The sequence below is a fragment of the Nitrosomonas sp. Is79A3 genome (assembly GCF_000219585.1).
GTDB lineage: Bacteria > Pseudomonadota > Gammaproteobacteria > Burkholderiales > Nitrosomonadaceae > Nitrosomonas.
This window is the reverse complement of the sequence record NC_015731.1, coordinates 2,587,666-2,645,336: the sequence shown is the minus strand read 5'-3', so window position 1 is coordinate 2,645,336 and position 57,671 is coordinate 2,587,666. Positions and strand designations below refer to the sequence as shown.

45 protein-coding genes (2 of these 45 only partly in view) are annotated in these 57,671 nt (G+C 44.2%); 26 read left to right on the top strand and 19 right to left on the bottom strand.

All coding sequences use genetic code 11. The features are described 5' to 3' along the window. The 3 genes in view from NIT79A3_RS12270 to NIT79A3_RS12260 are tightly spaced (at most 57 nt apart) and all read right to left on the bottom strand, a layout consistent with a single transcriptional unit that may run on beyond the window. Window positions 1-66, bottom strand: the beginning of a protein-coding gene (locus tag NIT79A3_RS12270) for a hypothetical protein (RefSeq protein WP_013966510.1). It extends 135 nt beyond the left edge of the window; the window shows 66 of its 201 coding nt (coding positions 1-66); its start codon is at window positions 64-66; its stop codon lies off the left edge, out of view. Window positions 67-123: 57 nt separating this feature from the next. Continuing rightward, window positions 124-504: a type II toxin-antitoxin system VapC family toxin gene (locus tag NIT79A3_RS12265; protein WP_013966509.1), complete on the bottom strand. Its 381-nt coding sequence runs from the start codon at window positions 502-504 to the stop codon at window positions 124-126. After that, on the bottom strand, window positions 501-755 hold the full coding sequence (locus NIT79A3_RS12260) for an AbrB/MazE/SpoVT family DNA-binding domain-containing protein (protein ID WP_013966508.1): 255 nt from the start codon (window positions 753-755) through the stop codon (window positions 501-503). Before NIT79A3_RS12260 ends, NIT79A3_RS12265 begins: the two co-directional genes overlap by 4 nt. A 394-nt stretch (window positions 756-1,149) precedes the next feature. Here NIT79A3_RS12260 and NIT79A3_RS12255 point away from each other — a divergent pair, with 394 nt between their 5' ends. Further along, window positions 1,150-10,788: a neuraminidase-like domain-containing protein gene (locus tag NIT79A3_RS12255; RefSeq protein WP_013966507.1), complete on the top strand. Its 9,639-nt coding sequence runs from the start codon at window positions 1,150-1,152 to the stop codon at window positions 10,786-10,788. A 95-nt stretch (window positions 10,789-10,883) separates the two neighbouring features. Here the strand turns inward: NIT79A3_RS12255 and NIT79A3_RS12250 are convergent, their stop codons facing one another. The 3 genes from NIT79A3_RS12250 to NIT79A3_RS12240 form a co-directional block, all read right to left on the bottom strand. After that, window positions 10,884-11,393, bottom strand: coding sequence for a CNP1-like family protein (locus NIT79A3_RS12250; RefSeq protein ID WP_013966506.1), 510 nt, complete (start codon window positions 11,391-11,393; stop codon window positions 10,884-10,886). Continuing rightward, the gene (locus NIT79A3_RS12245) at window positions 11,390-13,378 is read right to left on the bottom strand and encodes a DUF3501 family protein (RefSeq protein WP_013966505.1); all 1,989 of its coding nucleotides are present in this window, start codon (window positions 13,376-13,378) and stop codon (window positions 11,390-11,392) included. The genes NIT79A3_RS12250 and NIT79A3_RS12245 overlap by 4 nt, the downstream gene beginning before the upstream one ends. Before the next feature lie 114 nt (window positions 13,379-13,492). Further along, window positions 13,493-13,912, bottom strand: a complete 420-nt coding sequence (locus tag NIT79A3_RS12240; protein ID WP_013966504.1) for a rubrerythrin family protein — start codon at window positions 13,910-13,912, stop codon at window positions 13,493-13,495. 494 nt (window positions 13,913-14,406) lie between these two features. On the opposite strand from NIT79A3_RS12240, the gene NIT79A3_RS12235 reads away from it, so the two are divergent. From NIT79A3_RS12235 to NIT79A3_RS12160, 16 genes are all read left to right on the top strand, one after another. Then, window positions 14,407-15,555, top strand: coding sequence for an MFS transporter (locus tag NIT79A3_RS12235; RefSeq protein WP_013966503.1), 1,149 nt, complete (start codon window positions 14,407-14,409; stop codon window positions 15,553-15,555). A gap of 79 nt (window positions 15,556-15,634) precedes the next feature. Further along, window positions 15,635-17,044, top strand: coding sequence for a 3-isopropylmalate dehydratase large subunit (leuC, locus tag NIT79A3_RS12230; RefSeq protein ID WP_013966502.1), 1,410 nt, complete (start codon window positions 15,635-15,637; stop codon window positions 17,042-17,044). Between the two features lie 16 nt (window positions 17,045-17,060). After that, window positions 17,061-17,699 (top strand): 3-isopropylmalate dehydratase small subunit, encoded by a 639-nt coding sequence (gene leuD, locus NIT79A3_RS12225; RefSeq protein ID WP_013966501.1) that lies wholly within the window; start codon window positions 17,061-17,063, stop codon window positions 17,697-17,699. 26 nt (window positions 17,700-17,725) lie between these two features. Continuing rightward, window positions 17,726-18,787 (top strand): 3-isopropylmalate dehydrogenase, encoded by a 1,062-nt coding sequence (gene leuB, locus NIT79A3_RS12220; protein ID WP_013966500.1) that lies wholly within the window; start codon window positions 17,726-17,728, stop codon window positions 18,785-18,787. 158 nt (window positions 18,788-18,945) lie between these two features. Then, window positions 18,946-20,058 (top strand): aspartate-semialdehyde dehydrogenase, encoded by a 1,113-nt coding sequence (asd, locus tag NIT79A3_RS12215; RefSeq protein ID WP_013966499.1) that lies wholly within the window; start codon window positions 18,946-18,948, stop codon window positions 20,056-20,058. 301 nt (window positions 20,059-20,359) lie between these two features. Next, window positions 20,360-22,870, top strand: a complete 2,511-nt coding sequence (locus tag NIT79A3_RS12210) for a FimV/HubP family polar landmark protein (protein ID WP_013966498.1) — start codon at window positions 20,360-20,362, stop codon at window positions 22,868-22,870. Window positions 22,871-22,934: 64 nt separating this feature from the next. Next, the gene (truA, locus tag NIT79A3_RS12205) at window positions 22,935-23,732 is read left to right on the top strand and encodes a tRNA pseudouridine(38-40) synthase TruA (protein ID WP_013966497.1); all 798 of its coding nucleotides are present in this window, start codon (window positions 22,935-22,937) and stop codon (window positions 23,730-23,732) included. A 25-nt stretch (window positions 23,733-23,757) separates the two neighbouring features. After that, window positions 23,758-24,375, top strand: coding sequence for a phosphoribosylanthranilate isomerase (locus NIT79A3_RS12200; protein ID WP_013966496.1), 618 nt, complete (start codon window positions 23,758-23,760; stop codon window positions 24,373-24,375). Further along, on the top strand, window positions 24,372-25,571 hold the full coding sequence (trpB, locus tag NIT79A3_RS12195; protein WP_013966495.1) for a tryptophan synthase subunit beta: 1,200 nt from the start codon (window positions 24,372-24,374) through the stop codon (window positions 25,569-25,571). Before NIT79A3_RS12200 ends, trpB begins: the two co-directional genes overlap by 4 nt. A gap of 128 nt (window positions 25,572-25,699) precedes the next feature. Beyond that, window positions 25,700-26,500: a tryptophan synthase subunit alpha gene (gene trpA, locus NIT79A3_RS12190; RefSeq protein WP_041360973.1), complete on the top strand. Its 801-nt coding sequence runs from the start codon at window positions 25,700-25,702 to the stop codon at window positions 26,498-26,500. A 36-nt stretch (window positions 26,501-26,536) separates the two neighbouring features. After that, window positions 26,537-27,406: an acetyl-CoA carboxylase, carboxyltransferase subunit beta gene (gene accD, locus NIT79A3_RS12185; RefSeq protein WP_013966493.1), complete on the top strand. Its 870-nt coding sequence runs from the start codon at window positions 26,537-26,539 to the stop codon at window positions 27,404-27,406. A gap of 58 nt (window positions 27,407-27,464) precedes the next feature. After that, entirely contained in the window at window positions 27,465-28,769 is a 1,305-nt protein-coding gene (gene folC / locus NIT79A3_RS12180; protein WP_013966492.1) for a bifunctional tetrahydrofolate synthase/dihydrofolate synthase, read from the top strand. A 16-nt stretch (window positions 28,770-28,785) separates the two neighbouring features. Beyond that, on the top strand, window positions 28,786-29,475 hold the full coding sequence (locus NIT79A3_RS12175; protein WP_013966491.1) for an SPOR domain-containing protein: 690 nt from the start codon (window positions 28,786-28,788) through the stop codon (window positions 29,473-29,475). A gap of 101 nt (window positions 29,476-29,576) precedes the next feature. Continuing rightward, entirely contained in the window at window positions 29,577-30,083 is a 507-nt protein-coding gene (locus NIT79A3_RS12170) for a CvpA family protein (RefSeq protein WP_013966490.1), read from the top strand. A gap of 119 nt (window positions 30,084-30,202) precedes the next feature. Next, window positions 30,203-31,723, top strand: a complete 1,521-nt coding sequence (purF, locus tag NIT79A3_RS12165; protein ID WP_013966489.1) for an amidophosphoribosyltransferase — start codon at window positions 30,203-30,205, stop codon at window positions 31,721-31,723. Between the two features lie 113 nt (window positions 31,724-31,836). Further along, window positions 31,837-33,012: an O-succinylhomoserine sulfhydrylase gene (locus tag NIT79A3_RS12160; RefSeq protein WP_013966488.1), complete on the top strand. Its 1,176-nt coding sequence runs from the start codon at window positions 31,837-31,839 to the stop codon at window positions 33,010-33,012. A 64-nt stretch (window positions 33,013-33,076) separates the two neighbouring features. Here NIT79A3_RS12160 and NIT79A3_RS12155 read toward each other — a convergent pair whose 3' ends face one another. Beyond that, window positions 33,077-33,568: a peptidylprolyl isomerase gene (locus NIT79A3_RS12155; protein WP_013966487.1), complete on the bottom strand. Its 492-nt coding sequence runs from the start codon at window positions 33,566-33,568 to the stop codon at window positions 33,077-33,079. Between the two features lie 29 nt (window positions 33,569-33,597). Next, the gene (locus NIT79A3_RS12150) at window positions 33,598-34,110 is read right to left on the bottom strand and encodes a peptidylprolyl isomerase (RefSeq protein ID WP_348225617.1); all 513 of its coding nucleotides are present in this window, start codon (window positions 34,108-34,110) and stop codon (window positions 33,598-33,600) included. 229 nt (window positions 34,111-34,339) lie between these two features. Here NIT79A3_RS12150 and cysS point away from each other — a divergent pair, with 229 nt between their 5' ends. Further along, a complete protein-coding gene (cysS, locus tag NIT79A3_RS12145) occupies window positions 34,340-35,722 on the top strand; it encodes a cysteine--tRNA ligase (protein ID WP_013966485.1) in 1,383 nt (460 codons plus the stop codon). 20 nt (window positions 35,723-35,742) lie between these two features. On the opposite strand, the gene NIT79A3_RS12140 is transcribed toward cysS, so the two are convergent. The 5 genes from NIT79A3_RS12140 to NIT79A3_RS12120 form a co-directional block, all read right to left on the bottom strand. Further along, window positions 35,743-36,495 (bottom strand): hypothetical protein, encoded by a 753-nt coding sequence (locus NIT79A3_RS12140; RefSeq protein WP_013966484.1) that lies wholly within the window; start codon window positions 36,493-36,495, stop codon window positions 35,743-35,745. Between the two features lie 16 nt (window positions 36,496-36,511). Beyond that, on the bottom strand, window positions 36,512-37,438 hold the full coding sequence (gene motB / locus NIT79A3_RS12135; protein ID WP_013966483.1) for a flagellar motor protein MotB: 927 nt from the start codon (window positions 37,436-37,438) through the stop codon (window positions 36,512-36,514). Between the two features lie 41 nt (window positions 37,439-37,479). Beyond that, window positions 37,480-38,340, bottom strand: coding sequence for a flagellar motor stator protein MotA (motA, locus tag NIT79A3_RS12130; protein ID WP_013966482.1), 861 nt, complete (start codon window positions 38,338-38,340; stop codon window positions 37,480-37,482). Window positions 38,341-38,651: 311 nt separating this feature from the next. After that, the gene (locus tag NIT79A3_RS12125) at window positions 38,652-40,442 is read right to left on the bottom strand and encodes an ABC transporter ATP-binding protein/permease (protein ID WP_013966481.1); all 1,791 of its coding nucleotides are present in this window, start codon (window positions 40,440-40,442) and stop codon (window positions 38,652-38,654) included. Between the two features lie 23 nt (window positions 40,443-40,465). Further along, on the bottom strand, window positions 40,466-41,743 hold the full coding sequence (locus tag NIT79A3_RS12120) for a divalent metal cation transporter (RefSeq protein ID WP_013966480.1): 1,278 nt from the start codon (window positions 41,741-41,743) through the stop codon (window positions 40,466-40,468). A gap of 204 nt (window positions 41,744-41,947) precedes the next feature. Here NIT79A3_RS12120 and NIT79A3_RS12115 point away from each other — a divergent pair, with 204 nt between their 5' ends. Continuing rightward, window positions 41,948-42,352 (top strand): hypothetical protein, encoded by a 405-nt coding sequence (locus NIT79A3_RS12115; protein WP_013966479.1) that lies wholly within the window; start codon window positions 41,948-41,950, stop codon window positions 42,350-42,352. On the opposite strand, the gene NIT79A3_RS12110 is transcribed toward NIT79A3_RS12115, so the two are convergent. From NIT79A3_RS12110 to NIT79A3_RS12100, 3 genes are all read right to left on the bottom strand, one after another. Beyond that, window positions 42,349-42,651 (bottom strand): hypothetical protein, encoded by a 303-nt coding sequence (locus NIT79A3_RS12110; protein ID WP_013966478.1) that lies wholly within the window; start codon window positions 42,649-42,651, stop codon window positions 42,349-42,351. The genes NIT79A3_RS12115 and NIT79A3_RS12110 overlap by 4 nt on opposite strands. A gap of 65 nt (window positions 42,652-42,716) precedes the next feature. Further along, complete coding sequence (gene ybaL, locus NIT79A3_RS12105) at window positions 42,717-44,435, bottom strand: YbaL family putative K(+) efflux transporter (protein ID WP_013966477.1); 1,719 nt, start codon at window positions 44,433-44,435, stop codon at window positions 42,717-42,719. Window positions 44,436-44,490: 55 nt separating this feature from the next. Beyond that, the gene (locus NIT79A3_RS12100; protein WP_013966476.1) at window positions 44,491-46,410 is read right to left on the bottom strand and encodes a hypothetical protein; all 1,920 of its coding nucleotides are present in this window, start codon (window positions 46,408-46,410) and stop codon (window positions 44,491-44,493) included. 345 nt (window positions 46,411-46,755) lie between these two features. Here NIT79A3_RS12100 and NIT79A3_RS12095 point away from each other — a divergent pair, with 345 nt between their 5' ends. The 4 genes from NIT79A3_RS12095 (at window position 46,756) to NIT79A3_RS12080 (ending at window position 49,246) form a co-directional block, all read left to right on the top strand. Continuing rightward, entirely contained in the window at window positions 46,756-47,340 is a 585-nt protein-coding gene (locus NIT79A3_RS12095) for a nucleoside deaminase (protein WP_013966475.1), read from the top strand. 84 nt (window positions 47,341-47,424) lie between these two features. Beyond that, window positions 47,425-47,646: a DUF2798 domain-containing protein gene (locus NIT79A3_RS12090; RefSeq protein WP_013966474.1), complete on the top strand. Its 222-nt coding sequence runs from the start codon at window positions 47,425-47,427 to the stop codon at window positions 47,644-47,646. A gap of 161 nt (window positions 47,647-47,807) precedes the next feature. Beyond that, on the top strand, window positions 47,808-48,290 hold the full coding sequence (locus tag NIT79A3_RS12085) for a hypothetical protein (RefSeq protein WP_013966473.1): 483 nt from the start codon (window positions 47,808-47,810) through the stop codon (window positions 48,288-48,290). 482 nt (window positions 48,291-48,772) lie between these two features. Continuing rightward, window positions 48,773-49,246, top strand: coding sequence for a PEP-CTERM sorting domain-containing protein (locus NIT79A3_RS12080; protein WP_013966472.1), 474 nt, complete (start codon window positions 48,773-48,775; stop codon window positions 49,244-49,246). Between the two features lie 118 nt (window positions 49,247-49,364). Here NIT79A3_RS12080 and NIT79A3_RS12075 read toward each other — a convergent pair whose 3' ends face one another. Then, window positions 49,365-50,576: an AAA family ATPase gene (locus NIT79A3_RS12075; RefSeq protein ID WP_013966471.1), complete on the bottom strand. Its 1,212-nt coding sequence runs from the start codon at window positions 50,574-50,576 to the stop codon at window positions 49,365-49,367. Next, the gene (locus NIT79A3_RS12070; protein WP_013966470.1) at window positions 50,576-51,277 is read right to left on the bottom strand and encodes an OmpA family protein; all 702 of its coding nucleotides are present in this window, start codon (window positions 51,275-51,277) and stop codon (window positions 50,576-50,578) included. The genes NIT79A3_RS12075 and NIT79A3_RS12070 overlap by 1 nt, the downstream gene beginning before the upstream one ends. Before the next feature lie 586 nt (window positions 51,278-51,863). On the opposite strand from NIT79A3_RS12070, the gene NIT79A3_RS12065 reads away from it, so the two are divergent. The 3 genes from NIT79A3_RS12065 to NIT79A3_RS12055 all read left to right on the top strand — a co-directional run bounded on the left by NIT79A3_RS12065 (window position 51,864) and on the right by NIT79A3_RS12055 (window position 56,687). Then, window positions 51,864-54,098 (top strand): hypothetical protein, encoded by a 2,235-nt coding sequence (locus NIT79A3_RS12065; RefSeq protein ID WP_013966469.1) that lies wholly within the window; start codon window positions 51,864-51,866, stop codon window positions 54,096-54,098. Window positions 54,099-54,323: 225 nt separating this feature from the next. After that, window positions 54,324-55,604: a hypothetical protein gene (locus NIT79A3_RS12060; protein ID WP_013966468.1), complete on the top strand. Its 1,281-nt coding sequence runs from the start codon at window positions 54,324-54,326 to the stop codon at window positions 55,602-55,604. 222 nt (window positions 55,605-55,826) lie between these two features. After that, a complete protein-coding gene (locus NIT79A3_RS12055; RefSeq protein WP_198009359.1) occupies window positions 55,827-56,687 on the top strand; it encodes an SPFH domain-containing protein in 861 nt (286 codons plus the stop codon). Between the two features lie 56 nt (window positions 56,688-56,743). On the opposite strand, the gene NIT79A3_RS12050 is transcribed toward NIT79A3_RS12055, so the two are convergent. Next, window positions 56,744-57,671 carry the 3' portion of a tyrosine-type recombinase/integrase gene (locus NIT79A3_RS12050; protein ID WP_198009358.1) on the bottom strand. It continues 38 nt past the right edge of the window, so the window shows 928 of its 966 coding nt (coding positions 39-966); its start codon lies beyond the right edge, outside the window; the stop codon is at window positions 56,744-56,746.

The following is a 57,671-nucleotide window of genomic DNA, read 5'->3' as shown; positions in this document are numbered from 1 at the left end:
TTCTTCATGCACAACTTTCCTGATTAAGGCTTGCAATTCATCAACTGTGAGATCGGCTATTTTCATAGGATTACCTTATTCAATCATCAGATTAATGGAAAAGAATAGCGTTAATTATATAGGCTAGCGAATACTATGCACAGCAATCGGCAAACTCAGCGTGGTCCAGATCTGATCGGCGGTCAGCACCACCGTATTCAACCGGATACCCACACTCAGGCAGGCCCGGTCTCCCAGCGACAAGCCAACCTGACGGGTTTGTTGCCAGAGTTGTGCGGCAACTTCAGCTTCCTCGGCGGTAAACGGCACAATCCTCAAACCCAGGGCTTCAAGATCTTCGCGCAATCCATCAACATTAACACCCGCCGCAATCGATTTTTGCACGACCTCCGCCCAATTGACGCTGGAAATGACCGCTTCCGGCAAAGCTGCTTCGACCTGATCGCTCCCCGGCTCGTTCTGCAGAAAAGCCAGCAAAGCGGAGGCATCCAGAATCGCTGTCATTCACTGGTTTCCCGTTTCGCCTCTTCCCGCCGCTCTGCAATCAATTCCTCAGCCAGGCTGGTGGTTGAGGGTAAGCGGGCAAAGCGGTTTTTAAGCCTTTGTTTGATCGTTTCAGCTTTTTCCAGAATCAAGCGGCCATCTTCCATGCGGGCAATCAAGCTGTCTCCGGATTCAAATCCAAGCGAACGCCTGAGTTGCGCGGGGATCACTAATCGCCCTTGGGGATCAAGTTGTACTTCGGTTTGTGTCATTAATTTTGGCATAGTGTTAAATATTATGGCACAACTATCGGAGGCGTGCCATTTTATTGTTTGTAACCGATACGGAGAAAAAATCTGTGATCAAGCAACTGATGAAGATTTGATTAATCTGCGTAGGGCGGAGGCTGGCAAGCGTTCGGCCGGATGAAAGTGATTGGAGTGGATTATGTGCACTCCAATGGAAAATGGATTGGTTTCATTCCAGTTCCCACCGCTACGTTCGTCTGGGCTTACTGCCGGATAACTGGGCGGGTGATAGGAAGCTCCAGGAAATGTCTCTGGATTGAAAATGATTTTATATTGAGTTAGATGATGCGAATTTTGTTTTCATTAAGTCAATACGTTATTAGCGAATTAAACCTTTATCAAAATTCAGGAGGATACGATGTCAGCCTTTAATGAAACCCAGAAATTCGCCCAAAAGGTAAATTTTTTCAAATTCGATTTGAAAGCTGACGAACATCAACAAGCTTTTGAAGAAATCTTCAATAAGAACAAGGGGGATTGGACTGCCACTAAGTCCGAGCTGACGGGCAAAGAAGGTTTTACCGATAAGGTGCTTAGCAAGTTGGAGTTCACTCACCACCTTGCCGAGTGGAGTAGTGATAACGCGCAGGTGATATCGGTTTTTCAGCAAGACGACAATATCAACTCCATGCGGGATATTGCGTTAAATTTAAGTAAAACAAAATTCATTGAAAAAGTGAAAGCTACTGAGGCAGTAGAGTCAGCGGACGATAAAGAAGCTTTTGCCCACAACCTGCATCGAAAACTTTTTCACATGGAACCAACAGCGATGTTAGTCAACATGGTAAAAGACCCGCAAGTGCCTATTTTGAATGACTCCATTGGTGCCAATGTTGCAGCCATTTTGGGAAAGAGACTTGATTTCAATATTAAGACCACTTCTATTTATGAGATTCTCAAAAATGAAGAGGTTCTGAAAAATATTCCTGCCAAATCCCAGGAAGCGGTAAAAACGCAACTTAAAACCTTGCAGCGCATTGTGGCTGTAAGCCCGGTCTCTGATGCAGTTCCTGTTCTTTACAATGCCAAATTCCATACGGCTTTACAAATTTCCGACATGCCTCCAAAGCAATTTATGGCAATGATGAGCAGTAAGGGCCTGGACGATAACACGATTGCGCAGATTCATGATAATGCTCAACAGACACGTGTGCGCAATGAACAAATGCTAATGGCTGTTCGAGAAGGTAGCCAACCGACAGGCGTTGCTTTGATTGATAAAAGTTTGAGTGTGCCTGACAGTTCGAATGCAAAAATGATGCGCGCGGACTTCACTCCTGCGACGAGTGTGATGGAGATGGCACAAGAAGCACTTATAAAACATAATCTTTCCTGGGATTTGCTGTTTGGTGATGCTGATTTTTGCGAATGTGGAGAATGCAACTCAGTCTATAGCGCGGCGGCATATTTTGTGGAATTGCTGAACTATTTACGCAACAACAACCTCGATCCAGATGCTACCGGAGAGGTGGAAGTTAAAACCGATCCGAAAGACATCTCCGGCACACCCCTTGAAAAGCTCTTTGACCGGCGCCCTGATTTGGGGTGTTTGGAACTTACCTGCCAAAACACGAGTACCGTTCTACCCTACATAGATCTTGTTAATGAGGTCATGGAAAGCTATGTAGCTTTTACACACACCAAACCTTTCAATGTAGAAGATGAGACTAGCGCTGAACTGTTAGCTGAGCCGCAGCACACTGAGTATCAAGCGTATGACATTCTGCAAAGTGCAGTTTATCCATTTAACTTACCCTATCATCAACCGGTTGATGCAGCAAGAATTTATCTAAAACAATTAAATACTAGTCGCCATGAACTGTTTGAAACCTTCAAGAAAAATAAAACAGGATTGGATGCAGAACATACTCGCTTAGTTAAGGAAGCCCTGGATAGAGGTGTTGATGCTGAATTTTTAGAGTTAACTAGAGAAGAATATGTGATTCTGACCAAGGAGGATTTCTCAAGCAAGGCATTGAAGGAAAAAGAAGGTGGATCATTAACCGATGCGCAATATCAAGAATTGATTGGATTACAACCGGTTTGTAAATACTTTGGTTTTGACGATGATGTCACCATGCGTAGCGATAATGGACTCAGGCTCATTAAACAAGAGTTTATTAGACGTACCGGGATAGATTATTTTGAGTTGGTTGATCTGATGAAGACAGAGACAATCAATCCTTGTATGCCAAGAGGAAAATCAAAATTTATCATGGAAAGCTTGCAATTTAGCTATCGGTTTTTGCAACTTTTTGTCCAAGCAGTCGGCATAGATAAAATGGCGGAATATTTGGCAAGTTTAGTAGACAAGGAGGAGAGCGCTGATGTGCTGATGTTGCTTAAAGAACAAATTGAACTGTTAACCGATAAAGAAGCGTTGAGTTGTCCTAAACCCAACCAAGATCGTTTGGAAATTACTAAAAAAGACATCATTTGCTGGGTTAAGTACCATTTTGAGAATTTAGGCAAGATGATCGTGATTGAAAATGGAAAAGGGTGTGTTAATGGGTATATTAGAAATGACGGAATAATTATAGGAAGGATCGACGATTGTAAAATTCTGATCCTATCATCAAAAGAGAAGTCCGAAGGGACTATTGATAAAGAAACTGGGAAAATAACGTTTAAAGATACTTCGTCGCCAATAACGTTTGCTGATTTCATTGGAGATAAAGGTGAGGCAGGTAGGTTTGCTTACATTGGAGACGAATTATATCTGATCATGTTTACTCAAACAGACAGTTGTGATCTTGATACCGCACTATTGCAACATTTGGATGGCACGCCTCTGACCGTTGAGGAGTATGATCGGATTCATCGCTTTATTCGTTTATGGCGCAAGTTGGGTTGGACGATTAATGAAACGGATAAAGCGATTATTGGTCTCACCACCCCAGAGAATCTGGGGAACGAAAATATAAACCCTTCAAACAGAATCTTCGCCACAGCTGATCGCGATGATTCCTTGGTGAATCTTTTATTGCGTAAGTTAGGTTGGGAGAGTAATGAGGCTGGCGATAGCGATGATTGTGTTGGCTGGGTCCAAGATACCTGTACCCATGTCTTCGACATTGATCCTCATCTAATTCATCAGCTAGTAGCGGTAAAAAAACTACTGGATAAAACAGGGCTTGAACTCATCAAGCTGGTCTGTTTCTGGACGACTATCAGTACTACCGGGGAGAAATCGCTTTATCAACGCCTGTTTCTCACCCATAACATTTTGGGGATTGATAAAGTATTTAAGGCTGATAGTAGCGGGAATTATTTATCTGGCAATGCTAAATTGAGCGATCATTTCCCGGCTGTGATGGCGGCGCTCAACCTTTCTGCCGATGATATTGAAGCCATCATAAAGGATGCTCATTTGCAAGACGAGTTAACTCTGGCTAATTTGTCTACGCTTTATCGTTACCGTTTATTATCCAAAGTACTCGGCTTAAGAATTCCTGCCTTCATCAGTATCTTGCCATTGTTCAACAATATTCTTCAGGATCTGCCTTCAGCTCTCGCGAGCAGTAGCATGCCCTCCGATAATATTTTTCAAAATCCCCACGCAACTCTCAAGTTCATTGAATACTGGGAGAAAATGGACGATGCTGGCTTTACTTATCAGCAACTGAATTACATTATAAGAAATATAGATGACGAGAAAAAACCTTTTGCTCTTACACAAAATAAGATTTTGCAACTCAGCAAAACCTTATATGATGGCTTAAACGCCATCGACGAAGCGCATAAAGATTTACAAGCCGACGCGTCTATTAAAGATTTACAAGCCAATGCAGCTATTCCTGAGGGTGAATTAGAAAAAATAAATATTCAGGAACAAGCAACCAGTGCTTTCATACAAACAAAAGCCAGCTTGCTTTTTGAAGTCGGCTCGGTTGAGAAAATTATTGGCTTGTTGGAGGGTACAAATGTATTTTCGACCAATGCACCTGAGAATCTGGACATCACTTTATCGGACGAGAAAACTCTAAAAAAGAAACTCAAGTATGATAAAAACGGAACTGTCCAGATTACAGGTATTTTAACTGCAGTTGAGGTTAGCGACTATAAAGCCCTCAATAATGATCCCAGTAAAAAAACCGCATGGGATGCCGCACTCAAACGAATTCAAAATCAGCAAACTAAATTATTTAAAGAGCTCCTATCGGGTGTATTTGACAACGAAAAAGAAAAATCAACCGCCGAAAAAAAACGGCTAGAAGAGATTATCACCGTGGGCGATGTACTGATTCCGTTAGATAAAATTCCTGTTGGGGGTACAGACACCAATACTGCTCCGCAAAAGAAAGTAGCCTTTCTGGAGATCTTTTTGCCCTATTTGCGCTGCCAATTAATCCATCGTTTCATAATAAATACGCTCTCCAGTTTAATTGATCTTGATAACAAAATTACCGATGTTTTGGTGTCGGAGATACTGAAACTCGGAGCACCTGTAACACCAATTTACGATATTTTTGAAAAAATCAAGAACAGTGAGAACAACTGGAATGGGAAGCTAACACCTGATGTCAATGCTAGTTATACATTTATTGTTAAAAACAGCAACACCCATCCTTTTGTTAGCATTGATGGGAGTATTTTGGATTTTACGAATCCGACAACTGCTGCCGATGAATGGCGGAGTTCATCAGCTGTAGCTTTACAAGCTGGGAACTCATATAAGCTGGTTCTTAGAAGATTAGTGCCAAAAAATATTCTCTGGGAAACACTTGCTTCTGGCGTTACTGAAATCCCATTCTCGATGTTAGTACGTGATTGGAGTGGCTATTTAATTCCTTCTGCCGATATCGACTATACGTTTATTGTTAAAAAAAGTGATGCCAAACCTATTCTCAGCATCGATGGAGACTTTTTGGATTTTACGCAACAGGATGAACCTCCCAATGAATGGTGGAGTACGTCCTTAGCTTTACAGAATGGGAAATTATATAAACTGGCGGCAGAGGGCGTGGAGCTTGAAAATATTTTCTGGAAAACGCCCGTTTCCAGCGTTACTACAATTCCAACTTCGGCGTTGATACCCGACTTTGCTTCCGATCAATGTGAGCCAGCCTTAACTGTTTTGAAAAAAGCGGCTATGTTGGTCTCAACTTTCGATTTAAGTACAGATGAGATAAGGTTTCTAGATCAAAACAATACAAACTTTGATGAGTTGAATTTCAATAAACCTACTCTTTTACATTGGTTGCGATTGGAAGCGTATACGCGGCTGCGCAATTCATTACCACAAACCAAACTGAACTTACTCGGATTTTGGAGCTGGGTATATGACAGCATATCGGATGTGGCACAACTTAGCCAAAAAATAGCTGAACTGACCACCTGGAAGAAAGAAAACATCGATAAATTGATTGTTAGTAAACCTTTCGATAATTTCAGTATTGATAAGTTAGAGGATTATCTCAATGAAAAGAATCTGCTGAAGCTACAAAAAGCATTTACGGTAGCCGGAAAAATGGGCATCGACATCGATTCGCTTTTCGAATGGGCTTTTCCTTTTAGCGGTGGTCGAGAAATAGCCGATGGCATCAAAAATGCTGTTCGGGCTAAATATGACCCAACTGATTGGGAGCAAGTTGTTAAGCCGCTCAATGACCAGCTTAGGAACAATCAGAAGGAAGCATTGATCGCCTATTTGCTGCAACAAAAAGAGTTGATTGCCTGGAATGTCACCGATGCGGATGGGTTATTTGAATATTTTCTGATTGATGTGCAAATGGAAGCCTGTATGGAAACCTCACGCATCAAGCAGGCAATATCATCAGTGCAATTATTCATACAGCGCTGTTTTCTTGGACTAGAAAAAGAACATAATCAAATAGGTCCTGATATTTTAGATAGGGGACGTTGGGAATGGATGCAACGCTATAGAATCTGGGAAGCTAATCGTAAGGTATTCCTTTATCCTGAAAATTGGATTGAGAGCAATCTGCGGGATGATAAAAGTCCTTTCTTTAAAGAACTTGAAAGTGAATTGTTACAAAAAGACATCAATAAACAAAATGTAATCGACGCACTGAAATCTTACCTCTATAAATTGGACGAAGTAGCCAATATGGAAGTAGTAGGTTTCTATATTGATGGGACAAGAAATTCGACAACACAATCTTGGAATAAAAATTCAAAACTTCATGTATTTTCCCGCACCCGAAGTGCTCCCTATTTCTTTTATTACCGCTATCTGGCATTAGACGAAATGAACTGGTATCCCTGGGAGAAAATGCAGGTGGATATACCCTGTTATGATGTTGAAGACCCAATTACCCATCAAGTTATTAAGAATGGCTGCTACTTAACGCCAGTAGTTTGGAATGGGCGTTTATTGGTTTTCTTTCCGCAATTTATGAAGAAAACAAGACCCAATGCAATTGCTTCCAATAAATCGATTAAGGATCTTGCAAATGGCACTCCTAACGATTCAAGGCCAACAGAATACTGGGAAATAAAAATGGCCTGGAGCGAATACAGGAATGGTAAGTGGACGCAGAAGCAAGTGAGCATGGATGCGATATATCATCTCGACACTGAAGTTGTACCACCACCACCACCACCACCTCCTCCTCCTCCAACAGCTGTTGCACCCCCACCCCCACCCCCACCCCCACCCCCACCCCCAGGTGGTTCTACTGTTGTAATTTCTAGGTATATTTTTACTCCTATTTGGGCTGAAGATGAGACTTATTTAGCAATTATGGTTGAATATTTTCATGGTTCTTTCTTCATATTAAAAAAAGGAGTATTTGAATTTAATGGGAATAATTTGCAAACTCATCCTTCTAAAATTTATCAACATCTAGCCCTCCCTCCTGGTAGGCTACCTAATAACTTCCATTATGTTAACAATATAATCCATTCTCTTCAAAATAGCCGCATCGCCTTCAATTATAATTATGCTTTCGAACGCACTACTTACAATATGATTTTCGATAGCTATCCGATTCAGACCAACTTTTATCATCCCTATAGTTCCGAGTTAATTAACAAAATAAACACTCAAAGTTTGGAAGAGTTTTTTAAATTCAATCGCAGCATAAACTCAGAAGATTACGGGGAGTTTGATCAAGACCAAATACCGTTTACACCTGTGATCTATCACGAGCTTAAGCGTCCTTACGCGCTTTACAACTGGGAGTTGTTTTTTCACACCGCGATGCTTTTAGGGGATGCGCACTGCAAAGCCCAACAATTTGAGGAAGCTATGAGGTTGTTTCACTTTGTGTTCAACCCGATTGCAGAAGGTGATGAAGATAACCGTTTTTGGCAATTTAAGCCCTTTAGAGAAATCAATAGTCAGCAGATTCTAAATAGCATCTTGAATAATCTTAAACCCAATAGGGTAAACAGTGACATCAACGAATGGCGAAGTAAGCCATTTATGCCTCATGTCGTAGCCCGCAGCCGGCCCGTTGCTTATATGAAGTGGGTGGTGATGAAATATATCGATAACCTGGTTGCCTGGGGAGATTATTTATTCCGTCAGGATACAATTGAGAGCATCAATCAGGCAACTCAACTTTATGTATTAGCAGGCCATATACTGGGTCCACGGCCAATGATGATACCCAAGCGGGGTAAAATTAAACCGCAGACTTACCTGGGTTTGTTGGATAAATGGGATGCCTTCGGCAATGCGATGGTTGAGTTGGAGTTGGCTGCACCTTTCAGTAATCAAACAAATTTACCTTATGGCCAGGTGAATGGTGAATATGTTTTTGCCAATATTTTTGGTCTCGCCTCGTCTTTATATTTCTGTATCCCTAGCAACCCTAAACTTCTGGGTTATTGGGATACGATCGCTGATAGATTATATAAGATACGGCACTGTGAAAATATCGAAGGTATCTTCCGAAAACTTCCTTTATTCGAACCACCCATTGATCCGGCATTATTAGTGAAAGCGGCTGCTCAAGGACTGAGCATCGCGTCGGTATTGAATGATCTTAATACCCCAATGCCTAATTACCGTTTCTATTACTTGCTCCAAAAAGCGCTGGAGCTATGTAATGAGCTTAAATCCTTAGGCGGAGCTATGCTATCTGCTATCGAGAAAAAAGATAATGAAACGATAGCCCTTATTCGCGCAAAACATGAGGGCGTGATGCAGAATCTGGTGATGGAAATCAAGAAAAAACAATGGGAAGAAGCGCAAAAGAATAATGAAAGCCTGCAACAGAACCGTAAGGGTCCGGAAGCCAGGATGAAGTATTACTTGCAATTGATTGGAGAAGATACTGGTAAAGTTCCAGGGCTTGATAGTGATTTTTCTGAATTAGCGAATAGTATAGAGGCTCCTGTTGATGAGAGTGGATTGAAATTGATTTCTTATGAAAAAGAGGATATGGATAAGGCAAGCGAGGCACAGGACTGGAATAGAGGCATCGGCATCGTTGAAACTACAGCCAGCATTATGCACCTGATCCCTGATTTATTCGGTGATGTCAAGCCAATTGGTATAGGAGCAGGCGTAAAGTGGGGAGGAATCAACCTTGGAAATGCCGCCCAAGCGGTTGCAAGAGGACTGCAGGTACATGCTAGTGATCTTTCTTTTGCAAGTTCCAGCGCAGGAAAAAAAGGCAGCTTTACCCGCGCCATACAAGATCGTATTTTTCAAGCCAACGCTGCCGGTTATGAGCTAAAACAGATCGACAAGCAAATTACCACTCAGCAAATACGTATTGATATTGCCAATCAGGAAATAACTAACCAACAGAAGGCAATAGACAACTCCATTGAGATGGAAGAATTTTTAAAGAATAAATATTCCAATGGAGAGCTATATACTTGGATGCGGGGCAGTTTAAAAACTTTATATCATCAAGTTTATAATCTCGCTTATGACCTTGCGAAAAAAGCCGAGAAAACCTATTGCTTTGAACGAGGCGTCAGCAGTGCCAATTTCATTCAAGCAGGTTATTTTGATGCTGGACGGGATGGTTTGCTGGCGGGTGAGCAGCTCTATGTCGGACTAAAACAGCTTGAAGCCGCGTATCAAAATGAACGTGGCTATGATTACGAGATCACTAAGCATTTTTCTCTCAAGCAACTTGATCCCTTGGCATTGATAAAACTTAGAGAAACCGGGAAGTGTGAGTTTGTTATACCGGAAGTATTGTTTGACTTGGATTATCCGGGTCATTACAAACGTCGCATCAAATCGGTATCACTTTCAATTCCTTGTATTGCTGGTCCCTACACGGGCGTCAATGCTACCCTCAGGCTTATGGAAAATAAATTCCGGAATACGGCAATCAGCGGCAAAGCATATCTAGAAGATACTGAGGAGACGGATGCACGCTTTAGCACTTATATTATTCCGATCGATGCAGTTGCGGTCAGTTCTGCGCAGAATGATAGCGGTGTGTTTGAGCTTAACTTCAAGGATGAACGCTATTTACCATTTGAAGGTGCCGGTGCTATTAGTAAATGGCGTTTGGAATTGCCGACAATCAGGCAATATGACTATCGCACTATTTCAGATGCAATTATCCATCTCAAATATACCGCCAGCGAAGGCGGTGAGCGCCTAAAATTAGCGGCAGCGAAATCACTATCAGACCAGCTTGCAAATATTGAACAGGCATTGAATGAAACAGGCTTGCATATAGCCTTGAGTCTGAAGCACGATTTACCTAGTGAGTGGAATTTATTTAAGAAAAATAACTCTCTCAAGTTGAAAATTGACAAAACCAGATTGCCCTATTTGGCTCAGATTCTTGAAACAACGCCAACAATTGAGGACGTTATAATCATTGCTCAGGTTGATGGATATCCTAATTCTTATTCAATAAAAATTAAAAAAATTAATGGTGATGAGACTATTACTTTAGAAAAAAAAGATGAATGGAAACTGTGTCGTGGCAATACTACCGCTATTCAACTTGGTGAGGAATTTGAATTGTCAGTGGTAGGAAGTTTAAAAGATCTTGAAGAATTAATGCTGATAGTTAAGTACAAGTTTGTGAAACTGATTCAATCTATTTGAACTAGTCAAGTCATATCTAATCCGGCAGTTTCAGAGACCCCATGATACCTGCCAGGTTAGATTGTGAAAGCGAAACGAGCCAGAATCAGAATCCCCTAACGGAAAATGCTTCGATGCATCCCTGCTTTTAAAGCCTGGATGGCTTCTTCAGCGGTGTTTACAATTTGCTGGTGGGGACAAAAGATATTTTTGGAGAGTTCTCGTTGTGCATAAAATTGCCGGACAAAGTCGAGTTTTTGCCATTCCGATACGCGAGGTTGTGTCCAGGTTTTATCATTCCGGCCCAATGCATATACTTTTCTTTCTCTAGTGGCGCAGCGGATACCTTCATAACTGACATTCAAGGCGCCTGCAGAGGATTTGATAACCAAGCTAAAGCGAATGACACCATCTTCACCTATTTTGATGGAGGTTGTGTCAACGAAATATTTGTTACCGCTGACAGCACCTGCATCGAATGCCATCAAATTTTTGTCATCCGGGTAAGCGGGGAGTTGTGTCAGTTGTTCAATCCAGGGTTTGTCGCTTTCAAATTCGTCTTTGAATGCTGGCTTAGCGCAAGCAAACAAAAACAAAACACAGATCAGCGCAAGTGCTCTTTTCATGCAACGGATAAATCATTGAGTAGCGATGCGCGAATGCTGGGATCAACTGCATCTATTGTTGCCTGATAGGCTGGATGATCAACGCCCATGCTTAATGGCGCGCCTTGCTGGAGCGATTGGATCATTTCAGGGGTAAGTTCAAAACGCAGAAAATGAACCGATGAGGTTTTTTCGCTGGTTTCGCGTTCCAGATCTTCATCGGCAATCGCGTACACGGGCGTAAGCCCGGCAATTTTGACCCACACTTTATCCTCAATGCCTACCATGGCAGCCAATTTGGCTGCACGCACCGTTGGGTCAGGGTATTCAATCATCATGGTGGCTTTCCAGTTATGTCCATCCGGAATCAATGGCGTATAAGTTTCAAGCTCATGCACGATCTCTTCTTCCTGAAAAATACGTTCTACGTGCAACATTTCCTGAATTTGATAACGAACGGTCAATTCATCTTCAAAAATCAGCGTAATATTTTCTCCCAGGGCGATTTTTCGTGTTTTCTTATGTGCCATTACTTGCGTCCGGAAATCTTTACGTATTTTGGCGTAAGCTTCCAATGTCAGCAGGTTGTCACGGGTTATTGGCGTCATGTGTTTTTCACCGGGTTGAATGGAATGGGTGACTGGTGCCTTGGATTCGGCCGTCGGCTGAAGACCGGTATCAATGCCATAAGCCATATGCAATAAAGTGAGCGGGTGTAATTTTTGCGCTTTGCTTTCGCCTATGCCTTGTTCGATATGCCGTGCGGCGATGGCGCAATCTGAACTGATGTAATCCGGATCTGATGCAGCCATTTGTTTAAAAACCGGCCGGCCAATTTTCATCGAGTCGGCAAAGTGTTCGCTTTTTACACCCCAAGTGCCATCATGGCCTGAGCAGCGTTCTACGACGTTGATTGTTGTATCGGGTATCAGTTGCAGAATATCGCGAGTCTTTTTGCCAATGTTTTGCACGCGTTGATGGCAAGGGATATGGTAAGCCACATTTCCCAGCGGTTTCTTGAAATCTGTTTTGAGTAAATTGTCTTGGTTTCTTAATGCCAAATATTCAAACGGATCAAACATGGCGGCGGCAACTGCCTGAACGGCTTCATCATGCGGAAACATCAGTGGCAATTCCTGTTTGTACATCAATGTACAGGAGGGCACGGCGGAGAGAATGGCATAGCCCGCTTGGGCCAGTTTCAGTAAGTGGGGAATATTTTCATTTTTGAGCTTTTCCACTGCTTCCAGATCACCCAGTTCCAGTTTCGGCATGCCGCAACAGGCTTCTTTTTCCACCAGACAGGCTGGGATTTCATTATGTTCCAGTATTCTCAGTAAATCGTGGCCGATGCCCGGTTCATTATAATTGATATAACAGGTGGCATAAATGGCGACCTTGCCGGGCGTGCGTGCGCCATCTTTTACCGGGAAAGTATCGTTGGGTGTGGCGTTCTCGCGAAATTTTTTGGCCGTGTATTCAGGCAGTTTTCTATCGGCATGAATTCCCAGCATGCTGTCCATTAACTTGCGGGTAACCGGAGTTTTGTTAATGGTATTTACGGTTTGAACTACCACGGGAATAGTGGCAAGCTTACCCATCAAATCAGTGCTGGAGAGCAATTTGTCACGAAAACCGGCGCCCTGACTTTTATATTTGGCTGCTTTGGCGCGTAACATCAGATGTGGAAAATCAATATTCCACTCATGCGGCGGCACATAAGGACATTTGGTCATGAAACACATATCGCAAAGATAGCAGCGATCGACCACTTCCCAGAACTGGTTTTTGTTGACGCTATCCAGCTCGCCGGTGGCACTTGCATCAATCAAATCAAACAAGCGTGGAAAAGCGGTGCAAAGATTGACGCAGCGGCGGCATCCCTGGCAAATATCGAAAACGCGCTCCATCTCCTGATTCAGACTGACTTCGTTATAAAAATCAGGATTTTTCCAGTCAATGGGATGACGTTTCGGTGCTTCGAGACTGCCTTCACGAGTAGACATAAACGGGTTTCAGCGAGTAGAAAATTTATTCGATTAAAAGATGGGGTTTAACCAACGAATAGTTAGATAAACCCCAGTGACTCGATGCCATAAGCGATCGTATCGTGTAACGAATTAATCGGCTAAGCTATCGAGTGCGCGTTGAAAGCGATTGGCATGAGAGCGTTCAGCTTTGGCCAGCGTTTCAAACCAGTCAGCGATTTCGTCAAACCCTTCATCGCGCGCTGTTTTTGCCATGCCTGGATACATGTCGGTGTATTCATGCGTTTCACCTGCAATGGCTGTTTTCAGATTGTCGCGGGAAGCACCGAAAGGCATGCCGGTAGCCGGGTCGCCACAGTTTTCCAGATATTCCAGATGGCCATGCGCGTGACCGGTTTCACCTTCAGCGGTAGACCGGAATACAGCAGCGACATCATTTTGTCCTTCTACGTCGGCCTTAGCTGCAAAATATAAATAGCGACGGTTAGCTTGAGATTCGCCGGCAAAAGCGGCTTTCAGGTTTCCTTCTGTTTTAGATCCTTTCAGTCCCATTATTTTCTCCTTTTTAGATTAACGAATTATTGTAGTTGATAAAGATGAAAAAAATGTATTTACGTATCGCACAAAACTTAGAGTAACTGAGAAACGCGGGCGTGAGGTGATGATTCTGCATCTTGCCAAAGTTTTCTTCAGTTTAATCAGAGCATGGCGAGTGCGTGAAAATACAAAATCCAATCCGTGCAAGGAGACTATCGAAGGGCTTGTGGATTGTCAACTGTCTGGGTGTAGAACAAGTAAACTTTCGGGTTAGTAGCGAAAGGTTTTCGATGTTCTATTAAGGTATCTGAAGAAGGCGTATCAAGTTGATTGCCGTTTGCTTCTCTTTGGCTGCATGGAAGGGGGAAATTCTAGTAAAATTGATCTTTCTAGGCAGTTGTCCTCAGTACACCCAGTGAGTATTCGGTATTCAATTTGTAATTTCACCTAACAAACAATATTTAATCAACAATTTTTCAGTTTAATCACTGCGTCAATTAGCTCACTTTATGCGATCACTTCCTTATTGGCGCCTTTCCGGTTTTTATTTCTTTTACTTTGCGGTGATTGGCGCATTTGCACCGTATTGGAGCTTGTATTTACAATCCCTTGGATTTAGTGCGTTGCAAATCGGTGTATTAATGTCATTGCTATTATTTACCCGGATTTTCTCGCCTGCCGCCTGGGGCTGGTTGGCCGATCATATGGGGAAGCGCGTTCGGGTTGTGCAAATTGCTGCTGCCAGTGGATTATTAAGTTTCTGCGGTTTTTTCCTGGGCGAATCGTTTGCCTGGGTATTTTTTGTTATGTTGTCAATGAGTTTCTTCTGGAGCGCCTCGTTGCCGCTTATGGAGGCGATTACCTTGTCGCATCTGGGCGAGCGCACCGATAAATACGGGCGTATTCGTTCCTGGGGCTCCGTCGGGTTTGTTTTGGCAGTAGTTGGTATCGGTTATTTCTTGCAAAGCGTAGAAATTATCTGGTTACTTTGGATTATTCTGGGATTAAAGTTTGGTATTTTGATTTTTTCTTATCAAATTCCTGAGAAGGAAATCATCAACTATACCGCGGGACTGCATACGGTACGGCAAATCTGCCTGCGCCCGGAAGTCATGGCTTTTTTGATCGCCAGTTTATTGATGTTGTTTGCGCATGGGGCTTACTATACATTTTTCTCGATCTATCTGGTTGAGCATGGCTATGACAAAGGGTTTGTCGGGTGGTTATGGGCTACCGGTGTGATCTGTGAAATCGGTATTTTTTTTATTATGCCTTGGCTGATGCGGCATTTTAGTTTAAAGCACATATTAATTTTTAGCTTTGCCTGCGCTATTCTGCGTTTTCTGCTGATAGGGCAGGGCGTCGAGTGGCCGTTAAATATCGTTTTTGCACAAGTTTTACATGCCGCAACTTATGGCGCGCATCATATTGCGGCCATGATGGTGATCCATCAATTCTTTCATGGCCGTCATCAAGCGAAAGGTCAAGCGATTTATACCAGCATTGCTTATGGACTGGGTGGCGCCTTGGGAGCAATCTCTAGCGGTTATACCTGGGATTGGCTGGGAGCGGAGACCACTTTCTTTATCAGTGCTGCCGCGGCGTTAACAGGCATGATATTAATCGCATGGAAAATGAAACCATTCAGTCATCAATAGATTGTGCTGCGTATAGTTTGTTGAATCAGTAAACTTTATGGGATAATTGCAGGCTAATTAAAAATTTTAAATTTGTATGATGCAAACGTTATACGACAAGCTGTGGAATCAACATGTGGTTCATACTGAATCGTCCGAGCCGGACAGTATGGCATTGATCTATATTGACCGCCATTTAGTGCATGAAGTGACCAGTCCGCAAGCATTCGAAAGCTTAAAGCTGGCTGGACGGAAGCCGTGGCGACTTGATTCTATCCTGGCCGTTGCGGATCATAATGTTCCAACGACCGATCGCAGTCATGGCATACATGACCCCATTTCTCGTTTGCAAGTCGATACATTGGATCAGAATTGCGATGAACTGGGGATTACTGAATTCAAAATGCAGGATTTGCGCCAAGGTATTGTGCATGTCATTGGCCCTGAACAAGGCGCCACATTGCCCGGTATGACGGTTGTTTGTGGCGATTCACATACCAGTACGCACGGTGCTTTTGGTTGCTTAGCATTTGGTATTGGCACTTCAGAGGTTGAACATGTATTAGCAACACAGTGCCTATTGATGAAAAAAGCCAAAGCCATGCGTATTTCCGTTGAAGGCAAATTGAGTTTGGGAGTTACCGCTAAAGATATCGCTTTGGCAGTCATTGGCGAAATCGGTACTGCTGGCGGCACGGGTTATGCGATCGAATTTACTGGCAGCGCTATCCGGACGCTATCTATGGAAGGGCGTATGACGCTGTGTAATATGGCGATTGAAGCCGGTGCGCGCGCTGGTATGGTGGCTGTTGATGATACAACGATTAATTACATTCAAGGACGGCCTTTCGCACCCAAAGGTGAGTTGTGGGATAGGGCAGTTGCTTATTGGCGCACACTGCAAAGCGATGCCGATGCGGTTTTCGACCGGACAGTTGCCTTAGATGCTGCACAAATCAAACCCCAGGTTACTTGGGGGACTTCTCCCGAAATGGTGACCACGATTGATGGCACGGTGCCGGATCCTTCTCTCGTTACCGATGAAGTGAAGCGCCATGATCTGCAACAAGCGTTAAATTATATGGGGTTAGTTGCTAATACACCGATTCGGCAGATTACCCTCGATAAAATATTTATTGGTTCTTGCACCAATTCACGCATTGAAGATTTGCGGGCAGCCGCGCAAATCGTTAAAGGAAAACGCATTGCAGCAAACATCAAGCTGGCGCTGGTTGTGCCTGGCTCAGGTTTGGTCAAGAAACAAGCCGAACAAGAAGGGCTGGACCGGATTTTTCTCGCAGCCGGGTTTGAATGGCGTGAACCCGGTTGTTCCATGTGTCTGGCAATGAATGATGACCGGCTGACTGCCGGTGAACGCTGCGCTTCCACATCAAATCGAAATTTTGAGGGCAGGCAAGGACCCGGTGGCCGAACACATTTGGTTAGCCCGGCAATGGCTGCAGCGGCTGCAATTGCCGGTCATTTTGTCGATGTGCGTGAAATAGAATAGGCGAGTAACCTAATCAATGGAAAAATTTCATACTTTTACTGGTTTGGTGGCACCGCTGGATCGTGCTAATGTCGATACCGATGCGATCATTCCAAAACAATTTCTTAAATCGATCAAACGCTCGGGCTTTGGTCAAAACCTGTTTGATGAATGGCGCTATCTGGATCATGGAGAGCCCGGAATGGATCCGGTGCAGCGTCAACCGAATCCGGAATTCGTGTTGAATCAACCGCGTTATATAGGTGCGCAGATATTATTGGCGCGTGCAAATTTTGGTTGCGGATCGAGCCGCGAGCATGCGCCGTGGGCACTTCAGGATTATGGTTTTCGTGTCATCATCGCCCCCAGTTTTGCGGATATATTTTTTAACAATTGTTTCAAGATTGGTTTATTACCGATCATTCTTGACGCGGCAGTACTGGACCGTTTGTTTGAAGCAGTCAAATCAACTGAAGGATACAAATTTACGGTAGATTTACAGAAACAAACAGTGACTACGCCAAACAATGAGGAATTTAGCTTTGACATCGATACTTTTCGCAAACACTGTCTATTGAATGGCTTGGATGAAATTGGATTGACGTTGCAACGGGCAGAAAAAATTAAACAATTTGAACAGAAGCGGCGCAACGAGCAGCCTTGGCTGTTTATGTGAATGACATTGCTGAAAGTTAGGATATGATGAAAATTGCTGTTTTAGCGGGCGACGGTATCGGACCGGAAATCGTAGCGCAAGCCGTGCGTGTATTGGATGCTTTAAAATCCGACGGTTTGGCGATTGAATTGGAATATGGATTGATCGGCGGTTGTGCTGTTGACGCGACCGGAGAACCATATCCTGAAGCAACGCATCGTTTGGCCAGCCAAGCGGATGCGGTTCTGCTCGGCGCTGTGGGTGGCCCTCAATATGACTTATTACCGCGCCCCCAGCGGCCCGAACGCGGCTTGCTTGCTATTCGTAAGGAGCTGAACTTATTTGCCAATTTGCGGCCAGCGATACTTTACCCGGAACTGGCCAATGCTTCCAGCTTGAAATATGACGTGGTTGCCGGACTCGATATTATGATCGTGCGTGAACTTACCGGAGATATTTACTTTGGTGAACCGCGCGGTATTGAGATGCGTGACGGGCAACGTGTCGGCTTTAACACGATGATATACAGCGAAACAGAAATCCGGCGTATTGCGCATGTGGCTTTTCGGGCATCCAGTAAACGGCAGGGCAAGTTATGCTCCGTCGATAAAATGAATGTGCTGGAATGTACGCAATTATGGCGCGATGTTGTTATTGAAGTATCCAAGGAATACCCGCAAGTGACGCTTTCACATATGCTGGTCGATAATGCCGCCATGCAATTGGTCCGTAATCCGAAACAGTTTGATGTGATTGTGACCGGGAACATGTTTGGCGATATATTGTCTGACGAAGCCTCAATGTTAACCGGATCGATTGGAATGCTGCCTTCTGCTTCCCTGGATGAAAATAATAAAGGTTTGTACGAACCGATTCATGGCTCAGCACCCGATATTGCCGGGAAGGATCTGGCTAATCCGCTTGCTACCATACTTTCAGTTGCCATGATGCTGCGCTATACGTTTAATCAGGAGGAAGCTGCGCTTCGAATCGAGAATGCGATTAAGAAAGTTTTGGCGCAGGGCTTCAGAACAAAAGATATTGATGAACCGGGTATGAGATCTGTCGGTACGCAAGCAATGGGTGATGCCGTATTGTCATTGCTGTGAAAGGGTTCTAAATCGCGAATTTAATTTAGGGATAGATTGAATTAAGGTGGAATTAGCGCATTAAATCATTTGTTATAGCTTTATAAAGTAAGCTAATATTTAAGCAGGTGTTTTTTATATAGTTAACCGATTGTCAATTTTAGGATAAGAGATAAGCAATGAAACAAGTTGGTTTTGTTGGCTGGCGAGGAATGGTCGGCTCCGTATTAATGCAGAGAATGCGAGAAGAAGAAGATTTTTCGCTGATAGATCCTGTTTTTTTTACAACATCACAAAAAGGTGGTGCGGGTCCTGAAATTGGCAAGGAAATTCCATCCTTAAAAGATGCCTTTGATATCAAACAGCTCAGTGCCATGGATATCATTATTTCCTGTCAGGGTGGCGATTATACCAACCAAGTTGTCAAACAATTGCGTGAATCCGGATGGCAAGGCTATTGGATAGATGCCGCGTCTACGTTACGCATGGAAGATGATGCGGTTATTATACTGGATCCGGTCAATATGCCAGTGATCAAACAGGCGCTGCACGATGGAGTCAAGAATTATATTGGCGGTAATTGCACGGTAAGTCTGATGTTAATGGCGGTCGGAGGTCTCTTTGAAAAAGGTATGGTGGAATGGATGAGCGCCATGACTTACCAGGCGGCATCGGGGGCGGGAGCCAAAAACATGCGGGAATTACTCCAACAAATGGGTGAAGCGCATAGGGTGGCAAAAGATTTACTGGATGATCCTGCTTCAAATATTCTCGATATAGATCGGGAAGTTGCAGGTACCTTGCGCAATAATAAATTCCCAACAGAAAATTTCGGTGTGCCATTGGCAGGCAGTTTGATTCCTTGGATCGATAAAGAGGTGGCTAATGGACAGAGTCGTGAAGAATGGAAAGGTCAGGCAGAGACCAATAAAATCCTCGGCAGAAGTAACCGGCAAATTCCTGTTGATGGTATCTGCGTGCGTGTCGGTGCGATGCGATGCCATAGTCAGGCTCTGACGATCAAATTAAAACAAGATGTACCATTAGATGAAATTGAAGAAATTATCGCGAGCTCCAATGATTGGGTGCAAATTGTTCCCAATGAACGAGCAGCAACAACCTCAAAATTAACACCCACAGCAGTCACAGGTTCCCTGTCGATACCTGTCGGACGTTTGCGAAAACTGGCGATGGGTGGAGAATATTTGTCTGTTTTTACAGTAGGTGATCAATTGCTCTGGGGTGCTGCGGAGCCTCTACGGAGAATGTTGCGTATACTGATTGAGCATTAATATATTCATTGATTTGTTCTCTTAACAGGCTGTTTAAAAACGTATTCTAATTAGACGATGCAAGGCAAAAACAGGCGAAAAAGCGCAGTTTATGCTTAATAAATGAGTATTTTGAGCCTGCTTTTAACACCGCAGCGGCAACGCAGATGGTTTTTCAACGGCCTGTTAAAGATTTTAGCTGATGATCGGTTTGTTTAAAATGAATTAGCCCGTAATTCGAGGCATAATCGCAGCTTGCGGGATTACGCAACAATGCTAGCCTTTCGATATTTATTTTCAAAAAACCAGAGAGGGTACTTCGGTGTATAAAACATCTTTTAGAGTAAGCTTGTTTGTAATCATTCTGATGTTACCATGCGCTGTTATTCAGGCAGCGGGACTCGGTAAATTGACACTCAATTCAGCATTGGGACAACCCTTAAATGCTGAAATCGATATCGTTGCCACCAACAGTGATGAAGTGCAATCTCTAAAAGCAAGTGTCGCAACGCGGGAGGCATATACGCAAGCTGGTATAAACTATGAATCTATCCTGTCGTCTGTTAAAGCTTCGATAGAGTCGAGGACTAATGGCAATCCCTATATCAAGCTGACTTCGCCGCAAGCTGTTAATGATCCCTTTTTAATGATATTGATGGAGTTGAATTGGGCTTCAGGGCGCATTTTGCGCGAATATACCGTCTTACTCGATCCTGTTGAAGTGAATACACAGAATCTTGCTGCGGCGAATAGCAATCCCGCCCCGATGATAATGGCAACAAGACTAGATGCTGAAAAGTCTCCTGATAGCGGAAAAAATAATCAAGCGGCAAGCTCATCTAAATCGAAGAGTGGTTCTACGAGTCAAACGAAGAAAACTTATGGACCGGTGAACCGGGGAGACACCTTATCGTCAATTGCCCGCCAGGTTTTGCCGGCTGGAGTCGATCTTAATCAGATGCTTGTGGCACTTTATCGCGCCAATCGTGACGCCTTCATTGCTGACAACATGAATTTGCTCAGGGCTGGTGTCGTTCTAAAGATACCCGAAAAAAGTGAAATATCAGCCATTGATACATCAACTGCGAAGGCCGAAATCAAAACACAGATTGGGGATTGGCGTAATTATCAAGGAAAGTTAGCGACGATCAGCAGAGAATCACCGGCACCTCACACAATCAGTCAATCGGATCAAGGTCAAATCACGACCAGTATTGATAAAAAATCTATCTCGGCAGCCGGGGCTCCTAAAGAAGTTTTGAAACTATCGAGCGGCGCTCAGTTGCTTGACAAAGATGGTCAGATTGCTGAATCCACTTTAGTAGACCGTCTCCGGATGATGGAAGAAGATGCAATTGCACGCAATCTTGCTTTGCAGGAAGCCAATCAGCGTGTGGCGATGCTGGAGAAAAGCATTGAAAATATGAAGCAATTATTGGAATTGAAGGATTCCGTTTTAGCTCAAGCACAAATTAAAGCAGAGTCTGTTACCAGACAACCAGAAGTGCGTTCACCTGTGACGGTCGGTTCTTTAACGGAAAAAGATCCAAACCTGGGCGTGAATCCCTCTCAAGTACAAGAAGTCCCGGTCATTCAACCAGCCACTGAAGCAGTTGTACAGAATACAACAGTCAATCCACCGCAATCACCTGAAACTGCGGATCGATCCTTGACTGATCAACTATTCGATCATATCGAATATATTGGTGCTGCCTTGGCCATAGCGCTGTTACTCGCTTTGTTGATTCTTAAGCGGCGTCGAGATCAGTTAAAAGATGATGTGGTAGAAGATGATACAACGAAAGAAGACTTTTCTTCCTCGATGAGATCGCGGATGGCCTCAATGGCGGCTGCTCAGACTGCTGCGCCGATTGTCGATTCGACTCAGCCTGCATCAGAAGCCGAGGATGATTTAACCTATGAGAACATCAACGCCTATGCTGAAACTGAAGAACAGGATGACGCATTTGATAAAGAGGTTACATCATACGAAGAGGATGCTGAGCACTTTGAAAAATATGACTCAAACACAGCATCCATTTCCGAATCCCAGGTCGAGGATGAGTTATTGCCAGATAATTTACAACAGAATGTTGAAGCAGATTTAAAAGAAGACCTTGAAGAAGATTATAGTCAATTCATTGACTCTTCACAAAGGAATGGTTCAGCAGAATTTACTAATGAAATTGATTTTGATTTGAGTGATGAAACTGATGCTGGCAAAAAGAATTTAGCTTTGGATCAATCTTTCTCAACAGATGGCTCTGTGAAAGAAAGTACTCAATTCCCAGATGATTCCGAAAGTTTGAAAGAAGCTAATATTTCCGATTATGCATTGGAGATTAATTTTGATGAACCGGAGCAGCATTCTGTAAATTCCAATGTTGATGCAGAAGAAAAGAATAATGAAGGAGTAAATCTTGATCTTGCTAATGCAGATATCGATCTGACTGAAGAAGAATCTTCCAATGAAATTGAAATTCCCAAGATAAGTGATGAATTAACCGAAGAGCCTTTGGAATTCGACCAATCTCCTGAGATTGCACCGGATACGATGGAATCAGAGTCATCATCTAAGATGCCTGAGCTCGAATTAGCCGATATTAACTTGGATCTTGAAGAAGATTCCAATCCGGTGGATGAAAAAGACGAGAAGGCGGATTTAAATGATACGGGTGAGCAATGGCAGGAAGTTGAAACCAAACTCGATCTGGCAAAAGCTTATCTGGAAATGGATGATAAAGAGGGTGCCAAAGAAATGCTTGAAGAGGTGATGCGCGACGGTGATACAAAACAAAAAAAAGCTGCAAAGAAAATGCTGAAAAGCTTATAACGATATCTAGTGGTCATATAGCTATATTAGACATTGATCAATTTGAAATGGCGGTTTTTTCTTTGTGCGGATAGTTCTTGTCTTAGAGTATGACGGTAGCCGATATTGCGGTTGGCAAAGTCAACCGGAAGGTTGCTCGATTCAGGATGCGCTTGAGACAGCCTTATCTAAGATAGCAAAAGAAGCAATTCGCGTGATTACCGCTGGACGCACCGATGCGGGGGTCCATGCACTGTATCAGGTCGTGCATTTTGATACGCTTGCACAACGACCTATCAGTGCATGGATACGTGGGGTGAATGCGCTATTGCCAGGGGACATAGCAATATTGTGGGCAACAGAAGTATCAGATGAATTTCATTCAAGATACAGTGCAGTTGAGCGGCGTTACATTTATTTACTATTAAATCAACCCGTTCGTCCAGGAGTTCATGGAAAAAAAGTAGGATGGTATCATCAGCCGCTTGCGTTGGAGAAAATGCAAGCTGCAGGTAACATCTTAATCGGCGAGCATGATTTTTCCTCTTTTCGATCGGCCGAATGCCAAGCAAGATCCCCTATCCGGACAATTACACAATTGAACATCTCCCGCCAGGGAAATTTATTAATTTTTGATTTGCGCGCTAATGCATTCCTGCAGCACATGGTAAGAAATATTATCGGTTGCCTTGTATATATTGGTAAAGGAAAGTATTCTGCTGAGTGGATGTGTGAATTACTGGTAAGCTGTAATCGGATATACGCGGCACCAACTTTTTCTCCTGCGGGGCTATACCTGGCTGGTGTGAAATATGACTGCGGCTGGTGCATGCCGGAATTAGGTGAAGTGCCAATTATTCCAGGACTATCCATTCGAAATTAAGAATCCAAGTAAGATTATTGATATTATGTCAGTGCGCGTAAAAGTATGTGGAATTACCCGTTGTGAAGATGCGCAAGCGGCAGTTCAATTAGGTGTCGACGCAATTGGTTTTGTTTTCTGGCAGCAAAGTGCACGTTATATTGATCCGGATTCGGCACGCCGGATTGCCGCAAATATACCGCCTTTTGTTTGTGCCGTCGGTGTTTATGTCAATCCTGATGCCGCATGGGTTGAAGAAACCAGTAAAGTTGCGAAATTAAATCTTCTCCAATTTCATGGCGATGAAACACCGGAATTTTGTAATCAATTTTATCAGCCTTATATTAAGGCGCTAAGAGTCAAACAAGACACAGATTTGCTACAATACGCTGAAAGATATAAGACTGCAAAAGCATTATTGCTGGATACTTATGCTGCAGATATGCCTGGTGGTACGGGACATACTTTTAATTGGCAGCTTATCCCGCAATATCTGCCATTGCCACTTATTCTTTCTGGTGGTTTAAATCCAGATAATGTGGCAATGGCTATTCAGCAAACTCAGCCGTGGGCGGTTGATGTTTCAAGCGGTGTGGAAGCTTCAAAGGGTATTAAAGATGAGAAAAAAATTTTTGCTTTCATGCAAGGAGTTAAACAATTGTGAGTGCTTACGATCTCCCCAATAAGAATGGTCACTTTGGACCTTACGGAGGCATATTTGTTGCTGAAACATTAATTTCGGCACTGGAGGATTTACGCAAGCAGTATGAATTTTATCGTGATGATCCGGATTTTCAGGCAGAGTTTGCCTATGAGTTAAAACATTATGTAGGACGTCCCAGTCCAATCTATCACGCCAAAAGATGGTCTGAGCATTTGGGCGGTGCGCAAATACTGTTGAAACGTGAAGATTTGAATCATACCGGCGCGCATAAAATCAACAATACAATCGGACAAGCATTGCTAGCCCGGCGCATGGGAAAGAAACGCGTCATTGCTGAAACAGGTGCCGGTCAGCATGGTGTGGCCAGTGCGACAGTGGCGGCGCGTTATGGGATGGAATGCGTTGTTTATATGGGTTCTGAAGATGTTAGGCGGCAAGCAACCAATGTCTATCGCATGAAACTCTTGGGTGCAACAGTTGTGCCGGTAGAATCGGGATCTCGAACTTTAAAAGATGCATTAAATGAGGCCATGCGTGACTGGGTTACTAATGTTGAGAACACTTTTTATATCATTGGCACAGTCGCCGGACCGCACCCCTATCCGATGATGGTCAGGGATTTTCAGGCGATTATAGGAAAAGAGGCCAAGGTGCAAATGCAAGAGGATTTTAATAGGCAACCGGATGCGCTCATTGCTTGTGTCGGTGGGGGATCAAATGCAATCGGGTTATTCTATCCGTATATTGATGATGTGAATGTCCGGTTGATTGGTGTGGAAGCAGCGGGAAAAGGTATTGATACCAACCAGCATGCAGCGACCTTATCAACGGGTAGGCCTGGAGTATTACATGGAAACCGTACCTATCTCATCCAGGATGAGAATGGTCAGATTATTGAAACACATTCTATATCAGCCGGTCTTGATTACCCCGGCGTTGGGCCGGAACATGCTTGGCTGAAAGATTGCGGGCGTGCAGAATATGTTGCAATTACCGATGATGAGGCGCTAGAAGCATTTCATACACTTTGTCGTTATGAAGGCATAATGCCTGCGTTGGAATCAAGTCATGCTCTGGCTTATGCCGCTAAGTTTGCGTCTACATTGTCGAAAGACAAATTACTGCTGGTTAATCTGTCCGGCCGGGGTGACAAGGATATGGCAACTGTTGCGCAAATGTCCGGGTTAACGCTCTAGCGTTTCGCTAATCAGTGTTGTGATATTTGTAATTTTCCGAAAAGAATTGAGAGCGGATTGAGCCGATGAGCCTAGATATTATCAAGAATTTAATGAATTTTTTTAGTGGACAAAGCGATACTAAAGAAATAAATCGTATTGCTAAAACATTCACCGCTTTAAAAAAACAGAATCGGAAAGCTTTAATTCCATTTATCACGGCAGGCGATCCCAATCCCGGAATCACGGTACAGTTAATGCACCAGCTCGTACAATCAGGCGCTAATATCATAGAATTAGGCATACCTTTTTCAGATCCGATGGCCGATGGACCTACGATACAAAGATCTTCTGAACGTGCTTTAAAACATCATGTGAGCCTGAATAATGTATTGGATATGGTGGCCGAATTCAGAAAAACGGATAGGGACACGCCTGTGGTTTTGATGGGATATGCAAATCCTATTGAAGCATCTGGCTATGAATTGTTTGCGGGCAAAGCAAAAGATTGTGGTGTCGATGGTGTTCTAATCGTTGACTATCCCCCTGAAGAATCGGGCGAATGGGTGCAATGCCTGGATCGGCATGGAATTGATGCAATCTTTTTGCTGTCTCCCACAACGCCCCAGGAACGTATTGAGCAAGTGGCAGTAATGGCTAAAGGTTATATTTATTATGTTTCGTTAAAGGGTGTGACCGGAGCATCACATCTTGATCTTCAAGATGTTAGCGCAATGTTGAAGCAGCTGCGTCAGCATATTTCACTTCCGATTGGTGTTGGATTCGGTATTCGTGACGGAGCAACAGCCAAAGCAGTGGCCGGTCTGGCGGACGCAGTGGTGGTTGGTAGTCGAATTATTGAAGAAATTGAGAAATCTCCGGATACGGAGCTACTGAATAATGTAGGAAACTTGTTAAGCACGTTGCGCAAAGCCATCGATGAAAATTAAAGCAATATTCAATCTACAGTTTAGGAAACGATACTCATGAGTTGGTTTCAGAATATTATTCCGCCAAAAATTAAAAGAAAAGAAGCCGGCGAAAAGAAAATCGTACCAGAAGGCTTGTGGAGTAAATGTAGTACCTGTGAAGCTGTTTTATATTACACAGATTTGGCTAAGAATCTGAATGTTTGCCCAAAATGCGATTATCATAATCGTATTTCTGCGAGAAATCGTCTTGATTTGTTGCTTGATCCCGGTAGCCGTAATGAGATTGGTGCTGAGGTAATCGCCACTGATGCACTTAAATTCAAAGACAGTAAACGCTATGTAGATCGCTTATCGCAAGCGAAGGAAAGCACTGATGAAGATGATTCTTTGGTTGTAATGCAAGGAACCATCAAGACTGTCCCGGTAGTCGTTGCAGTATTTGAATTTGGTTTTATGGGCGGTTCGATGGGTTCTGTTGTCGGTGAGCGTTTTGTACGTGGTGTAAAAACTTGTATAAATCAACATTTGCCATTTATTTGTTTTAGCGCCAGCGGTGGTGCACGCATGCAGGAAGGTTTGTTTTCACTCATGCAGATGGCTAAAACAACCGCTGCGCTGACTCGGTTAAGCCATAACAAGTTACCTTTTATCTCAGTGTTGACCGATCCAACCATGGGCGGTGTTTCAGCAAGCTTTGCCTTCATTGGTGATGTCGTCATTGCCGAGCCCGGTGCACTTATCGGGTTTGCTGGTCCGCGTGTTATTGAGCAGACAGTGCGTCAAACACTTCCGGAAGGCTTCCAGCGAGCTGAATTCTTATTGCAGCACGGCGCGATTGATATGATTGTGGATCGAAGACAAATGCGCGACAAAATTGTCAATCTTTGTACGCAATTGATGCGTGTACCTGCACCCATTTCCTAAGCCAAGACAGTTCATCCTTCAACACTCACCATTCTAGATAAATAGTGATTCATATTACATGAATGCACCAAGTGGAGAGCCAAACTCACTCGCTGACTGGTTAACTTATCTTGAAGCGCTTCATCCCAAAACCATTGAAATGGGATTGGATCGTGTGAGTCGGGTCAAGCTGGAGCTTGGATTGGTGCCGGAATTTCCGATTATAGTGGTTGGCGGAACAAATGGTAAAGGTTCCGTGTGTGCGATGCTAGAATCGATATTGTGTTGTGCCGGTTATAAAGTAGGATGCTATACCTCGCCGCATTTACTTCGCTATAACGAGCGCATTCGTATTGACAAAGAAGAGATTGATGATGAAAGACTTTGCTGCGCATTTGCGCAAATAAATGACGCAAGGAAAAATTGTCAGACTTCCTTAACTTTTTTTGAGTTTGGCACATTGGCTGCGATGTATCTGTTTATGCAGGCCCGAGTTGATGTGGCAATTTTGGAAGTTGGTCTGGGCGGTCGTCTTGATGCTGTTAATGTGTTTGACGCGGATTGTTCAATTTTAACCAGCATTGATTTGGATCATATGGAATACCTTGGAGATACGAGGGAAAAGATAGGATTTGAGAAAGCTGCGATTTTTAGGAAAAACAAACCAGCCATCTGTGCGGAAATTAATTTGCCAGATTCTGTCAATCAGCAAGTTGAAAATATCGGTACAAATTTTTTTCAATTTACAAAAGCATTTGGTTTTTCGAAGAAGAATACACAATGGGATTTCTGGGGACCGAAGGGTTGGCGATATTCTCTGCCTTTGCCAGCTTTGCGCGGTGAGAAACAGCTGCAAAATGCGAGTACTTGCTTGGCTGCACTGGATGCGCTAAATGAATTGTTGCCTGTCAGTATGAATGACATACGTCAAGGATTAACTGAGGCTGTCATACCAGGCAGATTTCAGGTTGTCTCAACGCAACCGATGATTATCCTGGATGTGGCGCACAATCCAGCTGCAGCTTCTGTTTTATCTGAGAATTTAGCCGCAACAAGACCGGCAGGAAATACTTATGCAGTATTTGCTATGTTGCAGGATAAAGATATTTATGGAGTTATTCAGGAATTAAAAAAAGAAATCGATTACTGGCTGGTTTCATCTACTCCCACTCCTCGCGCTGCTGCTGCAGATTATTTAATGAATGAAATTCATAAGGCCGGTATTTCAAATAATAAGAATGTCATTTATAAGTTCCCGGATTGTGTGGCAGCTTTTGTTTTTGCCTGTGAACAAGCGACTAAAAATGATAGAATCTGCATATTCGGATCTTTCTATACGGTGGGTGACGTGTTGTGTTATTTAAACACGCTTCATAGCAAGTAATAATTGGATATTTCAAATGACTAAAAATATCAGTGAGGAAGAATTATTACTACGAAAACGCGCAAGAAGACGTTTGGTCGGCGCTATCGTTCTGGTTCTCATTTCGGTAATTGTGTTGCCGATTATATTTGATGAGCCAAAATCCGAGAATGAAAAACATGAAATTGCCATTAATTTGCCCATACCCAGTAAAAGCAGCAAAAATAGTTTTGTACCCAAAGCAGAGCTAGCAGGGCAGGAAACTTTTAATGGGGTAGATGCATCACCCGAATTACAGAGCAAACCTAAAACTACTCCGCAGAACATCGAAGATACTATCGAAGTGTCAGGCGAACAGAAACGCATTCCGATTCCCGGCATCAAGCCGAAAATTGATAAGCATCCCATTGAAGTAAAAAATCCGAATGCTACAAATATTGCAGCGGCTACTGTCACGGCGACGACTCCTGCAACTACTCCTGCAACTACAGATATGACGAAGGGATTTGTCGTTCAGCTAGGTGCATTCTCTGATCAATTGAAAGCAAAACAGCAACAAGCGAATTTGGTATCGAATGGATTTAAGGCCTATACTGAAACACTTAAAATCGATAATAGTGAAGTAACTCGTGTACGTATTGGCCCTTTTGTGACACGAAACGCGGCTGAGAATGAATTAAAAAAGCTTAAAAAGATTGGATTGGATGGGGTAGTGGCTCCAAGATGATTGTGAAGTTTGATCAGAATCTAAATTTCATATTTCTACTAGCTCTTGAGTTAACTATAATTTATAGTGCTTAATAACAAGAATCGTATCAAATTTAACCGATGACTGTTTTTGATTATGTCGTATCCGGTATTTTTCTTGTATCGATAGTTTTAAGTATTATTCGAGGATTTGTTCGTGAAGCATTATCTGTTGCTGGCTGGATAGTTGCTTTTATAGTTGCTAGCGCGTACGCATCATTTTTTGAACAATTTCTGCCTGCTGAAATAACTGGTGAGACACTTCGGGTTTCTATTGCATTTGTTTTAGCATTTCTTTCAGTATTGCTGATTACAGCCCTGGCGACAATGTTGTTATCTGTTTTGATTAAAGGTATTGGATTAGGGTTTATTGATCGATTGCTTGGTTCTGTATTCGGCTTCATAAGAGCGCTAGTCATTGTGATGTTGTTGGTTTTGATCGCTGGATTAACAACGATTCCTAATCAAGTATTCTGGCAGCAAGCTGTTTTGAGCCGTCCGCTGGAAGCGATAGCAATACAAGTTTTACCGTGGTTGCCAAACGATCTGTCAAAGCGTATTAGCTACGAAAGAAAAGAAAATTCTTAATATGATTCACTAGCACTGAAATGCACTAAGCACGCACTTGTATGACTATTATTCCATTTAGCAAATATTTTCAATCTATATCTTTAAACTGATTAGAGCAAATCTTACGGAGTATTTCTATGTGTGGAATTCTTGGCATTGTTGCAAAATCGCCAGCTAATCAATTGCTTTATGATGGCTTATTAATGCTGCAGCATCGCGGACAAGATGCAAGCGGTATAGTAACCGCACGAGGCAATACTTTTCATATGCACAAAGGCCTTGGTTTGGTGCGTGATGTATTTCGTACCAGAGATATGCGTGCATTGGCCGGTAATATCGGTATTGGCCATGTGCGTTATCCCACAGCCGGATCTGCCAATTCTTCAGCTGAAGCGCAACCTTTTTATGTGAATTCACCTTTTGGTATTGTACTAAGCCATAATGGGAATCTGACAAATGCGGAGGAACTTAGCCAAGAATTATTTAGGGCTGACTTAAGACATGTCAACACTAACTCAGATACTGAAGTTCTTCTGAATGTTCTCGCACACGAATTACAGGAAAGCACGCGTAATTGCCAACTTGATCCTGCCACAATCTTTACTGCTGTATCGGGCGTACATAGACGTTGCAAAGGTGCCTATGCTGTTATAGCCATGATTGCCGGCTACGGCTTGTTAGCTTTCCGCGATCCGTATGGCATACGCCCGTTAGTTTTTGGTACGGTAGAGAGTGAAAACGGACATGAATACTTGATTGCTTCAGAAAGTGTTGCTCTCGATACACTGGGCTTTAAACTGATACGCGATGTGGCGCCAGGAGAAGCTGTTTTTATTGATGAAGCTGGAAATTTTTACAATAAACAATGCGCAACCAATTATTCGCTAAATCCTTGTATTTTTGAATATGTGTACTTAGCTCGGCCTGATTCTGTGATTGATGGCATTTCGGTCTATGAAACACGATTGAACATGGGCGAGCACCTTGCTGAGAAAATTAGAAAATCAATGCATCATCTGGACATTGATGTGGTAATTCCAATACCTGATTCAAGCCGGCCGAGTGCCTTGCAACTCGCCAATCAATTGGGGGTTAATTTTCGCGAAGGCTTTGTTAAGAATCGTTATGTCGGCCGTACCTTTATCATGCCTGGTCAACAACAGAGACGTAAATCAGTACGTCAGAAACTCAATGCAATAGGCATAGAATTCCGTGGCAAAAATGTTTTATTAGTTGATGACTCGATTGTCCGTGGCACTACAAGTCGTGAGATAGTGCAGATGGCACGTGAGGCTGGCGCACATAAAATTTATTTTGCATCCGCAGCCCCTCCAGTGAGATACCCCAATGTGTACGGTATAGATATGCCTACACGGCAAGAACTAATTGCAACCGATCGAAGTACAGAGGAAATTTGCCGTGAAATTGGTGCCGATTATCTGATTTATCAAGATCTTGAGGCACTTAGCCGTGCCATCTCAAAAATTTCACCTACTGTAAAAAATTTTGAGACTTCATGCTTTGATGGAAACTACATAACAGGCGATGTAACGACAGAATATTTACGCACTATTGAATTGCAACGAAATTCCAGTCAACCGTTATTACAAACCAGATCCAATACACAACTTGATTTAAGTTTGGTTTTTTCGGATTAGCTTTTCTGTGGAAACTGATCCGTTTGCTACCATCAATCAGGTCCATAGTAGTAAATACTATAATATTTTCAGATTGATAACATTTTTACGTTTTTGCTTGAGGTTTTATATACATGTCTGATCATTTACAGCCAGAGACACTTGCACTCCATACCGGTATTCATCGCAGCCAGTTTAATGAACACTCCGAGGCAATGTATTTAACATCAAGTTTTGTTTTTGATAGTGCTGCTCAGGCAGCCGCGCGTTTTTCCGGGAGTGAGCCGGGGAATATCTATTCCCGGTTTACCAATCCCACTGTAACCGCATTCGAAGAACGGCTTGCTGTACTGGAAGGCGCAGAAACATGTATTGCAACTTCTTCCGGCATGTCAGCCATACTAGCATGTGTAATGGGCTTACTTTCTGCTGGCGATCATATCGTTGCATCGCGCAGTTTATTTGGTGCCACTGTCAATTTATTCAATAACATATTGAAGCGATTTAATATCGATACAACGTTTGTATCAGCTACAGATGTGAATTTATGGGAAACGGCAATACAGCCCAACACCAAACTATTCTTTCTGGAAACACCGTCCAATCCATTAACAGAAATTTCAGATATCGCTGAATTATCAAAAGTAGCCCGGAAGGCCGGTATCTGGCTGGTCGTTGACAATTGTTTTTGTACGCCCATTCTGCAAAAACCGCTCGAGCTGGGTGCTGATATTGTCATACATTCTGCAACCAAGTATTTGGATGGACAAGGCAGAGTATTGGGGGGGGCCGTATTAGGTAACCAGGAATTGCTAATGGAGGGGGGGATATATGGCTTTTTGCGCACAGCCGGACCAACACTCAGTGCATTTAATGCTTGGGTTATATTGAAAGGTCTGGAGACACTCAAAATACGCGTGGAAGCACATGCCGGGAATGCCTTGAGAATGGCCCAATGGCTTGAATCTCAACCGAATGTGACACGCGTATTTTATCCTGGATTAATGTCTCATCCGCAATATGAGCTGGCAAAATATCAACAGAAGTCAGGTGGCGGTATTGTCACATTTGAGGTGAAAGGTGGCAAAGAGGCGGCTTGGCGTGTCATAGATTCAACGCGGCTGATATCGATCACTGCTAATCTAGGCGATGCCAAGAGCACATTGACACATCCTGCAACAACAACCCATGCTCGTATTAGTCAAGAAGCACGGGATGCTGCTGGCATATCCGATGGGTTGCTACGTATCGCAGTGGGGCTGGAAGCGGTACAGGATCTTCAGGATGATCTGGCACGAGGGTTATCGTAAAGAGCGTTGGTTGCATGTGCCATGTTTAATTTAACCAAAAAGGCTTGTTGATTATTGCCAGTGACTAAATTACTTCAGCTTTCTGGATAATGACATCTTCGATCGGGACATTCTGGTGACCAGCAGAATCTCCAGTCTTAACTTTCTTTATTTTATCAACAACATCTTGCCCCTCAACCACTCTCCCAAATACACAGTAACCATAGCCTTGTGATGAAGGGGATTTGTAATTTAGAAATCCATTATTGGCCACATTGATAAAAAATTGCGCGGTTGCAGAATGCACGTCAGCAGTACGTGCCATTGCTATGGTATAGGTATCATTTTTAAGCCCATTAGCAGCCTCGTTTTGAATGGGCGCTTGCGTGGTTTTTTGTTTCATTCCGGGCTCAAATCCACCGCCCTGAATCATAAAATCATCAATAACACGATGAAATAATGTGTTGTCATAAAATCCGCTGGTTACGTAATTGAGAAAGTTTTGTACAGTTTCAGGCGCTTTCTCATTATCCAGTTCAAGCGTTATAACACCAAAATTCGTTTGTAATCTGACCATATCAATCCTTTGTGGGTTTATGATTCCAGTTATTGAGGGTTTTGTTTCTCAGAAACAGGCAGTTTAGTAATTTCTTCGATGATTACGCTGTCTTTGGGGACATCTCCCGGGAAAGGACCGCCCGGGCCGGTTGGTGCGGATGCGATCTTATTTACAATTTCCATACCAGTGATTACTTTACCAAATACAGTGTATCCATAACCGCTTTGACTGGGTGCTTTATAATTAAGGAATCCATTATTCGCGACATTGATAAAAAATTGCGCGGAGGCAGAATGCGGATCTGATGTGCGTGCCATTGCTATTGTTCCGATCTCATTCTTTAATCCATTGGCAGCTTCATTTTGAATCGGTGGCCTGGCCGGTTTTTGCTTGAAAGCATTATCGAATCCGCCGCCTTGTATCATAAAACCGGATATCACGCGGTGAAACAGCGTATTTTTATAAAAACCTTCTTCAACATATTGCAGGAAATTCTCAACTGTTTTGGGTGCTTTGTCCGGATAAAGCTCGAGTACGATATTCCCTAAGTTCGTTTTCATTTCAACCCGTATGTCTGCAGCATTAACACCGATATTTATCGAGATTAAAAACAGAAAAATCAAAATCTGGCGGAGTCGCATAGATATCCTATTAGTTATAAACGAGGGTAAGAGTTTAATATTTACAATATGCTATACTCATTGGTTATTTATTTTTGATTCAGTCATCAAGAACATCCAGAATTCTATCAAGAAGATAGTCAGCTCTACAATTTTATCTGTTGGCCTTATGCTTAAAATTTATAACTCAATCGCCCGGGAAAAACAAGATTTTGTTCCCATCATACCTGGAAAAGTAAAAATATATGTTTGCGGCATGACCGTTTATGACTACTGTCATCTAGGGCATGCGCGGGTTCTGGTTGTTTTTGATACGGTTATCCGCTGGTTTAAGGCGAATGATTTTGATGTCAGTTATGTGCGGAATATTACCGATATCGATGACAAAATTATCAAACGTGCGCAAGAAAACAATGAATCAATCGGAACGCTGACACAGCGTTTTATTCAGGCCATGAATGAGGATTCTTCAGCGCTGGGTGTTTCATCACCTACCTACGAACCGCGTGCAACGGATTATGTCGAGAACATGATCGGTATGATCGGCACCTTGATCGAAAAGGATCTCGCCTATCGGGCAAGTAATGGCGATGTATATTATGCTGTCCATAACTTTCCAAGTTATGGACAGCTTTCCGGCAAATCTCTGAATGATCTGCGTGCCGGTGAACGCGTAGAAATCGATTCTAATAAAAAAGACCCGTTGGATTTTGTGCTGTGGAAATCGGCAAAGCCGGGAGAGCCCTTTTGGGAATCACCGTGGGGGAGGGGGCGCCCCGGCTGGCATATTGAGTGCTCGGCAATGAGTGAGCAATTGTTGGGTGTGCATTTTGATATACATGGCGGAGGACAGGATCTGCAATTTCCACACCATGAAAATGAAATTGCTCAAAGTGAAGGCGCGCATGATCATCCCTTTGTGAATTACTGGATGCATAATGGATTCGTGCGCGTTGATAATGAAAAGATGTCAAAGTCTTTGGGTAATTTTTTTACGGTTCGAGAAATATTGAAACATTATCAGCCTGAGGTAGTGCGTTTCTTTATTTTGCGTGCGCAATACCGTAGCCCATTAAATTATTCTGATCAGCATCTCAAAGATACAAAGCTTGCACTGGATCGTCTGTATATTGCACTTAAGGAAGTTAAACCGATTGATATGCCGGCGATAGATTGGAATAATCTTCATGCGCAGAGATTTAAAACTGCAATGGAGGATGACTTTAATACACCGGAAGCAATTGCAGTATTATTTGAGCTTGCCAGTGATGTCAATAAAACGGGTTCAAAAGAGAATGCGGGGCTACTAAAAGGATTGGGTAATTTATTGGGTTTGTTGCAGCAGAATCCGCAAGAATATTTGCAAAATAAAGTTGTTACTAGTGAATTGAATTCTTTACCGCAAGATGCGATTGAACGGTTGATTCAGCAGCGGATAAGCGCACGCAAAGAAGGCCGGTATTCCGATGCCGATGCGATCCGTAAGAATCTTCTGGAACAAGGCATCATTCTTGAGGACAATCCCCAAGGCACTACCTGGCGGCGCTCATAAATATTCGTAATTTATACGGCCTATATTTTCCATAGATACAGTGTAGAGTTTGAGAAATCATCGAGTTGGATACTTTTATACGGTGTGATGCCAGGGATCATGAAAGTATTGCTGATGAGCAGACTGCCCGGCCGCATTTCCTTATTTGCTTTGTGCCAAAGCGATGCCATAGGAACCGGCGACAGATAGGCATAGACAACATCATATTTTGAGAAATCGTATTCCCAGAAATCTCCCCAAAATACTTTACAGGTTGAAGCGCAAAGTAGACTTCTCAGCTTACTGATTAAAAATGGCAAAGGTGCGGATTCAATGCCGTGAAATATTCCATTTCTGCGGGTATTTGCCAGATTCTTCACTAAGCCGCCGCAACCGCTTCCCAGATCAACAAAAGAAAATTGTCCCTGCTCAGGTAACAACGCTTCCAGTGCATGATTTACCCTTTTACTTGAAAGATAAAGCGGTACTTGGGTTTTGTAAGTTTTTCCATAAACTAATACTAAGCAGAGGAAAAATATTAGAAACCAAGTTGAAGAAATATTTAACGCCAGTGTAGTGATGACCAGAGGAATAAATGCCAGGTGAATCGGAATCCACCATACCGGCATTCTCATGGAATAACTGATCAGTCCAGACAATAATCCCTGCACTAAGCTCCATTCGAATAGACTCAATGCGATTACGGATTGCGATACTATAATAAAGCCAATCAAAACAATGGTTATTATCTGAATAAGCAGAGCGATAACGACTGGGTGCTGGTATTTTAACATTTAGGGTTGATTGTATTTATAAGGCGCTATTTTCTGGGTTCTGTAATAACTCTTTATTGGGCTCATCCTGCATATCAATATCGAGTGTGTTTTTATCCATCGTGATGGATTTCTCAGCTCTCTCATTCATAACAACGATACTGATCCGTCGATTAATGGGGTTAAGCGGGGCATCCTTATCAAATAACACAGCGGAAGACAAACCAATGACTTGTAGAACCTTACTCGCATCCATGCCACCAACTATCAGCTCTCGCCGTGAAGCATTCGCACGATCAGCCGATAATTCCCAATTGCTATAGCCTTTGTCGCCGGATGGAAATGGTTTTCCATCCGTATGGCCGGAAAGGCTTATTTTGTTTTCGACATCGTTGAGCATTTTACCTATTTCATGCAGAATGGTTTTCGTATACGGCTGCAGTTCCGCTTTTCCCGACGCAAACATGGGGCGATTCTGTTCATCCACAATTTGGATTCTTAAGCCATCCGATGTAATATCCAGTAAAAGCTGGTTTGCAAATTTCTTTAATGATGGATTAGCTTCAATCGCATCTTCTATTTTCTTTTTTAGCCCTTCCAACTTAATCAACTCGGCGCGTTCCTTGATGATTTTCTTGGCTTTTTGGTCGTCTTTTACAGTGCTTTTCTGTATTTGGCCTTGCTGACGTGTCAAATCGGTTCCGCCGCCTTTAATTAAACTGCTGCTTTCACCAACCGATGATCCGCCCGACAGGGCAACTTTTAACGGTGTTTTAAAATATTCAGAAACGCCTTCCAATTGACTCTTGGTTGATGATCCCAATAGCCACATTAATAAAAAGAATGCCATCATGGCAGTTACAAAATCAGCATAAGCAATTTTCCAGGCGCCACCATGGTGGCCACCCGCTACCTTCTTAATCCGCTTGATGACTATCGGGCGCTGTGAAAGATCATCGGCCATAACTATTCTCGCAATTCAAATGGGATATTATTTTTAAATAGCTACTTTGCTTTGCTTTGTTTGACATGCTCTTCCAATTCAAGGAAAGACGGTCTTTCGGTTGTGAATAAGACTTTTCTGCCGAACTCAACAGCAAGGACCGGGGAATAGCCATTTAAATTAGCCAATAGTGTGATTTTTATACACTCAAACATCTTGCTGGATTCATGCAAATTATGTTCAAGTTTTCCGGCGAGCGGACTGACAAATCCGTATGCCAGTAAGATTCCCAGAAATGTGCCCACCAAAGCCGCAGCAATCAAAATGCCCAGTTCTGCTGGCGGAAGATGAACCGATTCCATGGTATGAACCACTCCCATTACAGCAGCCACAATGCCAAAAGCAGGCAATCCATCGCCCAGTTTAGCGACTACATGTATGGGCACTTCTCCCTCCTGGTGATGTGTTTCTAACTCGCTATCCATTAGGCTCTCTATTTCCAGTGAATTAAGATTGCCGCCGACCATTAATCTCAAATAGTCTGTGATAAATTCTGTGATATGGTGATCAGCCAAAATATCGGGGTACTTTGTGAAAATAGGGCTGCTGGCAGGATCATCCACGTCTCCTTCAATGGACATTAATCCTTCTTTGCGGATTTTCCCGAGCACTTCGTAGAGCAATGTCATTAAATCCATATAGAGTGCTTTGGTATATTTAGAACCTTTAAAAACAGTAGGCAGCGCTTTTAAAGTGGCTTTGATGGCTTTATTTGAATTGCCAACTACAAATGCACCCACAGCACCACCGCCAATCATGAGCAGCTCAACGGGTTGCCATAAAGAGGCGAGATGTCCGCCAGCTAATGCAAAACCGCCAAAAACAGAAATGATAATGATGATATAACCAACAGAAACAAGCATTGCGGTGACTCCTTAGAATGTAATTATGCAATCTATCGACGGCAGATTCTGAAGAGAGAAGTTAGCACATCGCTAGAATATTCATTTCTGGAGATAAGGTTAATTTTCCCTGTATTTTCTGAATTCCTTGTATTTCCGGGGTTCTCCCTGTAGGCGCATGGAATGAATGATACGTGGGGAAGGAGGCTTGGGCGTTGCTAGGGAGTACTGCGAAGAAGTAATTTCAGCAGATACCGGGAATTTCATGGTCCGGCAGTTGAGAACAACACCTTCTTTGGAGAATTTATTCCCGATTGTCAGGAAATGAGTGTTTACAGGTGTTGCTTAATTTCTTCCTGTTGTTGTAACTCCCACATATGCGCGTAGCTGCCGTTGGATGCCAGGAGTTGCGGGTGGGAGCCGCGTTCGATGATACGGCCATGGTCCATCACCAGAATTTGATCGGCATCGGCGATGGTGGAAAGCCGGTGGGCTATGGTTAATGTGGTGCGGTTTTTTGCGATGCGTTTTAATTCCGCTTGGATGCGTTTTTCGGATTTTGAATCTAGTGCCGATGTGGCTTCATCAAAAATCAGGATTTCCGGATTTTTCAGAATAGTGCGGGCGATAGCCACACGTTGTTTTTCGCCACCGGATAGTTTCAAGCCGCGCTCACCAACAATGGTTGCATATTTTTCCGGAAGGCTCTCAATAAAATCATGAATATGTGCCGACCGGGCTGCCGCGTAAATCTCTTCCTGCGTTGCATCCGGCCGGCCATAGGCGATGTTGTAATAAATGCTGTCATTAAATAACACGGTGTCTTGCGGAACGATGCCCATGGATGCCCGAAGACTTTGCTGGGTGACATCCCGGATATCCTGATTATTGATCAGAATGCAACCCGATTGCACGTCATAAAACCGAAATAGCAAGCGTGCGAGTGTGGATTTTCCCGAGCCGCTTTGGCCAACCACCGCAATGTTTTTGCCGGCTGGAATATCAAAGCTAACGTCAAACAGTATCTGCCGATTGGATTCGTAACTAAAGTTGACATGGCTAAAGCGGATGGCAGGGTTTTGCGCATTGAGTATTTGGGCATCCGGTTTATCCTGGATTTCCTTATTCTCATCTAATAAAGTGAACATGCGTTCCATATCAGCCAGAGAATGCTTGATTTCACGATAAACAAAGCCCAGAAAATGCAATGGCATGTAAAGTTGCAACATGAAAGCATTGATCAATACCAGGTCGCCTAAAGTCATGTTGCCTTCAACGACTTTATCCGCAGCCAGCAGCATTAAGAGCGTGACACCCACAGCGATGATGGCGCTTTGCCCGGCATTCAGTGTTGCCAGTGAAGTTTGGTTGCGGACAGCGGCCTTTTCCCATGATTGCAGATGCTCATCATAACGGCGGGCTTCCCAGGCTTCGTTGCCAAAATATTTTACCGTCTCGTAATTTAGCAAGCTGTCTATTGCCTGGGTATTGGCTTTTGAATCCATGTTGTTCATGGTGCGGCGAAAAATCATGCGCCATTCGGTAACGATAAGCGTCAGTGCAATATAGGCCAGCAGGGTCAAAAATATGATAATGGAAAACCAGATGTCGTACTTGCTGATTAATATGGCGAGCACCAGGCTGATTTCAAGCAAGGTGGGCAGGATATTAAACAGCATAAAATTTAACAGGAATGAAATGCCGCGCGTGCCCCGCTCAATATCGCGTGAAACGCCGCCGGTTTGGCGTTCCAGGTGGAAACGCAAAGACAGTGTGTGCAAATGCATGAATACTTTGTTCGCAACCCGGCGAATTGCTCGTTGCGTTACTTTAGCGAAGATTGCGTCACGCAGCTCTCCAAATAAAGTGCTGCACAGACGCAAGATGCCATAACTAACCAATAAAAAAACCGGTAGTACCAGCATGGCGCGTGGTTGATCCAAAGCGTCGACAATTTCCTTTAAAACTAATGGCACCGAAACATTGGCGAGTTTGGCCAATACCAACAGACTGAGTGCCAGGACAACTCTGACTTTGAATTCCCATAAATAGGGCAGCAGGGCGGCAATCGTTTTCAAATTGTTACGTGTAGCTGCAGGTTTCTCAAGACGTGTGGGGCGCATCAGGGTTGATTAAGAGCTACAAATTAAAGTAATAAATAGCTGATCGAACATCCCAGCAATGTAGCCACTCCCAACCAACACCAGAGTAACATGAGTTTTCCGGGGCGGTGTTCATCCGGTACGCTTTTGTTAAACATCGCCTGCATGTTCAGTATTGCCAGAATGGGCGCCGCTACAAAAGCAATCACGGTGGCAATTTTTACCATCTCGCGCATGGATGTCATATAAAAGAACAGTATTAATAATGTTCCGGTAATGATGATGAGTAACCAGATTAAATAAGTTTTTTCGTTATTACGATGCTGGATACGTCGCGGAAATAGCAACTCCAGCGCGATGCCAATCGTGCGCGGGAAACCGTCCAGTACCGTGAGTGTGGTGCTAAACATGGTTGTCAGTGCCGCAATGGCAACAATCGGATAGGCCCATCCCCCCAAGGCGCGTTCGTACATATTCATCAATTGACCGGCGAATGCCGCGCCTCCGGCTGCAAAAGTTTCACCGCTGCCGTACATGACAAGTGCACCGAGTAACAGAAAGCAGACTGCTAAAAATGCAGTGCCAATGTAACCCACTCTGAAATCGAACAACGCTTCCTTCATGCTGGTTTTCTTACCGTCACTCTCGTTTTTGCTTTCCGACCAGATGGAATGCCATACGGAAAGATCCAACGGTGCGGGCATCCAGCCAAGAAATGTCGCTAAGAATACTAAGTGTGCTGTATCATAAAATGAAAAATGCACGGTCGCGGATTCATGATGACCTGGATTATCGATTAGCAGCATGATGACAGCCGCGACAGAAGTGATCGTGAGAACCAGGATAATGACTTTCATCAACTTATCCAGTAATACGTAGTGACCGCCCACCAATAATGTGAAAGAAATTAGCAGTAGCGCACTGCTGATGATGAATGCAACCATTTGCGGATCGTGTCCGCCAAGACCTTCCAGCCCAAAAATATTAGTGACCAGACCGGCAGTGACCACGGTAATAGCCGCCTGAATGATGAACATGGTGGCTATGGACATGAGCAGATAAATCCATATCGCCCATTTTCCCAACCGTTTGTAGCCGTGCAATATGTTATGTCCGGTTGCTGCGGTATAGCGCGGCCCAAATTCAAAGAACGGGTATTTGATCAAATGAATAATGATGATGGCAATAATCAGATCAAACCCAAACATTCCACCCGCCTGCGTGGATTGCACCAAATGGGATACGCCGACAGCGGCGCCTGCATATAATAATCCAGGACCTAGGCGTGAGAAAAAGTGACTAAAAATTTTGTTGAATGACATGGTTCTTATTTCTTAGGGATATCGTATTATTAAACTGGTTTCTGATTTTTCCAACAAGACCACGGTAATTGTTTTCTTGCCCTCTTGAGTTCCTGCGGCAACGGCGGTAAGGTAACACAAGTATTGACATCCTTTATGCTGATTTGTTGGAGGTAAGCAGAATGGTCATCACCCCGGAATTTTAGAATGCGCGACTAGATCACTATGGAAATTACTTGTTATCGAGATCCTGAAATCAGCCGGAAAGCCCGTCACTTGCCGGCGAGTACTTATAATCTGGCAATCACCTTGCTAGCGCGTTGTCCTACTAAACATTTATTTGTTCCCATTCGCAGTATGCAGTATATGGCGATTATTGATCAGGAAGAGTTTGTGTTTATCGATGGGGAACGTAAATGCTGGATTGAAATTGCCTGGCGGAATTTTAAGCCGCAAGCCCGGGATGCGCTGGATCAACCGGTTGCTTACGAAGCCGTTTATTACCGTGCGAACTTGTCAGTCATCATGTCACGGCTGCAAAGGGAGTTTCCGGCTGCCTTGCAGGCGCTGGTTAACAAAACAAAGCTGGACGGCCCAGCCCGGATTATCCATTTTCCAGCAAGAGATTAATCATCATCCTTTAATTCGGCATCCCAACCCTTTTCCTTGGCGCTCGTAATAGCTTGTTCGTATAACCGGTTATGCCGGGCGCGTAATTCATCCGGCAGACGGCTGGGTAAATGCGCATAAGGCTCCCAGGCACTGTGAACTTTTTCATACAGCGATTGCATTTGTGCGCCGCTCCAGCCTACGCAAGTCTCTGTTTCTGGCAGAATGCCAAACACCCAAGCATCGCGTACGATGCGGCCCAGGTGCGTTAATCCTTCATTTTGATCCTGATCGATACCCACATAAAATTGTTCAGTCATTGCGTTAATCTCATGAAAATTTACATACTATTTATTGGTAAGTGGTTTTAAGCTTACAAGCCAGATTAGCTTTCTTTATGGGTAGATTCAGATTTTGCATTGAAGCGATCCAATATGTGATGGGTCATGCTCTTGGCGAGCTCTTCCTCGCCAAAGAATACAGTACCTATCTTGTCTTTGCGTAATAATTTTGTTTCATCCTCGCTACGAGTACGCAATACAATTTCAATGGACGGATTCAATGTGCGTGCGGTATCAATCATCTGGCGAACATTCAACGGGTCGGATGTTGCAACGACCAGCATGGCGGCATCCGTGATATGCGCTTGTATCAGTACTGAAGGTTCCGTAGCATCACCGGATACTGCGTTTTTGCCTTGTTTGCGAAGATCTTGTACCAGTTCACGATTTTGCTCGGCGATGATATAAGGGATATCCTTTTCATTCAGCGCATTTGCAATGCGCTGACCGACGTGGCCATAACCCACGATAACAACCTGTCCCTGAAGAAATTTACGTTCAGTGCTCATGGGTAGCTCAGCGAATGGATCATCGCGATTTTCATATTTGCGTGCTACGGCAGAGTATTTCAATATCCAATTTCTAATAGGCACGACTGCAGCAAAGGCAATCGGATTAAAAGCAATTGAGATTAGAGCGCCAGCAAGCACCAGACTCATTCCTTCACTAGACATCAATCCAAGCGATAGCCCCAATCCTGCAAGAATAAAAGAAAATTCTCCAATCTGTCCTAAACTTGCCGCCACTGTCAATGCTGTATTGAGTGGATAACGAAGCATTAGAACCAGCAGCATGGCTGCCATAGATTTGCCAACAATAATAATGGCTACTACAGCTAAAACATGCATGGGTTCATTGATTAGAATGGTGGGATCAAACAGCATGCCGACAGAAACAAAAAACAACACTGCAAAAGCATCGCGTAATGGCAGTGATTCCTCGGCGGCACGATGACTGAACTCAGATTCGCGCATGACCATGCCAGCGAAGAAAGCACCGAGTGCAAACGACACGTTAAATAGTGCTGCAGCACCATAAGCAATGCAAATCGCGAAAGCGACGACAGAAAGAGTAAATAATTCACGCGAGCCCGTGCGCGCGACTTGCCACAACAACCAAGGCAATACACGATGACCGACTACCAGCATCAACGCAATAAAAGCTGAAACCAGTAACAATGTATGTCCGACGGTGAGCCATAGAGAGCTTGTTGCACTCTCAGTTCCGTTAGATCCTCCCAGCATGGTGGCAAACGAAGGTAAAAGTACAAGAATCAATACGGTGACAAGGTCTTCAACAATCAGCCAGCCAACGGCAATCTGACCGTTCATAGTTTCCAGAAGACCACGTGATTCAAGCGCTTTAAGCAAAACAACCGTACTGGCACAAGATAATGACAAACCCAGAACTAAGCCCGCACCTAAACTCCAGCCCCAGGAATCAGCCAGAACCATGCCTAAAATGGTCGCAACGACCATTTGAACGATTGCACCTGGCAAAGCGATACGTTTTACTGCAAGCAGATCATTCAGTGAGAAATGCAATCCAACCCCAAACATCAATAACATAATACCGATTTCTGATAATTGAGAAGCAATGCCAATGTCTGCGACAAACCCAGGTGTGGCGGGGCCAATAGCAATCCCAGCGAGCAGATAACCTACCAATGCCGGAGTTTTAAGCCGTTCCGCAATAAAGCCAAAGATTAAAGCCAGACCAAAGCCTGCTGCAATCGTAGTAATCAGTTCAATGTTATGTTCCATTCGAATTCCAGTATTTTTGCCTTATAGGAGTATTGGCCGGTTTGTTTGGTTCGTTTTATAAAGACTGCCGGATACTTTTGTGCGTATCAGCTTCAATATCGTTACTGGGAGCGCTATCAGATACAGCAGGTGTGTTTAAAAATTTTTCGAACTCAACGCGCTCGTCTTCAATGGCATCCAGAATCTGGCGTTTAAATTCATCGCGTGAGAACGCTTCCTCAAGCATCAGAAGAAGCTTTTCAACGGTCAATCCAATGGTGATGCCGCCAATAATACCACCAATGGCTGCACCGATGGCTGTACCGATGCCGGGAATGAATGAACCCAGCGCTGCTCCCGTAGCGGCGCCGGCGGCAGCCCCGCCTAAAGCACTGACCGCTTTGCCGGCAGTCACTTTAATTAGGGCTTGGGCACCGAGCTTGATGATTCCTTTTCCAGCCACCTTGGCAGTAATCTTCCCGGCGATTGCACCAGTGATAGCACCCGCGGTACCGATGCCGCCGGAGATCAGTATGCGATTTTCAAGATTGATGATGACACTGTGTGTGGGCGGTTCTTTGAGCGCACTCAGTGAAGCGTGTCTGACGATCTCCAGTTGTGAATTATCAATGGGTTCGACACGATTCTCTGCCAGAATCTGCTCAACTTTCTGTAAATGCTCGGTGCGTAATTGCTGGTTATTCTGTAGCACTTCTTCAATGGATTGCTGTACCGGACCAAACACATTGCCTTTCATCAGATAATTCTGCAGCTTTTCGGCCATCCAGTTTTCCAGAACGCCGGTGGCCAATGCCACGATACGTTCATATTCCCCCGGCAGACTGTAGTACCAATCCAGATAATCATCCACATTGTCGGCCATTTGCTGAAATCCGGTACCGGTAGTTTCACGCAATTTTCCCAGCGATGCTTCGAGCTTGCTGAGACTATCGAGATAAGCCTGCTCAATTTGCGCGGCTGTTCCGGGTTTGTAGTAATCATCTCCGATCATTTCCACCGTCTGAATTACAGTTTGTTTTGATGCCTGTATTTCTTTGATCGTTTCCGGATTGGAACGCAGCCAAGCATCGACGTACACCGTCGAAGGCACGTAAATAAAGAATATAAAGAAAGTAGCAAATGCTGAGGTAAGCGCCCAGGCCCAGGGCGAAACTGCAGGAGGCTGATCGGTATCCTGTATAGGAGCGAATATGCGGCGGTGTTCGGATAAAGGAACCATAAAACTGGAAATCCCGAGCGCCACGTTATAAAAAAACAGCAAGCTACCCAGAAAAACGCATCCCAAATAAAGCACATCACTGAATGAATGCAGGCTACCTAGCGCATAACGCTTCATTCCCTCAATAAAACCCAACAACCGGTTGGTTTCAAGAATCAAGATACTGTTGGTTGTCCCATCCAATCTCTGGCTCTCCATCGTGACAGCTTCCGCCAATGAGGCATATTGACGGCTTGCATCGGAGTGGTTTACAAACACAACAAAAAACACGGCCATCGTCAGCGCAGTCACCCAACGCGACCAGGCTAAGGATTTATGCACGGCGATATAAGGCTTGTATTCACGCGCAGCAATCGGGAAGAAAGTGGCATAAATGACGGCAAATACCGGAATAGCCGCAAAGAAGATCAACCACTCCTGTTTTTCTGCCGAGCCGAGATAAAATAACAGTAAAAAAGCAAAAACAATCGACCACAGTAACCACCATATATATGCCAGAATCCGGCGGGTAAAGAGCCAATGCAGAATGCCCAGTTTCTTGAATTGACTGGAAAGATAAATTCTTTCAATTGTTACTGCATAAATCGCAGCAAAGTAAATGGGTAATCCAAACAGGAATGTTACCAATAAGGCAAACCATAACTGTTTATCCGGAATCAACCGCCCAAAATAGTAAGCAAACCCCAGCCAACTCGCAGAAAATGCCAAATAACCGAGCGTTCTTACGAAACTAAAGTTTTTAAGCGCTGAAAACACAACAATGAATCCTTCATGATCAACAACCGGGGATAAAAACGAGCTACAGCAGGACGGAAAAATAAACTAAGGAAGCTCTGAACAAGTGTCATTTCGAGCCAGAGCGAGAAATCTATTACATTGATTATTAAAGATTCCTCGCTGCGTTCGGAATGACAAATGCAAGTTATTCAGAGTCTCCCTAAAGTAGCTGGCTGATAGTAGACTTGATCTGCCTAGGAGCTGTCAAGATATTGATGAATTGACGTGGAAGTTTTGTGTTTTAATTTTAAATTTGTTTATGTATGCTGAAAACCAGAGACTGGTTTTTTCGGTCAGAGACCAGGATTTTGTTGAGTGAACAGAATGAATCATTGGATTAATATTAAATTACCCATTCCAAAATGGCTGAATACTTGGGCTATCGGAATTCCAGAAACCCTTCCCGATGCGAACCAAAGAATGTCTCTGGTCATTGATTTAGCTCGTATGAGCATAAAAAATGGAGGAGGGCCATTCGGCGCGGCCGTTTTTAATCAACATACCGGCGAACTTATTGCGCCGGGAGTCAATTGGGTTGTTCCGGGGAAATCCTCATTATTGCATGCCGAAGTGATGGCGCTGGTTTTAGCGGAACAAACGCTAGGAAGTTATGAACTCGCAAGTCATGGTTCGTTTGAGCTGGTGACCAGTGTGGAACCGTGTTGTCAGTGTTTGGGTGTGTTGCTGTGGGCAGGTGTGGCCTCGGTTGTGTGTGGCGCGCATTCGGAGGATGCACAGGCGATCGGCTTTAATGAAGGTCCCCGCTCGATGCACTGGGAGCAGGAACTGAAGCAAAGAGGAGTCAGCGTAACACGGGAAGTGATGCGTCCTCAGGCTGTAGAGGTGTTACAGAGCTATACCGGGGAGATTTATAACAGTCAGTTACAAGTTTCAAACCGGTCTGGATAATTTGAGATATTTTTGCTCTAATTCGTTTACGATATGCACTAATGCAAGAGTTGATCCAGTGGCTCAGGAAAATAGAGGATTCGCATGAAGCAAAAAATATTAGCGCATTGTATTTATTGTTTAATGATGTCGGCGACTATGACCGGTTGTGTATCCGCGACAGTCACCGCAGTCAATCTTGGTTTTTCTGACGCTTTTATCAGAGAATGGCTTTATTCATGGAGCATTGCTTTTCCAATTGGTTTCGGTGTCTTAATTGTACTGTCACCGCTCTATAGGCGTGTTGTGGAAGCAATCGTACGTTAGCTATTCTGTTGGTCCGCGGATTATCTTTTTCTATAGCTTACCGCTTTGCTATTGCCTAATGGTTTCCATTACAAAAAAACAATAGTTTCCCTAATATACATGGAAGTATTGACTCCGGTAGGATACGCACCTGTATCGTTCTACTTGGAGTTATTACTATCATGAATATTAAACTGGGAAAATATCTGGCAGTTTTACCTATGCTTTCTCTACTGGTTGCCTGCGCGCAGTTAGGGCAACTGGAGTCACAAGATACCGATAGTAGAAAGATGGTACAAAATGCCAAAACGCATAGCGATCACACTAACTTGTCAAATTATTACGATAAGTTAGCCAAAGAAATGGCAGCAAAAGCTGCAGAAAAAGTGGAATCGTTAGAAGAGTATGAAGATCATAGTTATTACTATGGTAGACAGGGGCAAGATTTTAAATCACATACGCAGGCCAATATCCGTTATTACGAGCAAGCTGCAGAGGATGCCTCAAAGCAGGCAGAATTTCACCGGAAAATAGCCGCAGAATTGTTGCAACGCAATTATGCAAAACCGGCGGAGATGCCTGATCAACAGAACAACCGGAAGATTAAAGCCAGGTTGAATTCGGGATCTGGAAGCTTGAGTGAAGAAGCTGTTAAAACTCAATAAGGGCGCGGCGAAATCAGAGTGCAGCCTGACCGAGGAGTCTATCGGACATGAGCGATCGTAGTGAACCATGCTGGGATAACAGGAAAGATTTCAACGGATTTTTAGCGCATAGCCAGACTGTACAACGAAAAATCTGGGGAATATAAACCGCTATTCCTTTTGGTACAGTTGATCAGTCTCAAGTTTTACAGACACCGTGGTTCAGGTGTAGTGTCAAAGCGGTATTTGTTTTATTTGCCAGCGTTTTAACAACCCGGCCCGGGAACGCTGGCATTTTTTACTTCGGAATCTGGATTATTTCCTGATTAAGTTAACCAAACAGAGTTTATCAGGTCGTTGAAAAATTGCTGGTTGGGCTTATTCAGTATTTCATCGTCGCAAAGATTCCACACATATTCCAGAAGAAAGTAGTGATTACCTATTAATACTGTCTCCCGAAGTTCCGTTAAAGTATTCTTATTTATCGGGAGAGGAAACTCACAATGTTTGATTTAAAGAAACTAATTGTATTATTTGTCGTAAGTATTCTTTGCATGGGTGGAGCGGTTCATGCAGCTTCAGGAAGCGATGGGAAAGGGTCCGAAAAACATTCCTCATCAGACAACAAAAAATCATCAAGTGATAAGGATCATGAGTCTTCTGATGATAAAGATCATGAGTCGACTGGCGAAAACAAAAAAGCTTTTTACGATGATAAGCATGACTCATGGAGTGGTGGAAGTCATCTATCATTGAAGGATGATGATGACTACACACCTTCAAGTGGGGATAACAAAGATTCATGGGGTGGAAAAGTATTTGGCGGGCATGATTTTAACCCTGGTTTAGGACAGGGTGGTGACCATTGGAATGATTTTTCAACATCCTCCGTTCCCGAACCGGAAACATATGCTATATTAATTGCAGGTCTGAGTTTGCTGGGTTTTCTATCGCGCCGTAAGAAAAAGGATATTTAAGTTCTAGATTAAACCGCGCCTCAAGCAACCCCGCCCGAGTGGCGGGGTTTTTTATGTGACTGGATGGTGATTACTAGTACAGGGTAATACGGAGTAGTTAATTGGCGGGAAGAGTTAATCAAAAACTGAGTAAATCCATGAGACAGCCGAGAAATCCTATAGAGTCCGTGCGGTGACAAAAGAACCAAATACTGATCATGAATGCGATCATTGACAATGCCAGCAATGTAGCAGGCACCATTAAACCTTTTTGTTCATATTTGGCTTTAATTGACTTAGCAATATCGTCATAGGATTTCTCGGATACATCTATTTTTACTCCCGGAATTTCAGGCATTTCATTATTCGGCGTAACCTTTTTTTTCTGCTCTGTTTTCTTTGCAACAGGTGATATGGGCTGTTCTCTCTCAGGTGACGGGGGGGCTGTTTCTGGTGCAGCATTATCGGTTACTTGCTGTGATTCCAGTTTTTTTCTTTCTCTGTTGTTGAGCAAGATAATGTAATGAAACACATCGGTTACCAATCCCATTCTCTGTGTCGCTTCATAAACATCTTGCGCATCAACGTTTAATTTATTTCGTTCATATGCGATATTGAATGACCTGTCACACAGAGAGTTAATCGTCCGTGGTGTTCCGCCGGAGCTAAATGCGATCGAAAGTGCTTCCCACCCGGTATCTGAAATGAGGCTGGTGGCGCCACCGGCTACTTGAATACGATGCGTAATATATTTCAGTACTCTATCAACATTCATTTTTCCCAGTGTTTCAAGTGCGGCGATCCGCTGCTTAAAGGGCGCCATCTCCGGTTTGTTGATCTTTTCCATCAATTCTTCTTGACCGAGAAGCAGTAGCTGAATGAGTTTGGTGGATCCTTCTTCAAGATTGTTCAGTAAACGAATGCCGTTGATAACATCCTCTGACATCAGATGTGATTCATCCATAATGACTAGGCATTTTTTTCCTTCAGAATTGATTTTTAACAGCGCATTTCTGATATCCCGCATTACAAAGGTTTTCTCGGATGATGTAGGTTGTAATCCAAGCTCCTGCGCGAGAAACAGATACAGGTCAGAGCTGCTTGCAGGCGGCTCAGCCATCCAGATTACCTTGATGTCTTCGGGAAAATCAGACTTTATCATCTGACTGAGGGTGGTCTTGCCGGAGCCGATTGGTCCGGTTACGACGATTAAACCTCGGCCGCTTTGTAAAGATCCGGAGATTTGTTTGCGTATACGAGCATGATCACCCTGATCATAAAAGAATAGCGGGTCCGGTACATTCTCAAATGGAAGTAAATTAAGGTTAAAGTGCTGTGCGTACATATGCATTAATTATTTCCTTCTTGCGGCATTAGTTTTACTTCGACTCTACGGTTTTTTGCTCTGCCTTCTTCTGTAGTGTTGGAATATATCGGATTTGTATCACCATAACCAGTGACAGATATCCGATCCATCGGGATGCCGTGCAACACCAAGATGTTCGCGATGGCTTTTGCCCGGCGCAATGATAAATCCATATTGTCACTACCTGGTTTACCGGTTGGCACGTTGTCGGTATGGCCTTCTATCAGAATGCGACTGCCTGGAGATGATGATATTTCTTTGACCAATTTTTCAATCGTAGCGTAAGCAACATCCTGGATAACATCCTGTCCGGAAGGAAATGTTTTGCCACCAAATACTGTCAGGATGCGCGGTTGAGATTTAGTATCGGCAGTATTAGTGTCATTAAATGTGCCTTCAGTTGTTGCCAGTTGGTTTTCAAACTGGGTAATTGTTTTTTCAACGCCTCCAACAAGAGTCTTATTGGAATCCGGATTTTCAGTTGAATAACTGAAAGCATCAGGGGTTGATTCAAGTGCAGGTGAAGGTGCAGGTGCAGAAACTGGCGGTACAGGCATAGGCATTATTTCTGGCCGGAAATCTTGATAAGAAGTTGCGGATGCAGGAAGTTTTAGCGCCTTAAACGTGACAATGGCAGTCAGGGAAAAAAATATAACAGACAGCCCAATAACAATAGAACGCATCATAAAGTACTCGATTTAATATGTTTTTAAACTTAAGCCAATATTAACGGACTCAAATCAAAATATTTTAACGCATTGAACGATGCTTTGCTCATCTGAATAGGATTCTTCTATAAAGATCTTGTATTTAATGCGGAATGTTGCGATCAGTGTAAAAAATGATTGCAACATTCCGTATGACTGTGCGGCGGTCTTGTCTGTTGCGTATCAGCAGTGTAATCAGATTAGTTTGTACTGTTCAGTGCAAATTTTGCCCCAACGAGTTAATCGAAGCATAACACCATACTTTTCACCCAGATCTTATTCGATTGTGTCAATTTTTATGATGCTCCATGTGGGGTTTGTCACATCAGTTCCACTGTCAAGGTGCTAAGTTAAGAATCATCATTTGTCAGTGATGCTTACGGTTCAAATGAAAGAGAAAATCTCAAGGAGAAGCAGAGCATCAATGAAATGATTGATATGGTTAAGACAACAACCGGTCAGCGGAATAAAAGAAAAATTCAAGGAATCATCGTAAAGAGTTAGTTGGTTCTGGCCGGCTTTTCTTGGTTGTCTATAAATAATCAAAGGCTTAATGGAGGTATGTATGTTACTCAAATTCACTGCCGGGTTTGAAGGCAAACCCGAAAAAGAAATGACAATCGTTGCATACGTTTTTGATCATCGCGGTATGTTGATTACTAGCGCAACTGTCAAGAAAGGCGAAGTTCAGCTGGAGATAAAGGATGACGAGCAACGTCCTGCGCGGCTGTTTTTCGCAGCGCCTTCGCCATCGCTTAATCGCGACAAACCGATCACATTAAATGATATGGAGCGGTTGCAAGCGTATGAGCCGATGTGGAATTTCGATCCGAAGAAAAATGATTATGAGCTGTTGCCGATTCCAGAGATTAATTGGAAGTGGTGGTTGTGGTGTTCCTGCCGCGTGCGTGGCAAAGTGGTGCGCCCGGTTGTCATCGGCGGAGAACACCACGAAATGCCGGTGTGTCATGCACGTGTGCACGTGTGCGAAGTCGATCCGCTGTATCTGCTTATTCCACGGCTGCCTGATGATATCATTCGCCGCATTCGCGATGAGTTGCTGGAATTGATCGAAATCCCGATTCCACGTCCGCCCGAACCGGATCCAATACCTTTCCGTATTGATGCTGTAATGCGCGATCTCACGCCGCGTAATCTCGCACGCGCACAGGCAGTCACGATTAAGCAGGGGGCAGAGCCGGTTAAATCTGGTGCGCAAGCAATGCTCAACCCGCAACCATTGCTGCCCAAAGCAGCAAATTTAGACCTGCCATTTGCGCTGAAGTCTGGATTGAGTTCTGCATCAGTTAACATCATGCGCCAAGTTTTGCTCGAAAATCACGTGCTGATCCGTCCGTATTTGTGTTACTGGCCATGGTTGTGGCCGTATTTCTACCGGTGTGATGAATTGGCCGTACTGGATACCGACAGCCAGGGGCGCTTTGACACCACAATTTGGTATTTGTGTGCGGGCGATCATCCTGATTTGTATTTCTGGGTGGAATATTGTATCGGCGGTGTGTGGACCACGGTGTATCACCCGCCTATTCGTTGCAATACCTATTGGGATTACGTTTGTGGTAGCGACGTGACAATACGTGTGACTGATCCGCGCGTACCTTGGTGTGGTGACCCAAACCCATTGCCTGGCAAACAAGTCGCAGTAATGCTCATCGGCAACGGCGTGAGCATGCCGGAGATTCAACGCTCCAGTGCGGGCGTAAATGAAGGGCTAACCACGGCAGGTGAACCATTCGGTGGCAGCCTGGAGCCGCACGTGTGGTTTGGTGATGCACTCATCTCTAGCGGTATCACACATTATCGCTGGTCATACCGGCGTTTGACACTGGCGGATGGCGTCACAGCGTCCGTGGGTGCTTGGCACGCGATGGACAAAGATGTTGTGCGCCACTACGCTGAAATTCTTGCGGATAGTACTCTCGTTTTTAGGCCGTATCTGCTGGGCCCTGATCCGGCATTCGCGGGGCAAAATTTGTTCAAAATTCGTCCGGTCAATCCGCCGCTGAATCCGGGTGCTGTGTCATCGTCGTGGTCACCGGAAGTGGATGCGCGAGAAAATACCGCGAGTTCTTTCTTTTTGTCACATTTGCTGGATGGCGGCAATACGAACACAGGTGCCGGTAAATACGAGCTGAAGCTGGAGTTGTTCAAGAGCGATGGCACGCTTGTGAATCTCAGCAATGAGGATGTGTTACTCAAGGTGCCCACCGGTTTCGGACCATTTGGCCCAGGCACAGTGGATACGGAGCTTGTCGCGCATCATCCAGCGTTGCCAAGTGATATGGAGGATCGCGTGATCCGTGATGCTACTGGCAAAATCGTTGCGTTCCGGCTGGTGCTGCGCGTGGACAACAATCGCTGCGAAGCGGAAATCTACCCTGTGAACGTAGATGGCAACACGGCGGACGGCTGCGGTTTTGCGCAATATGTCAATAAAGCGGCTTCGGATGCGCATGTGAGTTTTAAAGCGCGCCACCCCAATAATTTTGCCACCTTCAATTTTACCATTGCGCGTGGTAGTACAGGTGTGGTGGAAACGGCAGGCGGGCCGGCCGGCAGTAACTCCAGTACCCTGGGCGGCTATACACGCAACGTGAACAGCGTGTTCAGTAATGACGTACCGGTTGCAAACCTGCTTGGTGCTTGTGAAAAGGCAGCCTTTGCGGAAAACCTGCATGTGGATGCACTGGCTACCGATGGCTGGAGCACACTGGACTACTTAGATGCTACGGCGGTTCCAGTCGCTTTCGCGTTGGAACCGGAACCTCCTGAGGAGTAACAGCGCACGACAATAGAACGATTCATTCCGTGTTAGCGGGAATCCAGAAAACTCGAACATTTAGCGAGAAACACTGGGTCCCGCCAATGCGGATCAGCAGAAGCGACAAGTTTGACTAAATATCTATTTTTATAGATATAATGAATTTAAAAAATAACTTTTATATTTTTGTTTCGCCCCCAATAGCAATCAAATCTGTTTCACAACAATAGGGAGATTAACAGCATGACAACAATCATAAGGCCCTTGTCACACTTTACTCAGGCATACACTGGAATTCGTCGATTATTATGGCTGGCAATATTAGTGCCGGTCCTGGTTTCCGGTTGCGGCGTTGCTGATAAGGTCGAAGACGTGACTGATAAAGTAAGTGATGTCGCTGGCGATACTGTGGCTACATTAGATGGCGCCATCGATGCTTTGGAACGTAATTCCTCATCCTGGCAAGCGGTATTACAGGATACCACCAAGCAGTTGACCGCTGACGCACAATCTACGGTGCGTAATGAAATCTCTAACTTGCTTAATCGTAGTGTCGCCGCTACCGGTGTTGAGCTGCGATGTGATGCGGATTTTATCGGTACCCGTGTACGTCAGGCACTGGTGAGGATTCGTGCTCATCTGCTTAATCAGACGGTACCGCCAGTGGAACCGGCATTATGTCACGTGGTACCAGCAGCGGTGGACATGGCATTGGATGCAAACCGGCGCAATAAGCTGGAATTCTTTGGTTACGATTTCGACACCACACCCATTAAGGTGACCTTGCAGGATAAATCACGCACATTGGATGTATCCTCCAATTTGGACCGGCTTACTCACTATCATATGACCCTCAATCTGGGCGCCAATGGTGTTCCGGTGTCAAACGCGAGCAATCGCGTGACATTAGAATGGCAGAACAAACTTATTTCCAGTATCGCCGTTATCCAACCGGCCACTCCGGTGTGCCGGGAGAAAACGGAAACCTATGCGCGTAATACTTATCTGTCCTATACGCCACCCCATACCAGAGGCGACAAGGAATATGACGGACATGGCCCAGAGGTATGGGCTACTGCGCGCTGGGTCAATGATGGTACACACGTCAATCTGCGGCTTTGGATGAAAGCGAAGGAGACACGCAGTGACTGGACTACAGCAGAAGGCGAGCGCGTCGAATCTTACTATACAGCGCCATCAGGCTGGCGTATTGAAAGTATCGAAGGAAATGTCGAAAGCTCGGCACACTATGTTGATTCAGACCACAATGATGATCGTCAGGGCGGCGGTCCGAATGGGCCGGTCAAGGAATTTAAATTCCGCGGTGACCATAAAGGTGATGATGCAGGTAGCTATACGGGTGTTGATGTGTATTTCAATCCCCTGGTTGTGAAGCTAGTCGAAGTGGCCAATTGTGCTCCGGAATCGGCAGTTAAATCCTTGCAATTGAAGGGCTTGATCGCTCCGGGCACAGCTAAGCGCCTACAACCGATGATGTTGCATATACAACCCAAAGCCCCGTAGCACATCCATTTTATGCCTATGCGGCTTGTAACCACTGCATAAACTCCCGGCCTTGCCGGGGGTGATTTAACCGGCAATGCTTTGGGCAGGATTTTATGCGGTGCATGCGATAACAATCGTACTTTTAGCATATCCACCACTGAGTTCAATACAGTTTGCGCTTATAGGAACCGTCACAGATCTTCAATAACTGGAATCCACAAACTCAAAGGGAGAATGATTTTGAACCAGAAATCAAACAGTAATGCCATCGGCACTGATGAGATAATTATTTCCGGCTCCAATGGTTGGTTGATGTTGATGATATTACTGCCGGTGCTCTTGTTTGCAGTATTTCTCGTTGCCACGCCGGGTGGTCCTGTCAAGTTGATTGGTGGCGCAGCGTTGCTGGCATTGACGCTATTTCTCTGCAAAGGTTTTTTTACGCTTGAACCGAATCAAGCGGCTGTGATGATTTTCTTCGGCAGTTATGCCGGGACCGTATGCGAGAGCGGTTTCTTTTGGGTCAATCCGTTTTATCGCAGAACAAGCGTGTCATTGCGTATCAATAATTGGAACACGCCGGTTCTGAAAGTGAATGATGAACGCGGTAGTCCGATTGAAATTGCCGCAGTCATCGCATGGCGTGTGCAGGATACCGCCAGAGCGGTTTTCGATGTTGAGAGCACGCTGAATTATCTTCAGATTCAGAGCGAATCTGCAGTGCGCCAGGTCGCCAGTAGCCATGCGTATGACGATACCGAAATTGCTGAAGGAGGGCGTAGCAAGAAAAGTTTGCGAACCGACTTGGACGCCATTGCGGGATTGTTGCGCGAATCAATCCAGCAGCACGTCGATGTGGCCGGTATCGCGGTTGAAGAAGCCAAGATCGCCCACCTTGCCTATGCCCCGGAGATTGCCAATGCGATGCTGCGGCGCCAGCAAGCGGAAGCGGTGGTACTGGCGCGCCAGAAATTGGTGGATGGCGCAGTGGGCATGGTCGAGGTGGCGTTGAAGAACCTCGAGGACAAGAAAATTGTATCGCTGACTTCTGATCAGCGGGTGTGTCGTTTTAAATCAAAATGTTACGAGCTTATTTTGTAATTCAAGGTATTCTGAAAGGCCGTGCCCATGCGGGTATGTTTTTCCATCTTACAAAATTATTCCACCGCTTTTGACTTCTTTACCGCGCGCCGGTCGTACACCTTATTTATCATAGCGTCTCCTGCATGCCCTGACAAATTGCTGGCGTTTCTGCCGTCCTCGATCATTCGCGTTATTGCCTTTGCTCTAAGATCGTGAAACGTAAAACGTTCGTTCCCTAAATCGCACCAAGCCGACATAACATTCCCCCACACGGATTTAAAACCGGCGTCGGCGTAAGGTTGTCCTTTCTTCGTGCAGATTAAAAACATGCCTTGCACAGGACGCGGAGAAGCGCGTAATTTCGATACACAGTCACGAAGTGAGACTGTCCACTGGATTAATACCTTTGCGCGCGTCTTGCCTTGTATTATGAGTATTCCGTCATCGGTTATTTGGTCGAGCCTGAGCTTTAACAGATCCCCTCTGCGCTGCCCGGTTAAATAAGCCAGTCTAGCAACCTCAGCCAAAAGCCGCCCAGTTTCTCCTGTCGATATTGCGTACTCGCTAAAACTTGCCAGTTCAGCATCCGTAATAAATCTATCCCTTGGTGTTTCTTTATTCCTTGCAACTCCCTTGCACGGGTTTGCGTCAACTATTCCCCACCGCATAGCCATTGTGAATATGTGAGAGAGTAACGATTTCTCCCTATTTGCTCTAACCGGCGCAACCTTGGCGCGCTTGTCGAGATATTTTGCAACGTGCACCGGGCGCAGATCAACCGGATTCATTTTTCCGAATACGTCAAGCAAGAATTTGGAATTGCTTATCTCATCTTTGTGTGTCTTTGGCGCTTTCTTCGGGCTGATTTCTTTCATATAGCGCTCGATCAATTCTGAAATCGTCCCGGCAATCGGCCTGCCTTCCTCAATTTCAAGAAGCTTACGTTTCGCCTCACGCAAATCATGGCTAAGATTAATCCTCTCATTGTGAATAGTGATAGTG

Bases quoted from the DNA above. Each gene is read 5' to 3' on its own strand.
- NIT79A3_RS12245 (WP_013966505.1), bottom strand. From the start codon at position 13,378: ATGTCTACTCGTGAAGGCAGTCTCGAAGCACCGAAACGTCATCCCATT.
- NIT79A3_RS12235 (WP_013966503.1), top strand. From the start codon at position 14,407: ATGCGATCACTTCCTTATTGGCGCCTTTCCGGTTTTTATTTCTTTTAC.
- ybaL (WP_013966477.1), bottom strand. From the start codon at position 44,435: ATGGAACATAACATTGAACTGATTACTACGATTGCAGCAGGCTTTGGT.
- leuD (WP_013966501.1), top strand. From the start codon at position 17,061: ATGGAAAAATTTCATACTTTTACTGGTTTGGTGGCACCGCTGGATCGT.
- NIT79A3_RS12160 (WP_013966488.1), top strand. From the start codon at position 31,837: ATGTCTGATCATTTACAGCCAGAGACACTTGCACTCCATACCGGTATT.
- NIT79A3_RS12140 (WP_013966484.1), bottom strand. From the start codon at position 36,495: ATGTTAAAATACCAGCACCCAGTCGTTATCGCTCTGCTTATTCAGATA.
- NIT79A3_RS12170 (WP_013966490.1), top strand. From the start codon at position 29,577: ATGACTGTTTTTGATTATGTCGTATCCGGTATTTTTCTTGTATCGATA.
- leuC (WP_013966502.1), top strand. From the start codon at position 15,635: ATGCAAACGTTATACGACAAGCTGTGGAATCAACATGTGGTTCATACT.
- NIT79A3_RS12125 (WP_013966481.1), bottom strand. From the start codon at position 40,442: ATGCGCCCCACACGTCTTGAGAAACCTGCAGCTACACGTAACAATTTG.
- motA (WP_013966482.1), bottom strand. From the start codon at position 38,340: ATGCTTGTTTCTGTTGGTTATATCATCATTATCATTTCTGTTTTTGGC.
- NIT79A3_RS12255 (WP_013966507.1), top strand. From the start codon at position 1,150: ATGTCAGCCTTTAATGAAACCCAGAAATTCGCCCAAAAGGTAAATTTT.
- asd (WP_013966499.1), top strand. From the start codon at position 18,946: ATGAAACAAGTTGGTTTTGTTGGCTGGCGAGGAATGGTCGGCTCCGTA.
- NIT79A3_RS12075 (WP_013966471.1), bottom strand. From the start codon at position 50,576: ATGCATATGTACGCACAGCACTTTAACCTTAATTTACTTCCATTTGAG.
- NIT79A3_RS12095 (WP_013966475.1), top strand. From the start codon at position 46,756: ATGAATCATTGGATTAATATTAAATTACCCATTCCAAAATGGCTGAAT.
- purF (WP_013966489.1), top strand. From the start codon at position 30,203: ATGTGTGGAATTCTTGGCATTGTTGCAAAATCGCCAGCTAATCAATTG.
- NIT79A3_RS12240 (WP_013966504.1), bottom strand. From the start codon at position 13,912: ATGGGACTGAAAGGATCTAAAACAGAAGGAAACCTGAAAGCCGCTTTT.
- NIT79A3_RS12250 (WP_013966506.1), bottom strand. From the start codon at position 11,393: ATGAAAAGAGCACTTGCGCTGATCTGTGTTTTGTTTTTGTTTGCTTGC.
- NIT79A3_RS12175 (WP_013966491.1), top strand. From the start codon at position 28,786: ATGACTAAAAATATCAGTGAGGAAGAATTATTACTACGAAAACGCGCA.
- NIT79A3_RS12200 (WP_013966496.1), top strand. From the start codon at position 23,758: ATGTCAGTGCGCGTAAAAGTATGTGGAATTACCCGTTGTGAAGATGCG.
- motB (WP_013966483.1), bottom strand. From the start codon at position 37,438: ATGGCCGATGATCTTTCACAGCGCCCGATAGTCATCAAGCGGATTAAG.
- NIT79A3_RS12265 (WP_013966509.1), bottom strand. From the start codon at position 504: ATGACAGCGATTCTGGATGCCTCCGCTTTGCTGGCTTTTCTGCAGAAC.
- NIT79A3_RS12070 (WP_013966470.1), bottom strand. From the start codon at position 51,277: ATGATGCGTTCTATTGTTATTGGGCTGTCTGTTATATTTTTTTCCCTG.
- NIT79A3_RS12260 (WP_013966508.1), bottom strand. From the start codon at position 755: ATGACACAAACCGAAGTACAACTTGATCCCCAAGGGCGATTAGTGATC.
- NIT79A3_RS12120 (WP_013966480.1), bottom strand. From the start codon at position 41,743: ATGTCATTCAACAAAATTTTTAGTCACTTTTTCTCACGCCTAGGTCCT.
- folC (WP_013966492.1), top strand. From the start codon at position 27,465: ATGAATGCACCAAGTGGAGAGCCAAACTCACTCGCTGACTGGTTAACT.
- accD (WP_013966493.1), top strand. From the start codon at position 26,537: ATGAGTTGGTTTCAGAATATTATTCCGCCAAAAATTAAAAGAAAAGAA.
- NIT79A3_RS12115 (WP_013966479.1), top strand. From the start codon at position 41,948: ATGGAAATTACTTGTTATCGAGATCCTGAAATCAGCCGGAAAGCCCGT.
- NIT79A3_RS12155 (WP_013966487.1), bottom strand. From the start codon at position 33,568: ATGGTCAGATTACAAACGAATTTTGGTGTTATAACGCTTGAACTGGAT.
- leuB (WP_013966500.1), top strand. From the start codon at position 17,726: ATGAAAATTGCTGTTTTAGCGGGCGACGGTATCGGACCGGAAATCGTA.
- NIT79A3_RS12085 (WP_013966473.1), top strand. From the start codon at position 47,808: ATGAATATTAAACTGGGAAAATATCTGGCAGTTTTACCTATGCTTTCT.
- NIT79A3_RS12090 (WP_013966474.1), top strand. From the start codon at position 47,425: ATGAAGCAAAAAATATTAGCGCATTGTATTTATTGTTTAATGATGTCG.
- NIT79A3_RS12060 (WP_013966468.1), top strand. From the start codon at position 54,324: ATGACAACAATCATAAGGCCCTTGTCACACTTTACTCAGGCATACACT.
- NIT79A3_RS12080 (WP_013966472.1), top strand. From the start codon at position 48,773: ATGTTTGATTTAAAGAAACTAATTGTATTATTTGTCGTAAGTATTCTT.
- cysS (WP_013966485.1), top strand. From the start codon at position 34,340: ATGCTTAAAATTTATAACTCAATCGCCCGGGAAAAACAAGATTTTGTT.
- NIT79A3_RS12150 (WP_348225617.1), bottom strand. From the start codon at position 34,110: ATGAAAACGAACTTAGGGAATATCGTACTCGAGCTTTATCCGGACAAA.
- NIT79A3_RS12065 (WP_013966469.1), top strand. From the start codon at position 51,864: ATGTTACTCAAATTCACTGCCGGGTTTGAAGGCAAACCCGAAAAAGAA.
- NIT79A3_RS12110 (WP_013966478.1), bottom strand. From the start codon at position 42,651: ATGACTGAACAATTTTATGTGGGTATCGATCAGGATCAAAATGAAGGA.